Source organism: Variovorax paradoxus, from assembly GCF_009498455.1.
In the GTDB taxonomy this organism is placed as follows: Bacteria; Pseudomonadota; Gammaproteobacteria; order Burkholderiales; family Burkholderiaceae_C; genus Variovorax; species Variovorax paradoxus_H.
Map to the genome: position 1 here is coordinate 7186818 of NZ_CP045644.1, position 54378 is coordinate 7241195.

Below are 54378 nucleotides of genomic sequence, written 5' to 3' on the forward strand. Positions count from 1 at the left end.
CCGTACCCAGTCGGTGCGCGGCAAGATGATCGAGCCGGGCTACGGCTGGATCCGCCTGTCGCAGTTCCAGGAGCGCACGGTCGACGACTTCGTCAAGAAGATCGAAGAGCTCTATAAGGAAGACCCGAACCTCAAGGGCCTGGTGCTCGACCTGCGCAATGACCCGGGCGGCCTGCTCGACGCGGCGGTGGCGGTGTCGGCGGCCTTCCTGCCCGAGAACGTCACGGTGGTCACCACCGACGGCCAGCTGGCCGAAAGCAAGTCGATCTACAAGGCGGCGCCCGAGTTCTACCAGCGCCGTTCGGGCAGCGATCCGCTGCGCAACCTGCCGGCAGCGCTCAAGAACGTGCCGCTAGTGGTGCTGGTGAACGAAGGCTCGGCCTCGGCCAGCGAAATCGTGGCCGGCGCACTGCAAGACCACAAGCGCGCCACCATCATGGGCAGCCAGACCTTCGGCAAGGGCTCGGTGCAAACGGTGCGCCCGCTCGGCCCCGACACCGGCCTGAAGATCACCACCGCGCGCTACTACACGCCGAGCGGCACCTCGATCCAGGCCAAGGGCATCGTGCCCAACGTGCTGATCGACGAAAGCGCCGAGGGCAGCCCGTTTGCCGCCCTGCGCATGCGCGAGGCCGACCTCGAGAAGCACCTGGCCAGCGGCCAGGGCCCCGAGGTGAAAGACCCCGAGCGTGAAAAGGCCCGCGACGAAGCCCGCAAGCGCCTCGAGGAAGAAGCCAAGAAGCCGCCGCAGGACCGCAAGGTGCCCGAGTTCGGCACCGACAAGGACTTCCCGTTGGTGCAGGCGCTGAACCGCCTGAAGGGCCAGCCGGTGCTCGTGAGCAAGACGCAGGTCATCGTCGACAACAAGGACGAGAAGAAGGAAAACTGATCCGGCGAGCGGGCCGCACCCTGCGTGCGGTTCGCGCCACCGGCGTTTTTCCTTCATCCGCGAAGTTCCAGGCAGCGCGCATGGACGATCACGACCTGCTGCGCTATTCGCGCCACATCCTCCTTGAGGAATTCGGCATCGACGGCCAGGCGCGCGTCAGTGCCGGACGGGCGCTCGTCATCGGCGCCGGCGGGCTGGGCTCGCCGGTGGCCCTGTACCTCGCGGCGGCGGGGGTCGGCCACATCGTGCTGGTCGACGACGACGAGGTCGATCTCACCAACCTGCAGCGGCAGGTGGCCCACACGCAGGCGCGGGTCGGCCAGTCCAAGGTCGCATCCGCCGCGCAGGCCATGCGCGACATCAATCCCGACATTGCCATCGAGACCCACGCCGTGCGCGCCGACGAGGCGCTGCTGTCACGGCTGGTGGCCGCGGCCGACGTGGTGGTCGATTGCTGCGACAACTTCGCCACCCGGCAGGCCGTGAACCGCGCCTGCGTGGCGCATGCCAAACCGCTGGTGGCGGGCGCGGCGATCCGTTTCGACGGCCAGCTGAGCGTCTACGACACGCGCGACGCCGCCTGTCCCTGCTACGCCTGCCTGTTCCCGCCCGAGGCCAGCTTCGAGGAAACGCGCTGTGCAGTGCTGGGGGTGTTCGGCCCGGTCGTCGGCACCATCGGGACGCTGCAGGCCAGCGAGGCGCTCAAGCTGCTGGCGGGCATCGGCCCGTCGCTGGCGGGCAAGCTGCTGATGTTCGACGGGCGCAGCACGAGTTTCGACACGCTGCGCGTCTCGCGCGACCCGCACTGCGGCGTCTGCGCGCAGCGCCAGACGGCGAGCGCCTGAGCGCCCGCCCCCCTCTTTCTTTTGTGTTTCCTCAGGGCTGACGCGCGCCCTTGGCCCGCGCCGCACCGCGCGACGCAGCGCCTGTCGTGGGCCGGTTCGCCAGCGCCAGCACACCCGAGCAGTCGGCGTTCTCGCCGGGACCCGTCTCGATGGTCGCGGCCAGTGCCAGCAGCGGGTTGATGGCACCGAGCGCCAGCGCTGCAAGACCCCGGCCGGCCAGCGGCCCCACCTCGACACCGCCCCGGGGTGCGCCGAAGGTGCCGCTCACGACCAAGGGCGTGCGCAGCGACAGGAGGTTCGGGCTCTTGGGCTCGGGGCGGACCACGAAGTCCAGCGACTCGGTCGCGAGGTTGGCTTGGCCGGTGGCGGTAAAGACGGCGTTGGTGGTGTCCAGCACCAGCGTGCGCGCGTTCATCACGCCCTTGTTCACGTCGAAGGCCAAGGCCGCGCAGCGCAGTTCGACGTCGCGGTCGCCGCGCAGCAGGAACTTGAGGATGTCGCCGCCCACCAGCGTCGCGAACACGGGCATCAGGTTGCCGAACTGGCCGCGTCCCGACAGCACCGCCATGTCGCCCGACGCGCCGCCGAGCCAGCTGGCCACCGAATTGCCGGCGCCCGAGAGGTTGATGCGCCCGTCGAGCCGGCCGACGCTGTTGCCCGAGTTTTCGAGCTTGGGAATCAGCCGCGCCAGCCGCAGGCCGCGCACGTCGAGCGAGGCGCGGATGTCGGCCGGTGTCTTGGTGGCGTCGATGCGGATCGCGCCCGCGAGCTTGCCGTTGGCCACGCCCAGGTCGAGCGGGTCGAGCGACAACACGCCGTCGGTCAGCTTGATCTTGACGCTGCCGCGGTCCAGCGGCATCTGGCGTACGTTGCGGATGGTTTCGGCGGTGTAGCCCACGTCGGCGTTCATGGCGTGCAGCCGCGCGAAGTCGAAGCGGTGGGTCGGCAGCACCTTGCCGCCGGGCGGGCGCTTGGGCTGGGCCGAGGCGACCGGCGCCACGCCTTCCACCGCATTGGCGGAACGCGCCGTGGGCGGCAGGCCGATCAGCGGGCCGAGGTCGTCCATGTCCATCACGCGGGAGCGCAGCGTGCCCGACAGGCGCGGCACCTTGCCGGCCTGATCGAAGCTCATGTCGCCGCCGATGTCCGACAGGCCCAGCCGGCCGGTGAGCCCCGCCGCCTCCCAGAGCTTGCCGCGCTTGCGCAGGCCGCCGCTCAGGGCATAGGGCGGGGTCTGAGGCAGCACGACGCCGATCAGCGGGTACAGCGCGCTCAGCGTCTGGCCCTTGACCTGGAATCGGGCATCGATGCCGTCGAAGCCCGCCAGTTGCGCCACGGTGCCGCTGGCCTTGAGCTTCGTCTGGCCGGCGGCGGCGTCGATCTCGAGCGGGAACGGCGGCGCACCGGCGGCGTTGATCTGCAGCACATTGCCGGTGCGCCCGCTCGCCGTGAGCGGCTGGCCCTGGTAGCGGCCCTTGATGCGGTAATGCAGCGGCAGCTCGCCGCGGTTGCTGTCGTAGTCGAGGTCGGCATGCACGTCGACGCCCAGGTGCGCGGCCAGGAAGTCGACGGCGCCCTTGTCGACCTGGATCAGGCCGATGGTGGGCACGGTGCCGGTGTCCGAGGTGTCCTTGCCGAAGGCCCAGGTGCGGCGCCCGTCGGGCTCCATCTGCAGGCCCACGGTGGGCGCGGTCAGCGCCAGGCTCGGAATGACCACCCGCCTGTCGATCAGCGGCCACAGCCGGATCTCGAAGCTCGCGCGCTCGGCCTTCACCAGATAGGGATCGCGCGCCCATTCGGGGTTGGCAAACTCGATGCCGTCGAAGTTGATGGTGGCGGCTTTCCAGCCCAGGTCCACGTCGAGGCGGCGGGTGATCTCGAACTTGCGCCCCGTCTTCTCGCTCACGAAGCGGTTGAGCGGCTCGCGCAGCGTGTCCCACGGAAAGAAGGCGACGAGCAGCGCAAGCGCGGCCAGCAGGACGGCGACCAGCAGCACGAAGGCCGCCAGCAGCTTCTGCCAGCGCGGCCGGGCGCGAAGGGATTGGGTTGCCATGGTCGATTCTTACCCGGAAGCGCACCCGGGCCGGGTCGGCGGCGGGCCGCAGACCCCGTGCGGCTTGGCCTACGGGAAGGCGCAAGGCAGCGCCGGGACAGCCGCCTGCACAGGCGTCGGAACCCGCCTACAACGCGCGGCCCTCGAACCCTTCATGATCCGGTGCGGGAAAGCCTCAACGTCCATGGGCAGGCTCTCTCCTCCACAGGGCGCTTGGACATGAGCACCTGCCCACCTCAGAGGAAGCGCGGTTCGGCATGGATTCCAGATTGCAGACCTACGTTGTCGAAGACAACCCCACGATCCGTGAAAACCTCATCGGCACTCTGGAAGAGCTCACCTGCACCACGGTCGTCGGCTTTACCGACAACGAGCAGCACGCACGCGACTGGCTGCGCGACCACGCCGACGAGTGGCACCTGGCCATCGTCGATCTCTTTCTCAAGCAAGGAAGCGGCCTGGGCATCCTCCAGGCCTGCCGGTCGCGCAAGCCCGGCCAGACGGTGGTGGTGCTCAGCAACTATGCGACGCCCGACATCCGGCGCCGCTGCGCCGAGTTCGGGGTCGACGCGGTGTTCGACAAGTCGAACGAGATCGACGCACTGGTCGACTTCTGCATCCGCCAGGCCGCCGCGCTGCGGCCCGCGCCCGGCGATGCCTAGCCGGGGCTCAATCGATGAGCTTGTTCTTCAGGGCGTAGTAGGTCAGGTCGCTGTTGGACGACAGGTTCATCTTCTCCATCAGCCGCGTGCGGTAGGTGCTCACCGTCTTCACCGACAGCGACAGCGTCTTGGCGATGTCGCCCGCGGTCTCGCCCTTGGCCAGCTTCAGGAACACCTGGAACTCGCGCTCCGAGAGTTGCTCGTGCGGCGCGGCGTCGTCCTTGCGGTCGAGCTGGCGGGCCAGCAGTTCGGCCACGGCGGGCGTGATGTAGCGCCGGCCCAGCGAAATGGTGCGAATGGCGTTCACGATCTCGATGGGATCGCACTCCTTGTTGAGGTAGCCGCTCGCGCCCTGACGGATCAGGTTCATCGCGTAGTGCTCCTCGGGGTAGCCGCTGAGGATCAGGATGCCCACGTCCGGCGCCTTGGCGCGGATCATGGCCAGGGCATCGATGCCGCTTTGCCCCGGCATGGACAGATCCATCACCAGCACGTCCAGTTCGGTGGTGCGCACCAGTTCGATGGCTTCGCGGCCGCTCGCTGCCTCGCCCGCCACGCGCAGGTCCACGTGCTCGGAGAAGAACTGCCGGAGGCCCGATCGCACGATGGCGTGGTCGTCCACAATTCCAATTTTGATCATCTGTTACTTTCGTCGTTGTGCTGCACAGGTGGAAGCCGCAGCATGCCGGTCCCTGATTGTTATCAATTATTCACGAAGTTGCATTGAATGCGACCCTGAAGGTGTCATGCACTGGTTAGCCCCTCAAAAAATGGCCATGAGCCTCCTGCTCGCGGCGCTGGCCGCACTGGCCCTCGTGGGCATCAACGAGGCAGGATACCGGCAGTCGAGCCGCGCGCTGGCGGACATCGACGAGGCGCAGCAGATCCGCGGCGCGCTCAACCAGATTCTGCAGAACATGCTGGACGCCGAAACCGGCCAGCGCGGCTTCCTGCTCACGGGCGAAGCGGCCTACCGCCAACCCTACGACATCGCGGTCAGGCAGGTGGACGGCAACCTGGCGACGCTGCGCCAGCTGTATGCCGAGCGCCCGGCCGAGCGGGCCCAGCTGTCCGAACTCTCGAAGCATGTGCTGCGCAAGATCGCCGAGATGGACATGAGCGTGCGGCTGCGCCACGAGGGCAACGAGGACGCCTGGAAGTTCGTCATGACCACCGACGTCGGGCGCGAGGAGATGGAAGCCATCCGTGCCACCGCCAACGCGCTGGTGAAGGCCAGCAACACCACGCTGCAGGCCGGCCAGCAGCAGGTGATGAAGTCGCTGCAACTGGCGCGCATCGGCACCGGCATCGTCGCACTGGCCGCGCTGATCGCCTTCTTCCTGTACCTGCGCCAGACGCACGCGCTGCGCTCTGTCGGCGAGCGCCAGCAGGAGGCGCTGCAGCGCGAACGCAATGCCCTCGAAGACGAGGTGCGCGAGCGCACCGCCTCGCTGGGCGAGCTCGCCACCCACCTGCAGGACGTGCGCGAGACCGAGCGCGGCTATCTGGCGCGCGAGCTGCACGACGAACTGGGCTCGCTGCTCACGGCCGCCAAGCTCGATGTGGCGCGGCTGAAGTCGCGGCTGGCCGACTCACCCGACGCGATCCAGCGGCTGCAGCATCTGACCGAACTGCTCAACAGCGGCATTGCGCTGAAGCGCCGCATCATCGAAGACCTGCGGCCCTCGTCGCTCTCCAACCTCGGGCTGGTCGCCTCGCTGGAAATCCTGGGACGCGAGTTCGGGGAGCGCTCGGGGCTGGAGATCGAGATGGCGCTGGAGCCCGTGACCATGGACGAGTCGCGCCAGCTCACGATCTACCGCATGGTGCAGGAGAGCCTGACCAACATCGGCAAGTACGCCGAGGCTACCGAAGCCACCATCGTGCTGAAGAACTACGCCAACCACGTGATCGTGGAGGTGGCGGACAACGGCAAGGGCTTCGACGCGCAGCGCATGCGCCCTTCGACGCACGGCCTGGCGGGCATGCGCCACCGGGTCGAGGCGGCGCGCGGCAAGCTCACCATCACCTCGACACCCGGGCAAGGCACGCGGCTCAGCGCGATGCTGCCGGTGGTGAAGCCGGCGGCCTCCGACACCGCCGCGCCGCGCGCGGCCTGACGGGCGGTGGCATTTCTTCACGCCCCGGCCTGCGGCGACTCGGTCGCCTCCTACGCTCCCCCGCCCCGGTCGCTGACAGGGCCGTCGCGGCCCTGCCCTTAAGGTGGGTCCTGTGTCATCCGGCACCGGGCCGCTTCCTCACCGATGCGCCCCGATGCACGGCTTCAAACCACAAAGAGGGAAGCCTCGAAGGAGTTCCGCATGCTGCACTACGCCGTGGTATTTCTGGTCATCGCACTCATCGCCGCCGTGTTCGGCTTCGGTGGCATCGCTGCCAGCGCGGTGGGTATTGCCAAGGTCCTTTTCATCATCTTCGCCGTGCTCGCCATCGCCAGCTTCCTGGCCGGCTTGCTACGACGCAAGTAGCGTAGTTACGATCCACAGGCTCCCGCATTTCATCTTCCCGGAAAGGACTCTCCCATGAACACGACCAAGACCCCTTCGCAACTCGCCGACGACGCGCGCCAGACCGCCCACGAGGCGGCCGAAACGACCCGCGCCTACGCTCAGAACGCGGTGAATGCGGCGGGCGAAAAGGTCCGCGAATTGCGCCGCGACGCCGAGCCTGCCGTCGAGCAACTGGCCGCCCGCGTGCAGCAGGCCGTGCAGCGCGGCCTCGATGCCGCCTCGACCACCAGCGCCCGCGCCCAGCGCCGCATCGAACAGGCCGCCGACGTGACGGGCCGCTACATCTCCGACCAGCCCGTGCGCTCGGTGCTGCTGGCCGCTGCCGCCGGTGCCGCCATCACGGCGCTGATCGTGCTGGCCAGCCGCCGCAGCCGCGACGACTACTGATCCGTTGCATCGCCACTGACCGACCGACCGACCGACTCCCCGCCCGACCACCCTCGCACATGCTTCATCCGATCTTTTCGACGGTGCTCGGGCACCCGGGGCTCATTGCCGATCACCTCGCCAACTACGCCGCCCTGGTCCGGCAGGAGAGTGCGGAGGCGGGGCGCGGCCTCATGGCACGCCTCATCGCAGGCGTGCTGGCGGTGGCCACCGCCGTGCTTGCACTCGGGCTGATCGGCGTGGCCGTGCTGCTCGGCGTGTTGCACGGCAGCTTCCATTGGGTGCTGGTGGCCGTGCCTGCGGTCGCCGTGGTGATCGCGGCGATCTGCGCCTGGATCGCCGCCCGCCCGAGTCCGAACTATGGTTTCGACGATCTGCGGGCCCAGTTGGCCGCCGACGTCGAAGCGCTGCATGTCGCCGGAGCCCGCCATGAGCAGCACTGATCCCCGCCGCACTGCCGCATCGCAGCTCACCCCGCAGCAGCGGCTGGCCCTCTCGCGCCGGGCGCTCGTGCGGCAACTGAACGGCGAGGAGCCTGAGGCCCCGGCGCCGCGCCGCGCCTTCGATGGCGACGACGCCGGCGACGATCTCGAATACGCGCACCACGACACCGGCACGGGCGAATCATCCGCTTCGCCGGGGCGCCGCCGCAACGTCTGGAGCGCCATGGCGCGCGGCGTGATGCAGCGCTGGTGGCGCCGCCATCCCGCGCACGCGGCCGGCCAACTGGCCCGCCCCCTGCTCGAACATTACGCCCGCACGGAACCGGTCAAGCTCATGGCCGCCGCGGCGGCCACGGGCTCGCTGCTGGTGCTCGTGCGCCCGTGGCGACTGCTCTCGGCCACGGCCGTGATCGCGGCCGTGCTCAAGACCTCCGACGTGGCCGATCTGGTCAACACGCTGATGCAGAAGCCCGCGCGGCCGTCGCGGCAAGACCCGCCCTGACCCCGCGCCCGCTGCACGCACCCAAGAAAAAGCCCGGTCGAACCGGGCTTTTTGCTGGGCGCAGCGGAAGGACCGGTCAGCCCTTCACTTCAAGCTGGTTGTCCACCGACTTCACGCCTTGCACGGCCTTGGCGATCTCCTCGGCGCGCGACTTGGCGGCGGCCGTCGGGGCCGGGCCCTTGAGGCTCACGGCGCCGCCCTTGGTGTCGACGTCGATCTTGATCGCGCTCAGGTCTGGGTCCTTGGCCAGGCCAGCCGAAACCGAGGCGGTGATGGCGGCGTCGTCGACTGTCGCGCTCACGGCGGCGGAGGCGTCCTTGGCGGCTTCCTTCACATCGGCCGTGGCGCCGGCCATGCCGGTCTTGGCATCGGCCGCGGCCTGTTCGGACTTGGCCTTGGCATCGGAGGCCGCCTGCTCGGTCTTGGCGACGGCGCTGTCGAGCTTCTCGCCTGCCGTCTGGTTGCCCGGCTTGTCGCAGGCGGCCAGGGCCAGCGCGGCACCGGCGGCAAACACGGCCAGCCAGGTGCGCGAGGCGGCAAAGGGCGCGAGGGAATGGTTCGATGTTGTCATGGGTAATCCTCCTTCGATCAGGGGTGCGTGGACCGGCTGGTCCACTCCCGACAATCTATTCCCCTCCCCCTGCGCACGGGCGGCGCCACAGCCCCGAAGCGCTGTAGGACAAGCAAGCGAGGGCAAGCCGCTCAGGCGCTGACGATCCAGCCTTCGAGCGGGTCCATGGCCCACGGCAATCCGTAGCCAGGCCCGGGAGTGTCGGCACGCTGACGGGCCCACGCGGCCTGCAGCAGGCACAGCACCGCATCGAGCTCGTCGCCCTTGGCATCGGCCCTCAATCCGTCGCGCTGCGCGGCGGTGAGTTCGAGCCGCAGGCCCAGGCGTGTCTGCCCGGCCTCGAGTGCGGCCAGCAGGTCGGCGCGCGCCACCTCGCGCTCGGGCGACTGGCGCGCAAGCTCGTCGCTCTTGTAGCTGCGCCGGCCGATGAGTTCGCGCGCCAGCAGGCCTGGGTAGGCCTCCAGCGCGATGCGGTCCGGGTGCGCGCCGGCGTGCAGACCTGGCAGCGTGGCTCCCGCCGCGAGCAGGCGCGGCACGCCGGCGTGCAGCATGTAGGCGACGGGCGGGTTCACCCACTTCATCGACGGACTCGACCCCGCCGGCGCATCGGTCGCACGGTGTGCGAACTTGCCGCCAATGGGACGCGCTGCGCAGAAGGCGGCGAAGGTGTCGCGAATCTCGGCGCGGCTCAGGGCGGCGTAATGGGCGATCAGCGCGTCCCATGCCGTGGGCCAGCGCAGGTGTTCCACCAACTCGCGCGGCAGGCCGAAGGGAAAGTCGAAGCCGCCGACCCAAGCGGGCGTGCTGCTGTCGAGCCACTGGCCCCAGGCGTCGAGCGCGGCGAAGCGGTGCAGACGGGTCAGCGCGACGATGCCCGGACCTGCCATCTCGCCGACAGCCACGACGATGGGTTTGCGGGCGGTCGGTGCGCTCGAGAAATCGCAGCCGAAGAGCATCGCCCGCCTTCGGTCAACCCAGGGCGAGCGCGATCACGCCGGCCGCGATGAACAGCGCGCCCAGCAGACGCAGCATGCGATCGCCCTCGCGCAACAGGTGCCCGCCGATGAGTGCGGCGAACAGCATCGAGACCTCGCGCGCCGGCGCGACGTGCGAGATGGGCGCCTGCTGCACCGCGTACAGCACGAGCACGTACGAGACGGGGCTGATCGCCGCCACCAGCAGCGCGTACTTCCACTGCTCGCGCCACATGCGCGCGGTGGTCGCGCGGTCTTGCAGCGCGGCGGGCAGCAGCAGCACGAGGCGCACGAAGTTGCTCATGTAGTCGAGCAGGATCGGCGACATCGCAAGGAACTTGACGGCGTAGCTGTCGGTGATCGTGTAGGCCGCGATGAAGGCGCCGGTCAGCACGCCGTAGCGCAGGCCCTTCTGCACGCGCTCGCGCTGCACCGGGTCGTGCTTCTTGTGAAAGAGGCGCGGACCACCCGCCACCAGGAACACGCCGAGCACCACGCCGAAGATGCCCGCCACGCCGACGAGGCTGATCTTCTCGCCAAGGAACAGGATCGCGACCAGCGACGACAGCAGCGGCCCCGAGCCGCGTGCCAGCGGATAGACCACCGTGAGATCGGACTTGCGGTAGCCGCGCAGCAGCACGACGTAATAGAAGACGTGCAGCACGCCGCTCAGCACGATGAAGGCCCACTCCTTCGTGCCCCAGGTCGGCACGACGCTCCAGCCAAGCGTGATGCCCACGGGCGCCCACACGACGGCCATGAACACGCCGCTCTGGAACGCGAAACGCGCGTCGCCGTTCGCCTTCTTGGCGGCGATGTTCCAGCTGGCGTGAATGACGCCGGCCAGCAGGATCAGCGCAAAAGCGGAGAGCGGCACCCCGGTGGAACCGGGATCAGTGGCGGCCGACGATGGCGGCCGTGGCCATCAGTTCCTCGAGCAGCGCGAGGGAAACCTTGCCCGAGACCTTGTACGGATCGAGCTCGGGCTTCTCGGAGTACTTCAGCAGCGTCGAGGCGTTGAGCTTCGACAGGTTGACCTGCCCCATCGTCCAGCCGCCGAAGCGGCGCTCGGAGATCTCTTCGTAGTGCAGCAGCACCACGTCCTTGTGGCGCGCATCGCGCTGGATGTGGCCGTAGAGATCGCTGATGGCGTCGCGCCCGCCCTCGATGGCCTGCAGGAAGGTGCCGGCGCCGTAGCAGAGGATGCCGGTGATGCCGCAGGCCGGGTTGTGCGTGCGCGATTTTGCGAGGATCGCCTCGATGGCTTCGGGGCTGGTATCGACGGCGCGGCTGGCGTAGAGAAGGCGGACCAGCATGGCTCAGCTCTTTCGTGGCAGGAGGGAGAGAAATTCGCGGCGCAGGCTCGGGTCCTTGAGGAACACGCCGCGCATGACGGAGTTGATCATCTTGCTGTCCATTTCCTTCACGCCGCGCCAGGCCATGCAGAAGTGCTCGGCTTCCATGACCAGCGCCAGGCCGTCGGGCTGCGTCTTTTCCTGGATCAGGTCGGCCAGCTGCACCACGGCTTCTTCCTGGATCTGCGGGCGCCCCATGACCCATTCGGCCAGGCGCGCGTACTTCGACAGGCCGATCACGTTCGTGTGCTCGTTGGGCATCACGCCGATCCAGAGCTTGCCGATGATCGGGCAGAAGTGGTGCGAGCAGGCGCTGCGCACGGTGATCGGGCCGACGATCATCAGCTCGTTCAGGTGCTCGGCGTTGGGGAACTCGGTGAGCGGCGGCGGCGGTACGTAGCGGCCGCGGAACACCTCGTTGAGGTACATCTTGGCCACGCGGCGCGCGGTGTTGTCGGTGTTGTGGTCGTTCTCGACGTCGATGACGAGGCTGTCGAGCACGCCCTTCATCTTGACCTCGACCTCGTCGAGCAGCGACTCCAGTTCGCCCGGTTGGATGAACTCGGCGATGTTGTCGTTGGCGTTGAAACGCTTGCGCGCTGCATTCAGTCGCTCGCGGATCTTGACGGAGACGGGCGTGCCCTCGTCATCGTCTTTTCGATCGGGAAGCGGTTCGACGTCGGTTTTCCTCAGCATGGCGGGGATCGTACCAGTGAATGGCTCCAGGGGATTCGGGCTGCAACGCCCGCCCCTTCTCAGAGCAATGCTATCAATTAGGTAGCGAGAAGTCAGCTACCAGCGGGAGGTGGTCAGACATGCGGGCCCAGATCGGGCCGCGCGGTACCGAGCAGGCCAGCGGTTCGAGCTGGCGGCCGTAGACGAAATCGAGCTGCGCCACCGGCAGCCGCGACGGATACGTGAGCGTGCGCGGGCCGCGCAGGTCGCTGGCGTCGCGCAGGCCCATGGCGTTCATGGCGTAGCGCATGCGCGCGCCCCAGTCGTTGAAATCGCCGGCCACCACCACGGCCTCGTCGACCGGCACCTCGCGCTCGATGAACTCCCGCAGCCGCGCCACCTGCCGCACGCGGCTGCCCTTGATGAGCCCCAGGTGCACCACGATGGCGTGAATCGGACGGCCTTCCACTTCGATCACCGCGTGCAGCAGGCCGCGCTGTTCAAAGCGGTGGTCGGAAATGTCCTGGTGGCTGGTGCGGATCACCGGCCAGCGCGTGAGCAGCGCATTGCCGTGCTCGCCGTGGCGCGTGACGGCATTGGTCTCGTAGACGGCCGTGTAGCCCTCGGGCGCGAGAAAGTCGGCCTGCGGCAGTTCGGGCCAGCGCGGAAAGCGCGCGGCGGCCTGCCGGTTCATCTTGCGCACCTCCTGCAGGCAGACGATGTCGGCATCGAGCTGCTCGATGGCGTGGCCCAGGTTGTGGATCTCAAGCCGGCGCGCCGGCCCGATCCCTTGGACACCCTTGTGGATGTTGTAGGTCGCGACCCGGAGGTTGTGCGTTGCTGCTGCTGCCGGTGGGTTCATCGCGCAAATTCTGGCAGCAACAGAATGGCTTCGGCGTTCGACGGGGAAAAACACGCATCGGCCGCCTCGCGGTACGGCAGCCATTGCCAGTCGGTATGCTCGCGCACGGCGAGCACGGGCGTCAGGCGCTCGGGCACGCACAGGCCGAACAGGTGCTCGGTGTTGTGGGTGATGCCGGGCGCGTAGCGGGAGCGCCATCCGGGGTAGATCTCGTAGATGTTGCGCAGCTGCCAGTCGATCAGCTGCGACGCCAGCGGCGTGCCCTCGCCGCACTGGATGCCTGTTTCCTCGGCCACTTCGCGCGCCGCGGTGAGCATGAGCGGCTCGTCGAGGGCGTCCTTGCTGCCGGTGACAGATTGCCAGAACTCGTGGGCATCCGCACGCCGGATCAGCAGCACGTCGAGCGCGGGCGTGTGGATCACGACCAGCACCGATTCGGGGATCTTGAAGGGGCGCGGATCAGAAACCACTGAGCACAGCATCCAATGCGGCTGCCACCTCACCAGCGCGGGGAGCGAGCGAAGCGACTGGTTTCTTGAGAAGTCTTGCTGAGAGAGGGGCCGCCAGGTGCGGCATCAAGGACAACGTCTCTCCATCCATTTCAACTGTCGGGCACAAGTTGACCGGTGCTTGGCGCGCACCAACGCGAAACACGGGAATGACAAGGCGCGTCGACAAATGATCGAGCAGGCCGCTTTGCACATCAACGACGTAGGGAACCGTCCGGCGCGCCTCGAGCCGAGGGTTCTCGTAGATGTCGAACTGTGCCATTCAAGGCGCGTCCTGCCAGGCCACCATGCCCTCGCACCACAGCCCGTGCTTCTCCACCAGTTCGTTCTGTGCGGCGATCCAGTCCTTGTATTCCGCATTGAACTCGCGCCTGCGCTGCGCCATCGATTTCTTTTGCTCCAGCGCTTCGAGTTCCGCAAAGCGCGCCGCAGAAACAAGAACGACCGCCACGCGGTCGTTCTTCATCACGTGCACCGGTTCGCGCTCGGCCTGGCCGAGGTAGTAGCCGAATCGGTTCTTGGCTTCGGTGGCGGTGATCTGCATGGCGGGCTCCGGGGAATGATTAGCCATTTTAGCCAATCACCCTGCCCGAGCCAACCGGCCGGCCTCAGGCCGCGGCTTGCGGCGTGTTGCGCAGCTTGATGTGCAGTTCGCGCAGCTGCTTCTCGTCGACCGGGCTCGGCGCCTGCGTCAGCAGGTCTTGCGCGCGCTGGGTCTTGGGGAAGGCGATCACGTCGCGGATCGACTCGGCGCCGGTCATGAGCATGACGAGGCGGTCCAGGCCGATGGCAATGCCGCCGTGCGGCGGAGCGCCGTACTGCAGCGCGTCCAGCAGGAAGCCGAACTTGAGCTGCGCGTCCTCGGCGCTGATCTTCAGCGCGCGGAACACCTTGCTCTGCACCTCCTCGCGGTGAATACGCACCGAACCGCCGCCCATCTCGATGCCGTTGAGCACCATGTCGTAGGCCTTGGCGATGCATTTCTCGGGCGCGGTGTCCATGAGGTCTTCGTGGCCGTCCTTCGGTGCGGTGAACGGGTGGTGCACGGCGCTCCAGCGCTGGCCTTCCTCGTCGAACTCGAACATCGGGAAGTCGACCACCCACAGCGGCGCCCAGCGGTCCTCGAAGAGGCCAGCCTTCTTGCCGAAGGCGCTGTGGCCGATCTTCACGCGCAGCGCGCCGATGGCGTCGTTGACGACCTTTTCCTTGTCGGCACCGAAGAACAGGATGTCGCCGTTGCGGGCACCCGTGCGGGCGATGATCTCGGCCAGCGTGGCGTCGTCGAGGTTCTTGACGATCGGGCTCTGCAGGCCTTCGCGGCCGGCGGCTGCGTCGTTGACCTTGATGTAGGCCAGGCCCTTGGCACCGTAGATCTTCACGAATTCTTGATAGGCGTCGATCTCGCCGCGCGACAGGCCGCCCTCGGCACCGCCGCCGGGCACGCGCAGTGCGACGACGCGGCCGCCAGCCATGGTGGCGGCGTTCGAGAACACCTTGAACTCGACGCGCTTCATCAGTTCGGTGAGTTCGGTGAATTCGAGCTTGACGCGCAGGTCGGGCTTGTCCGAACCGTACTTGAACATCGCGTCGGCGTAGCTCATGGTCGGGAACACCGGCAGGTCGATGTCCGCGGCGTTGCGGAACATGGTGCGGACCATGCCTTCGAACATCTCGCGGATTTCTTCTTCGGCGAGGAACGAGGTCTCGATGTCGATCTGCGTGAATTCAGGCTGGCGGTCGGCGCGCAGGTCTTCGTCGCGGAAGCACTTCACGATCTGGTAGTAGCGGTCGTAGCCGGCCACCATCAGCAGCTGCTTGAACAGCTGCGGCGACTGCGGCAGCGCGAAGAAGCTGCCGTCGTGCACGCGGCTGGGCACGAGGTAGTCGCGCGCGCCTTCGGGCGTGGACTTGCCGAGCATCGGGGTCTCGATGTCGATGAAGCCGTTGGCGTCGAGGAACTTGCGCGTTTCCATCGTCACCTTGTAGCGCAGCATCATGTTGCGCTGCATGGCCGGGCGGCGCAGGTCGAGCACGCGGTGCGTGAGGCGGGTGGTTTCCGACAGGTTGTCGTCGTCCAGCAGGAACGGGGGCGTGACCGACGGGTTCAGCACCTTCAGTTCGTGGCACAGCACTTCGATCTTGCCGCTCTTGAGGCTGTCGTTGGTCGTGCCCTCGGGGCGCGAACGCACGAGGCCGGTGATCTGCACGCAGAACTCGTTGCGCAGGTTCTCGGCCACGGCGAAGGTCGAGGCGCGGTCGGGATCGCACACCACCTGCACATAACCTTCGCGGTCACGCACGTCGATGAAGATCACGCCGCCGTGGTCGCGGCGACGGTTGACCCACCCGCACAGGGTGACGGTCTGGCCCAACAGGGCTTCGGTCACAAGACCGCAATAGTGAGTACGCATGGCCATAGAAAGGACTTCCGGCGCCGTCGTGGCGCGTTCGTTTTTATGAGTGGGATGGCTTGATCGCCACCGAGGAGGGGCCGCCTGGAACGACCACGCCCATCGAGACGATGTACTTGAGCGCTTCGTCCACGCTCATCTTCAGTTCGACGCAGTCGCTGCGCTTGAGCATGACGAAGTAGCCGCCGGTGGGGTTGGGCGTGGTCGGCACGTAGACGCTGAGGAATTCCTCGCTGCCCAGGTGCTCGGCCACCTCGTTGCCCGGCGCGCCGGTCACGAAGGCAATGGTCCACACGCTCTCGCGCGGCCACTGGATCAGCACTGCAGTGCGAAAGGCGTTGCCGTTCTCGGAGAACAGCGTGTCCGACACCTGCTTGACGCTCGAGTAGATCGAGCGCACGACCGGAATGCGCCGCACCACGGCGTCGCCCCAGCCGAGCAGGCGCTTGCCGACGAAGTTGCTCGCAATGGCGCCGACCACCAGCAGGATGGCCAGCGTGAGCAGCACGCCGAGCCCGCGGATGTTGTTGTCGTACAGCCAGCGCTGCCAGGCGCCCGGCAGCACCCACAGCGTCTGGTCGAGCGTGTCGATGATCCACTTCAGCACCGCCAGGGTGATGAACAGCGGAACGATCACCAGCAAGCCGGAGAACAACCATTTGCGCAGGGCGGACATGAAAGGGTTCCGTCAGTCGCCGCTCTTGGCCGCAGCCGGGGCAGCCGGAGCAGCGGGGGCCGGCGCGGGCGCCGGTGCGGGGCTGGAAGCGGAGGACGAAGAAGGCGCATCGGCCGACTTGGCACCGTCGCCGGAAGCAGCGGGCGCGGTGGTGGTGGCCTCGGACTTCTTGCCGCCGCCCTCGCGGAAGTCGGTCACGTACCAGCCCGAGCCCTTGAGCTGGAAGCCGGCGGCCGTGACCTGCTTTTCAAATGCGCTCGCACCGCATTCCGGGCACACCGAGAGCGGCGCGTCCGACATCTTCTGCAGAACGTCCTTGGCAAAGCCGCAGGAACTGCACTTGTAGGCGTAAATGGGCATGGGAATCGGGGTGGAAATGAGCGACGCAGCTGCCGCTCGCAAAGCCCTCGATTATAGGGGCGACCCCGCCCGCAAGGGCCGCAGGGGTGCGGCCCTGCCCGCGGTCAGGCCGGCTCGGTCGCCAGGAGGCGGTGCGGCGTGTGAGTGTTCGCTATCCATTGCGGCAGCAGCGAGCCGATGACCATGCCCGCGAACGCGGACAGCACACCGGCCAGCTGCGCCGGGAATGCGGCTCCCCAGGGCATCGCCATGAACAGCAGCCAGACGCCGATGCCGCACGCAATCGACGCGATGGCCCCCTGGGTGGTGGCGCGGCGCCAGTACAGGCCGCACACCAGCGGCACGAAGGCCCCGACCAGCGGCACCTGGTAGGCGCCCGACACCAGTTCGTAGATCGGCGTGCCCTGCATGCGGATCGCGTAGGCCAGCACGGCGGCGCTGAACAGCAGCACCGTGATGCGCATGGTCATCAGGTTCTCGCGGTCGGTGCCGGCCGGGCGAAACTGGCGCCAGATGTTCTCGGTGAAGGTGACGCTGGGCGCCAGCAAGGTGGCCGAGGCCGTCGACTTGATGGCCGACAGCAGCGCGCCGAAGAACAGCACCTGCATCACGAACGGCATCTTCTGCAGCACCAGCGTGGGCAGCACCTTCTGCGGATCTTCCTTCAGCAGCACAGCGACCTCGTCCGGCATGATGAGGAGCGCGCTGGCCACAAGGAACATCGGCACGAAGGCGAACAGGATGTAGGCCACGCCGCCGATCACCGGGCCGCGCGTCGCGGCCTTGACGCTGTTGGCCGACATCACGCGCTGGAACACGTCCTGCTGCGGAATGGAGCCCAGCATCATCGTGATGGCCGCGGCAAAGAAGAACACCATGTCGTGCCAGTTGGGCTCGGGCCAGAACTTGAAGAGGTCCTTGCTGACCGCGAAGGCGATCACCTTGTCGGCGCCGCCGGCCATGTCGCCCGCGAACATCGCGATGACCGCCAGGCCGACGACCAGGATGATCATCTGGATGAAGTCGGTCACGGCCACCGACCACATGCCGCCGAACAGCGTGTAGGCCAGGATCGAGACCACGCCGATCACCATGCCCACCGGGATGCTGATGGCGCCGGCCGACAGCACGTTGAACACCAGCCCCAGCGCCGTGACCTGCGCCGACACCCAGCCCAGGTAGCTCAGCATGATGATCAGCGAGCAGGCCACTTCCACGCTGCGGCCGTAGCGCTCGCGGTAGTAGTCGCTGATGGTCAGGAGCGTCATGCGGTACAGCTTGCCCGCGAAGAACAGGCCCACCAGGATCAGGCAGGTGCCCGCGCCGAACGGGTCTTCGACCACGCCGCCCAGGCCGCCCTCGATGAACTTGGCCGGAATGCCGAGCACCGTCTCGGACCCGAACCAGGTCGCGAAGGTGGTCGTGATGATCATGAACAGCGGCAGGTGCCGCCCCGCGATCGCGAAGTCGGTGGTGTTCTTCACCCGCTTGGCCGCATACAGGCCGATGGCGATGGTGACCAGCAGATAGACGATGACCAGCGTCAGCAACACGGCGAAACTCCTCCAGCCTCTAGAACAAGCGCACGCGCAGCAGCAGTTGCATGGCGAGCAAACCAAGGACGAATCCGACGCCGCCATAAAGAATGGCCTGCAGCAGCCGGTTGGTGCGCTTCTGCGCGGCCAGCAGTTCCAGCAACTCGCGGCGGTGATCGGGCGGCCGATTTTCCAGGAAATCGTGCAGCAGACGCGGCAATTGCGGCAGCAATTTCGCGTAGCGCGGCGCCTCGGCCCGCAGCTGCTGGAACAGCTTCTTCGGCCCGATCTGGTCGACCATCCACTTCTCGAGGAAAGGCTTGGCCGTGGCCCAGAGGTCGAGCTCGGGGTCGATGCTGCGGCCCAGTCCCTCGATGTTCAGCAAGGTCTTCTGCAGCAGCACGAGCTGCGGCTGGATCTCGACGTGGAAGCGGCGCGAGGTCTGGAACAGGCGCATCAGCACCATGCCCAGCGAGATTTCCTTCAGCGGCCGGTCGAAGTACGGCTCGCACACGGTGCGGATCGCGGCCTCGAGTTCGTCGATGCGCGTGCCCTGCGGCACCCAGCCGCTCTCGAGGTGCAGCTCGGCCACGCGCTTGTAGTCGCGTCGGAAGAAGGCCGCGAAGTTCTGCGCGAGGTACTCCTTGTCGGACTCCGTGAGCGTGCCGATGATGCCGAAATCGAGCGAGATGTAGCGCCCGAACGTCTCGGGCGCCAGGCTCACCTGGATGTTGCCCGGGTGCATGTCGGCATGGAAGAAACCGTCGCGGAACACCTGCGTGAAGAAGATCGTCACGCCGTCGCGCGCGAGCTTGGGAATGTCGACGCCGGCCGCGCGCAGCTTCTCGAGCTGGGCAATGGGCACGCCGTTCATGCGCTCCATCACGATGACCTCGGGGTGGCAGAAGTCCCAGAACATCTCGGGGATCAGCACCAGGTCGAGCGAGGCCATGTTGCGGCGCAGCTGCGCGGCGTTGGCCGCCTCGCGCACGAGGTCGAGCTCGTCGTGCAGGTACTTGTCGAACTCGCCGACCACCTCGCGCGGCTTCAGGCGCTTGCCGTCGGGCGAGAGCTTTTCGATCCAGCCGGCCATCATCGCCATCAGGGCCAGGTCCTTCTCGATCACGCCGCGCATGTTGGGGCGCAGCACCTTCACCGCCACGTCGCGGATCTCCCCCTGGTTCGTGCGAATAGTCGCGAAGTGCACCTGCGCGATCGAGGCGCTCGCAATCGGCGTCTCGTCGAACTGCACGAACACGTCGCTCACCGGACGGCGGAAGGCGCGCTCGATGGTCGCGACCGCCACCGCCGAGGGAAACGGCGGCACGCGGTCCTGCAGGAAAGCCAGCTCGTCGGCGATGTCGGGCGGCAGCAGGTCGCGCCGCGTGGACAGCACTTGGCCGAACTTCACGAAGATGGGGCCCAGCCGCTCCAGCGCCTCGCGCAGGCGCTGGCCGCGCGGTGCGTCGAGGTTGCGGCCGACAGAAACGATGCGTGCCACCACGCGCAGCCAGGGCTTCTGGAAGCTCGTGAGCACGAGCTCGTCCAGGCCATAGCGCAGTGCGACCCAGACGATGAACAGGCCGCGATAGAAGCGACTCATTCGGCGTGGCCCGCCGCACCGCCGGCGCGTGCCGAGCGGTCGCCGACGAACTGGCGCAGCGCGCCCACCACGCGGCGCACGCCGTTGCCCAGCGTGTGCGCAGGCACGTCGCCGATCACGCGGGCCAGGTCGTCCTCGACGTCCCAGCGCACATGGTCGACCAGCCAGTTGACCTCGGCCGCGAGCTGCACGTCGCCGACGATCTGCACGGAAGGCTTGTCGCCGCGCAGCGTCGCGCGGGCGATGTCGAAGGGGGAGTCATCGATCACGGTGAGCGTGAGTTCGGGCGTGGAGCCGGCGGGTGCCAGGTCGAGCAGGCCGGCCGGCGTGGCCACCAGCTCCATCGTCACGAAGCGCCACTGGAAGCGCACCACCCGGCCCTGCTGGCGCAGCAGCCGCTGCTGTGCTTCGGGCTCCTGCTGCAGCACGTGGTTCATGAACAGGACCACGCGGTGCTGGATCTCGTGGATCGCCCAGTCCGGCGGTTGCAGGCGTTCGCCGATGCGGTTGAACAGGTCGCCGAGCAAAGAAAAAGGGGACGATGGTGTAGCCATGGTCCCCATTATCCCGTCAGTGCTACAGCCGGGTGACGGCTGTAGCCCAGGTTTTTGTCATTGCAACGCTTGCACGCCTGCCACCAGCCAACCGGCGCTGCCGGTCTTGGTCATGTTCCAGACTTCGCGGAACGGGGCCGGGCCCGCCGAGGCGTCTTCGCGGATCATGCCGGAGAACTCCACGCTCGCCATGTAGGCGTCGGGCAGCTCTTCGATGCCAAGCAGCTTGGCGTCGAGCATCACGACTTCGGTCTTGTTCGACGAACCACCCGTGTGGCTGGCGCGATCGGCCAGTTGCGTGCGGATCTCTTCGACCATGCTGTCGGTCATCATGGAACGCAGCATCGAAACGTCGGCGCGGTCCCAGGCGTCTTGCAGGGTCACGAAGTTGCGCTTGGCGGCGGTCAGGAAACCGTCGGCATCGAAGCCCGCGGGGACGCCCCAGGACTGCGAACCGGCGAGCGCCGAACCGATCATGCTGCCGCCGGCTGCGGCACCCGCGGCCGACAGGCTGCTGCCGTGCCGCTCCGACTCGGCGGGCGCGGCATCGAACGCCGTGGCGTTGCGCTCCCACGGCCGTGCCGAGGCGTCGTTGCCGACGTTGGCCGGGCTGTACTGTGCCGGTGCGCGTGCATCGGCGGGGCTGCCGGCGCCCTGGAACGCGAAAGCGCCCCGGCGGTTGGCGTTGCCCGACGACGCGGCCGAGCGCGCCTTGAAGATGCGCCACACCGCGAGCGCGGCAAAGGCCAGCAGCGCGATCAGCAGGATGTTGGCGAAGCCGGCACCCAGGCCCAGCGAATTCGCGAGCCATGCCAGACCCAGGCCGGCGGCGAGACCGCCGAGCATCGCGCCCCACGGACGCTTCGGTGCAGCGGCGGCGGGCGTTGCGGGCTTCGGCGCCGCATTGGTCGCGTTCTGCTGCGCGGGGGCCGTCGGCTGCGTGGCCTGGCGCTGCGTCACGTTGGACGACTGGCGACCGACGGACTTGCCGCCGCCCATGCGTGCGGCTTCCGCCTGAACACTCACCAGCACCAGCGCAGCCGCCAAAAACAAAGAACCCAAACTCTTCATGCCGTCTCCTCTTGAGCGAAAAAATCGCGTCGTCATCGTGATCAACACTTGATTCCAACATGGAGGGCTGCAATTCCCCCCGTCATGTTGTGATAGTCCACATGTCCGAAACCGCCCTCTTTCATGAGGGTCTTGAGTTCCTCTTGCGAGGGATGCATCCGGATCGATTCGGCCAGGTAGCGATAGCTCGCGTCGTCGCCGGCCACGAGCTTGCCCAGGCGCGGCAGCACGTTGAACGAATACCAGTCGTAGGCTTTCGTGAGCGGCTTCGCGACCTTCGAGAACTCGAGCACCAGCAGCTTGCCGCGCGGCTTGAGCACGCGGTTCATCTCCTTGAGCGCGACGTCCTTGTGCGTCATGTTGCGCAGGCCGAAGGCCACGGTGACCACATCGAAGTGGTCGTCGGGAAAGGGCAGCTTCTCGGCGTCGCAGACCGTGGTGGGCAGCACCACGCCGGCGTCGAGCAGGCGGTTGCGGCCGGTGCGCAGCATGGCTTCGTTGATGTCGGTATGAACCACTTGGCCCGTGGCACCGACCTTCTTCGAGAAGGCGAGCGCAAGGTCGCCGGTGCCGCCCGCGATGTCGAGCACGCGCGAGCCTTCGCCCACGTTCGCGACCATCACGGTGTAGGCCTTCCAGGCCCGGTGCAGGCCGGCCGACATCAGGTCGTTCATGATGTCGTAGCGCGAGGCCACCGAGTCGAAGACGCCGCGAACGCGTTGCGCCTTCTCGCTTTCGTCGACTTTCTCGAAGCCGAAGTGGGTTGTACTCATGCGCTGGATGTTAGGCCGGAAGGCATTCCTTCAAGGCGACGACCCCGCAGGCACGGCGGACATTTGTTGCTTTTTCCTCCAACGGAGGGCCGCCGCAACGCGCATGCTTGCTGCGTGTAAGGCTATCTTTTCAATAGCAACAGGGTATGTTTACCCTCGGTTCCGGTTGCGCTCAGTGACTGCTGCAGGCGCTGCCGCCCTTGTCGGCCATCGGCGCATCGCGGTCCACGCCGGCCGCAGCCAGGCGCTGCTCGTAGTCGGCCCACAGCTCGGCCTGCCGGGCGCCCAGGTCGTACAGCAGGCTCCAGGTGTAGATGCCGGAGTTGTGGCCATCGCTGAAGGCGGGCTGCACGGCGTAGTTGCCGACGGGCTCCAGCCCGACCAGTTCAACGTCGCGCTTGCCGGTCTGCAGCACTTCCTGCCCTGGGCCGTGGCCCTGCACTTCGGCCGACGGCGAATAGATGCGCATCAGCTCGAAGGGAATGCGAAAGGTCGCGCCGTCCGAGAAGCCGACTTCGAGCACACGCGACTGGCCGTGCACGGTGATCGATTGGGGCGTCGGCGCGCCGGCTTGCAAACCTGCCATGGGGAATCCGTTCGAAGGAAGAGAAAAGGGAAAAAGGATCGGAGTCGCGCAGTATGCCGCGCGCTCCGCGGCGGCGTGCCCGCTGCCTGCGCTTAGCATTGCGGCATGCCGTCACGCACACGTTTTCCCCTCCTCCTGTCGCGTCCGAACCGGGCCGCCCTCGTCCTCTGCGCCGCGCTCGCAGGCGCCGCCCTTGCCCCACAGGCCCACGCCTTCTGGGGCCTGATCGGCAAGGCGGCGGGCAAGGCTGCAACCGCCGGCAAGGCAGCCGGCGTGGCGGGCAAGGGCGCGGCAGTCGGCGCCGGAGCGGTGGCGGCCGAAGGGGCAACGGGCGTGGCCGCCAAGGGCGCGATGGCGCTGGGCGACGACGCAGCGCATGCCGCGCAGGCCGGCTCGCGGGGCTTCGGCGGCGCACATGAATTGAGCACCGTGAACGCCGCACTGCCGCCCGAGGTCGCGGCCTACCTCGCCAAGCCGGCGAAGGAACTCACGCCCAAGGACACGTCGCGCATGATGGACAGCTACCGGCAGATGGTCGAGCGCGCCGGCAAGAGCGGCGACTTCACCGCCGTCGAGCGCCTGCCGACGTCGGCGAGCACCGCACGCACGCTGCCCGCGGAGCCCGTCAAGGCCGCAGCAGCACCGCAGCCGACGACCGCTGCAGCCACCGCGTCGTCCGGCAGCTCGGGCGCGCTGCCCTTCCACGCGGTGCGCCTGCTGGCCCATGCCGCGCATGCGGGCAACAAGAGCGCGCAGGCCGAACTCGACCGCGTGTGCAGGGACGGCAGCGTGGCCTCGAAGCGCTTCTCGAAGGAAACGCGCGCCACGCCGGAATTCAAGCAGGCCTGTGCGGACCGCAAGGCGGGCCGTGCGACGCGCACCGCCGCAGCCAGCTGAAGAAAAACCAGGGCTTCAGGCCAGCGTCGCGAGCCGGCGGACCATGTCGGCCTCCGCCTGCGGCAGCAGCGCCTGCACGGCGGCCAGCCGCTCGGCCGGCGCCGTCCGCTGCACGCCGGCCCAGACCGACCCGGGGAAATGGCTGTCCCAGTCGAAGCGCGCGATCACGTGCCAGTGCAGGTGCGCCACCATGTTGCCGAGCGCGGCGATGTTGAGCTTGGTGGGCGCCAGCGCGTCGCGCAGGCTCTGCTCCACGCGCACCACGGCCTCCATGCACAGCACGCGGTCGGCTGCATCAAGGTCGGAGAACTCCGCCGCATGGTCACGCCACACCACGCGGTAAAAGGCCGGAAAGCCTTCTTCCTGCGCATGGATGACGCGCAGCTTCGCGCCCTCGAACACGACGCGCCCGCCGGGCGCATCGCACAGCGGGCAACCCGCCACCGCCGTCATACCAGCACCCGCTCGATGCCGCCCTGATTGGCGGCGGCCACGTACTTCGGCATCCAGTCGTCGCCGAGCAGCTTGTTGGCCATCTCGACCACGATGTAGTCGGCTTCGAGCAGCCCGTTGTTCAGGTCGTTGCCGTAACGCGAGAGGCCTTGCAGGCAGCTCGGGCAGCTGGTGAGGATCTTCACGTTGTCGGTCGCGCCGACCTGGCCGGCGTCGCGCAGCGCGGCCTCGCCCTTCTTCAGCTCTTCTTCCTTGCGGAAGCGGATCTGCGTCGAGATGTCGGGCCGCGACACACCCAGCGTGCCCGACTCGCCGCAGCAGCGGTCGTTCTTGAGCACGTTGTCGCCGACCAGCGCCTTCACGGTCTTCATCGGGTCCTGCAGCTTCATCGGCGAATGGCAGGGGTCGTGGTACAGGTAGCCGCCACCGCCGGCATCGGCGAGCGTGATGCCCTTTTCGAGCAGGTACTCGTGGATGTCGATGATCCGGCAGCCCGGGAAGATCTTGTCGAACTGGTAGCCCTGCAGCTGGTCGTAGCAGGTGCCGCAGCTCACCACCACCGTCTTGATGTCCAGGTAGTTGAGCGTGTTGGCGACGCGGTGGAAGAGCACGCGGTTGTCCGTGATCATCTTCTCGGCTTTGTCGAACTGGCCGCTGCCGCGTTGCGGGTAACCGCAGCACAGGTAGCCCGGCGGCAGCACCGTCTGCACGCCCGCATGCCAGAGCATCGCCTGCGTGGCCAAGCCGACCTGCGAGAACAGCCGCTCCGACCCGCAGCCCGGGAAGTAGAAGACCGCCTCGGTTTCCGAAGTGGTCGTCTTCGGGTCGCGAATGATCGGCACGTAGTCGGCATCCTCGATGTCGAGCAGCGCGCGCGCCGTTTTCTTCGGCAGGTTGCCCGGCATCTTCTTGTTGATGAAGTGGATCACCTGCTCCTTGATCGGCGCAGGGCCCAGCGTGGCCGGCGGCGCGCCGGTCTGCTTCTTCGCGAGACGGCTCAACAGGTCGTTGGCCAGGCGCTGCGCCTTGAAGCCCACGCCCACCATGCCCGCGCGCACCGCCTTGATGGTCTGCGGGTTGGTCGCGTTCAGGAAGAACATCGCGGCCGCGTTGCCGGGGCGGAAGCTCTTCTGGCCCATCTTGCGCAGCAGGTTGCGCATGTTCATCGACACGTCGCCGAAGTCGATCTTCACGGGGCACGGCGTGAGGCACTTGTGGCACACGGTGCAGTGGTCGGCCACGTCCTCGAACTCTTCCCAGTGCTTGATGCTGATGCCGCGCCGCGTCTGCTCTTCGTAGAGGAAGGCCTCCACCAGCAGCGAGGTCGCGAGGATCTTGTTGCGCGGGCTGTACAGCAGGTTGGCGCGCGGCACGTGCGTGGCGCACACCGGCTTGCACTTGCCGCAGCGCAGGCAGTCCTTCACGCTGTCGGCAATGGCGCCGATGTCGCTCTGCTGCATGATCAATGACTCGTGCCCCATGAGACCGAAGCTCGGCGTGTAGGCGTTGGTCAGGTCAGCGTGCAGCGTCTGCGTCTGCGCCTGCCCCGCGGGCGCGCGCAGCAGCTTGCCCTTGTTGAAGCGGCCTTCGGGGTCGACGCGGGCCTTGTATTCGGTGAAGGGACGCAGCTCTTCATCACTGAGGAACTCGAGCTTGGTGATGCCGATGCCGTGCTCTCCGGAGATCACGCCGTCCAGGCTGCGTGCCAGCGCCATGATGCGCACCACCGCGGCATGCGCGGTCTGCAGCATCTCGTAGTTGTCGCTGTTCACGGGCAGATTGGTGTGCACGTTGCCGTCGCCCGCGTGCATGTGCAGCGCGACCCACACGCGGCCCTTGAGCACCTGCTTGTGGATGGCGGTGCACTCGGCCAGGATCGGCCCGAACTCGGCGCCCGAAAAAATCTCTTGCAACGGCTGGCGCAGCTGGGTCTTCCAGCTTGCGCGCAAGGTGTGGTCCTGCAGTTGCGGGAACAGCGTGTCGACGTTCTGCAGCCAACCAGCCCACAGCGCGCGCACGTCGTGCACCAGCGCCACGGCCTGCGCCACGCGGTCTTCGAGCAGCTCGGCCGCCGGGATCTCGTGCGCGTCGTCGGTCTTGCCCAGCGGCAGGTTGCCACGCGTGAAGAACGCTTCGAGCGCGTCGGTGAGCGCCAGCTTGTTCTGCAGCGACAGCTCGATGTTGATGCGCTCGATGCCGTCGCTGTACTCGGCCATGCGCGGCAGCGGAATCACCACGTCTTCGTTGATCTTGAAGGCGTTGGTGTGCTTGCTGATGGCGGCCGTGCGCTTGCGGTCGAGCCAGAATTTCTTGCGCGCCTCGGGGCTGATGGCAATGAAGCCTTCGCCGCTGCGCGAGTTGGCGATGCGCACCACTTCCGAGGTGACGCGCGCCACCGCATCGGCGTCGTCGCCCGCGATGTCGCCGAACAGCACCATCTTCGGCAGGCCGCCGTGCTTCTTCGATTTGGTGGCGTAGCCGACTGCCTTGAGGTAGCGGTCGTCCAAGTGCTCGAGGCCGGCCAGCAGCACGCCCGAGCGCTTCTGCTCGGCGAACATGAAGTCCTTGATCTCGACGATGCTGGGCACCGCGTCTTTCGCGTTGCCGAAGAACTCCAGGCACACGGTGCGCGTGTGCGCCGGCATCTTGTGCACCACCCAGCGGCAGCTGGTGATGAGGCCGTCGCAGCCTTCCTTCTGGATGCCCGGCAGGCCCGAGAGGAACTTGTCGGTCACGTCCTTGCCCAGGCCCTCCTTGCGGAAGGTCTTGCCGGGAATGTCGAGGCGCTCGGTGCGCAGCGGGGTCTTGCCGTCGGCGGCGTAGTACTGCAGCTCGAACACGGCGCTCTCGGCGTCGTGGATCTTGCCCAGGTTGTGGCCGATGCGGGTCACTTCGAGCCATTCGGCCTGCGGCGTGACCATGCGCCACGAGGCGAGGTTGTCGAGTGCCGTGCCCCAGAGCACGGCCTTCTTGCCGCCGGCGTTCATGGCGACGTTGCCGCCGACGCACGAGGCCTCGGCGGAGGTCGGGTCGACCGCGAACACGAAGCCCGCGCGCTCGGCTGCATCAGCCACGCGCTGGGTGACCACGCCGGCCTCGGTCCAGATGGTGGGCACGGGGTGATCCAAGCCGGGCATCGAGATGTGCTCAACCTCGGTCATGGCCTCGAGCTTCTCGGTGTTGATGACCACGCTCTTCCAGGTCAGCGGAATCGCGCCGCCGGTGTAGCCGGTGCCGCCTCCGCGCGGAATGATGGTCAGGCCCAGTTCGATGCAGCCCTTGACCAAGAGCGCCATCTCGACCTCGGTGTCGGGGCACAGCACGACGAACGGGTACTCGACGCGCCAGTCGGTGGCGTCGGTCACGTGCGACACGCGCGAGAGGCCATCGAACTTGATGTTGTCCTTGGCCGTGAGCCGGCGCAGCACGCGCGTGGCCTTGCGGCGCAGGGCGGCGACTTCGCGGAAGGTCTCGTCGAAGGCGGCGACCGCCTGGCTGACGAGGCCGGTGAGCTCGCCCACCAGCTGGTCGCGCGGCAGGTCGCTGTCGGGGGTGCGGCGCTTCTGCACTTCGCCCAGGCGGTGGCGCAGGGCGTCGACCAGCTGGCCGCGGCGGCGCGGGTTGTCGAGCAGGTCGTCGACGAGGTAGGGGTTGCGCTGCACGACCCAGATGTCGCCCAGCACCTCGTAGAGCATGCGCGCGGATCGGCCGGTGCGGCGCTCGGCGCGCAGGGTCTGCAGCAGGTCCCAGCCGCGTTCGCCCAAGAGGCGAAGCACGATCTCCCGGTCGGAGAAGCTGGTGTAGTTGTACGGGATCTCGCGCAGTCGTACAGGCTCTGCGGCCTGTGACAACAGCGTATTCAACGCAGTCGGAGCATTCATCGGGTGGGGCCCTTGGCCAGGCGCTGCGCGCCCATGTAGCCGGGGGGTGGATTTTAGGGCAGGCCTTGGGGTCTTTGCCCTTCCCGTTCCGCTATTCCCTATGGCAGGCCCGATGCCTGCATTGACGTGGGGCCGTCGGCCCTCACCCCGCCCTCTCCCGGCGGGAGAGGGAGAAAGACAAAGGGCTTAGAACAGCACGCGGCTGCGGATCGTCCCGTTCACCTTGGCCAGCTTCTCCAGCGCCAGGTCGGACGAGGCGGCGTCGATGTCCATCACGACGTAGCCGACCTTCTCGTTGGTCTGCAGGAACTGGGACGAGATGTTGATGTTGTTGTCCGAGAAGATCTTGTTGATCTCGGACAGCACGCCCGGCACGTTGCGGTGGATGTGCAGCAGGCGGTGCTTGCCCGGGTGCGCCGGCAGCGCCACTTCGGGGAAGTTGACCGACGAGGTTGAGGTGCCGTTGTCGCTGTACTTGACCAGCTTCTCGGCCACTTCGAGCCCGATGTTGGCCTGCGCCTCCATGGTCGAGCCGCCGATGTGCGGCGTGAGGATCACGTTGTCCAGCCCGCGCAGCGGCGACTGGAACTCGTCCTTGTTGGTGCGCGGCTCGACCGGGAACACGTCGATCGCGGCGCCCAGCAGCTTCTTGCTCTTCAGGGCATCGGCCAGCGGCTCGATTTCGACCACGGTGCCGCGCGAGGCATTGATCAGGATCGATCCCGGCTTCATGGCGGCGATCTCGGGCGCGCCGATCATCCATTGCGTGGCCTGCGTCTCGGGCACGTGCAGGGTCACGATGTCGCTCTGGGCCAGCAGCTGGTGCAGCTCGCGCACCTGGCGGGCGTTGCCCAGCGGCAGCTTCGTGACCACGTCGTAAAAGGCCACGTGCATGCCCAGCGCCTCGGCCAGCACCGACAGCTGCGCGCCGATCGAGCCGTAGCCCACGATGCCCAGCGTCTTGCCGCGGATTTCAAAAGCGTTGTCGGCCGACTTGAGCCAGCCGCCGCGGTGCGCCACGGCGCTCTTCTCGGGCACGCCGCGCAGCAGCAGGATGGCTTCGGCCAGCACCAGCTCGGCCACCGAGCGGGTGTTGGAATACGGGGCGTTGAACACGGCCACGCCGTGTTCGCGGGCGGCTTCGAGGTCGACCTGGTTGGTGCCGATGCAGAAGCACCCGGCCGCCACCAGCTTGTGCGCGGCAGCGAACACCTCGGCCGTCAGCTGGGTGCGCGAGCGGATGCCCACGAAGTGCACGTCGGCGATCTTGGCCTTGAGTTCGGCGTCGGGCAGCGCACCCGGCAGCGCCTCGATGTTGGTGTAGCCGGCGGCGCGCAGCACCTCCACGGCCGAGGGGTGGATGCCTTCGAGCAAAAGGAACTTGATCCTGCTTTTGTCGAGGGAGGTTTTGCTGCTCATGGCGTACTCAGGAAGACCCCGGCCATGGCGACAAGCTAGGCCAGAAAAAGGGGAGGACGATGCTAGCATGGTGCAGCGCAGCAAGCGCCCCGCAGCCCGCGCCGGGCTTGACGCTAAAGGGGTTTCCCCGATTGGAATAGCCCCCGGGTCCGTGCCTCAATGTGACGCGGCTGTGTCACGCACATGCCCTAGCATTCGCGCTTTCCATTTTTTCCCCGAGGAGACTTCATGCGATTCAAGACGCTCGCGTTGGCATCGGCGCTGGCCGCCACGCTGTTCAATGCAGCCCAGGCCCAGACCGAAATCCAGTGGTGGCATTCCATGACCGCCGTCAACAACGAGTGGGTCAACGACCTGGCCAAGCAGTTCAACGAAAGCCAGAAAGACTACAAGATCGTCCCGACCTTCAAGGGCACGTACGACGAATCCATGACGGCCTCGATCGCGGCCTTCCGCGCCGGCAACGCACCGCACATCCTGCAGGTGTTCGAAGTGGGCACCGCCACCATGATGGCCAGCAAGGGCGCGATCATTCCGGTCGGCCAGGTCATGAAGGACGCGGGCGAGAAGTTCGACCCGGCCGCCTACATCCCCGCCGTGGCCGGTTACTACACCGCCCCCAACGGCCAGATGCTGAGCTTCCCGTTCAACAGCTCGACCACGATCTTCTACATCAACAAGGACGCCTTCAAGGCGGCCGGCCTGCCCACCGACAAGGCGCCGGCCACCTGGCCCGAAGTGGTGGCCGCCGCCGCCAAGCTCAAGGCCAGCGGCCACAAGTGCCCGTTCACCACGGCCTGGCAGAACTGGACGCAGGTCGAGAGCTTCTCGGCCTGGCACAACGTGGAGTTCGCGAGCAAGGCCAACGGCCTGCAGGGCCTGGACGCGCGCCTGAAGGTGAATTCGCCGCTGCACCAGCGCCACATCGAGAACCTGGCCAGCATGTCCAAGCAGGGCCTGTTCATCTACAAGGGCCGCGGCAACGTGCCTGAAGCGTCGTTCGTGTCGGGCGAGTGCGCCATGATCAACACGTCCTCGGGCTTCTACGGCAACGTGGCCAAGAACGCCAAGTTCGCCTACGGCCTGGCGCCCCTGCCTTACTACCCGGACGTGCCGGGCGCACCGCAGAACACCGTGATCGGCGGCGCCAGCCTGTGGGTCATGTCGGGCAAGAAGGCCGCCGAGTACAAGGGCGTGGCCAAGTTCTTCAGCTTCATCTCGACGCCTGAAGTGCAGTCCGCCAGCCACAAGCGCACCGGCTACCTGCCGGTGACCACCGCGTCGTACAAGCTCACCGAAGACTCGGGCTTCTACAAGCAGAACCCCGGCACCGACGTGGCCGTGACGCAGATGATCCGCAAGGTCACCGACAAGAGCCGCGGCATCCGCCTGGGCAACTACGTGCAGATCCGCGCCATCGAGGACGAAGAGCTCGAACAGGTCTGGGGCGGCAAGAAGACCGCCAAGGAAGCCCTCGATTCGATCGTGACCCGCGGCAACGAACAGCTCGAACGCTTCCAAAAGGCGAACAAAAGCTAACGATTGAAGTTCCGGGCTCCGTGTCCGGCTAATATCGCCCGCCCCCGCACGCCCTTGTTCAAGGGCGTGCCGGGCGGGATTTTTTATGTAGAGGCTTCATGGAAAAACGCGTTTTCTTTCGCTCGGGCTGGTTGCCCTGGCTGCTGCTGACACCGCAGATGGCGGTGATCCTCGTGTTTTTCTTCTGGCCGGCCGGCCAGGCGCTGTTGCAGTCGCTGCAGCAGCAGGACGCATTCGGCACGTCGGTCGAGTTCGTCGGGTTCGACAACTTCCGCCAGCTCTTCAACGACCCGGCCTATGGCGAGTCGTTCAAGACCACCGCGCTGTTCTCGGTGCTGGTGGCCGGCATCGGCATCAGCCTGTCGCTGATGCTGGCCGTGTTCGCCGACCGCATCACCCGCGGCGGCATGTTCTACAAGACCATGCTGATCCTGCCGTACGCCGTGGCGCCCGCCGTGGCGGCCGTGCTGTGGGTCTTCATGTTCTCGCCCTCGCTGGGCGTGGTGGCCTATGCGCTGGGCAAGATCGGGATCAACTGGAACCACCTGCTCGACTCGGGCCACGCCATGACGCTGATCGTGATGGCCTCGGTGTGGAAGCAGATCTCGTACAACTTCCTGTTCTTCCTGGCCGGGCTGCAGTCGATTCCGAAGTCGCTGATCGAGGCCGCGGCCATCGACGGCGCGCGCCCGTGGCGCCGCTTCTGGACCGTGCAGTTCCCGCTCTTGTCGCCCACCACCTTCTTCCTGCTGGTGATCAACGTGGTCTACGCCTTCTTCGACACCTTCGCGATCGTCGATGCAGCCACGCAGGGCGGTCCGGGCAAGGACACGACCATCCTGGTCTACAAGGTCTACCACGACGGTTTCAAGGGCCTTGACCTGGGCGGTTCGGCCGCGCAGTCGGTGGTGCTGATGGTGATCGTGGTGGCGCTGACGGTCATCCAGTTCCGCTACGTCGAGAAGAAGGTGCAGTACTGATGAAGCAACAAGAACAACTCGAATTCGGCGGAGCGCAGCATGGTTGAGAAACGCGGCACGCAGGGCATCCTGGCCCACGTCATCATGATCCTGGGCGTGTTCATCGTCGCCTTCCCGCTCTACCTGGCGTTCGTGGCCTCCACGCACACAGCCCAGGAGATCGTGCAGGCGCCGATGCCCCTGACACCCGGCTCGAACATCGTCGACAGCTACAAGGGCGCGCTGTTCGGGCGCGAGAACAGCGCGGGTTCCAACGCCCCGGTGGCGCACATGATGTGGGTGAGCTTCGTGACGGCCATGGTCATCGCCATCGGCAAGATCACCATCTCGCTGCTGTCGGCCTTCGCCATCGTGTACTTCCGTTTCCCGTTCAAGAAGATCTGCTTCTGGGCCATCTTCGTGACGCTGATGCTGCCGGTGGAGGTGCGCATCCTGCCCACCTACAAGGTGCTGTCCGACCTGAACATGCTGAACACCTACGCGGGCCTGACGGTGCCGCTGATCGCGTCGGCCACGGCGACCTTCCTGTTCCGCCAGTTCTTCCTCACGGTGCCCGACGAGCTCACCGAGGCGTCGCGCATGGATGGCGCGAGCCCCATGCGCTTCTTCTTCGACGTGCTGCTGCCGCTGTCGAAGACCTCGATCGCGGCGCTGTTCGTGATCCAGTTCATCTACGGCTGGAACCAGTACCTGTGGCCGCTGCTCGCGACCACGAGCGAAGACATGTACCCCGTGGTGGTCGGCATCAAGCGAATGATTGCCGGCGGCGACGGACAGAACGAATGGAACGTCGTGATGGCCACCGCCATCCTGGCGATGCTGCCGCCCGCGCTGGTGGTGATCCTGATGCAAAAGTGGTTCGTCAAGGGCCTCGTGGACACTGAAAAATAACTATGGCTGCTCTCTCTCTACGCAACGTCATCAAGCGCTACGGCCACGGGCCGAAAGCCAACCAGGTCATCCACGGCGTGAGCGCCGAGATCGCCGACCATGAATTCATCGTCATCGTCGGCCCCTCGGGCTGCGGCAAGTCGACGCTGCTGCGCATGGTGGCCGGCCTCGAGGAAATCTCGGCCGGCGAAATCTGCATCGGCGGCAAGGTCGTGAACCAGCTCGAACCCTCCGAGCGCGACATCGCCATGGTGTTCCAGAACTACGCGCTGTACCCGCACATGAGCGTGTTCGCGAACATGGCCTACGGCCTGAAGATCGCCAAGGTGCCGAAGGACGAGATCAAGGTGCGCGTCGACAAGGCGGCCAAGATCCTCGAGCTGGGCCACCTGCTGGAGCGCAAGCCGCGCGAACTCTCGGGCGGCCAGCGTCAGCGCGTGGCCATGGGCCGCGCCATCGTGCGCCAGCCGCGCGTGTTCCTGTTCGACGAACCGCTGTCGAACCTCGACGCCAAGCTGCGTGCGCAGACCCGCCTCGAAATCCAGAAGCTGCACCGCGAACTCGGTATCACCTCGCTGTTCGTCACGCACGACCAGGTCGAGGCCATGACGCTCGCGCAGCGCATCATCGTGATGAACGGCGGCGTGATGGACCAGTTCGCGACGCCCGAAGAGGTGTACTCGCGCCCGGCCACCACGTTCGTCGCGAGCTTCATCGGCTCGCCGCCGATGAACCTGCTGCGGCACGCACCAGGCGTGCGCCCGGGGCAGATCCTCGGCATCCGCCCCGAGCACATGAAGCTCGACGAAAGCGGCTGGACCGTGCAGGTCGAGCAGGTCGAACTGCTGGGCGCCGAGCGCCTGGTGTACGGCCGCATCGGCGAGGAGCAGATCATCATGCGCACCGACGAAGGCGACCATCCGCCAGTGGCCGGCGACACGGTGAAGATCGCCGCGCGCGAAGACAAGCTGCACTGGTTCGACGCCGGCTCCGGCAAGCGCGCCGACTGAGCGATGGCTGAACGCAGCCCCTGGCCCTATCCCCGCTGGGTCGCGCACCGCGGCGCCGGCAAGCTGGCGCCTGAAAACACGCTCGCCGCCTTCCGCTTCGGCGCATCGCACGGCTACCGCATGTTCGAGTGCGATGCCAAGCTCAGCGCCGACGGCGTGGTCTTTTTGATGCACGACGCCACGCTCGACCGCACCACCAACGGCCACGGCATCGGTGGCCAGCAGGCGTGGGGCGCGCTGTCGCAGCTCGACGCCGGCGGCTGGCATTCGCGCGCCTTCGCGGGCGAGCCGCTGCCCACGCTGGAGAACCTGGCGCGCTTCTGCCGCGCCAACGCCCTGCTGCTGAACATCGAGATCAAGCCCACGCCCGGCACCGAACGCGAGACCGGCGAGGTGGTGGCACGCGAAGCCGCGCGCCTCTGGCAAGGTGCGGCCGTGCCGCCGCTGCTCACCTCGTTCCAGATCGACGCACTGAAGGGCGCCCAGGCCGTGCAACCCGAGCTGCCGCGCGGCCTGCTGCTCGACACGCTCTGGAACGGCTGGCTCGACACCGCACTGAACCTGGGTTGCCAGGCCATCGTCTGCAACCACGCACTGTGGGACACCGCCACCGTGGCGCAGGTGCATGGCGCGGGCCTGCGCTCGCTGAGCTACACGGTGAACGACGACTGGGCCGCGCAGCGGCTCATCGACCTGGGCACCGACGGCATCATCACCGACCGCGTCGACCTGTTCAGTCCCGCGGGCTGAGGCTGCATTTCTTACCCGTTCTTACGTCATGGCGGCTTCTATGATGCGGCCATGAATCGGACCTCTCGCCTCGCGGGCCTGCGCCTTCCCGCCCTCCTGGCCGCGTTGACCGTGTGGGCCCTGCTGATGTGCGGCAGCGCCCTCGCGCAGCCCGACGCCAGCATGAACGCCGGCAACGGCAACCCCAACAACAGCGCCAACACCGCGGCCGCCGCCGCAGCCCCGCCACCCACCATTGCAGAGCTGCGCGCGCAGTTCGCGCGCATCGCGCCGACGGGCAAGGCCAACGCCAGTGTCGTTCCGGGCGCCGAAGACGACGACGCCCGCAAGCAGCTCGCGCAGATCAACGAAATCGGCGTGCAGGCCGACAAGTTCGTGTCCGCCCGCGCCAGCGAACTGGCCGACCTGAACGCACGGCTCGGCGAACTCGGCAACCCGCCCGCGGCCGGCGCCACCGAAGACCCCAACATCACGCGCCAGCGCGCGCAGCTGACCAAGGAGCGCAATGCGCTCGACGCGGACATCCGCCTGGCCCGGCTGCTGGCGATCGACGTGCGCCAGCGCGGCACCGACGTGGTGTCGCAACGGCGCCAGCAGTTCGAAGCCGAGCTCACCAGCCGCGCCGCCTCGCCGCTCGGCGGCGAGTTCTGGGACGACCTGCGCGAGGCCTGGCCCGACGACCTGGCCCGGCTGCAGGCGATCGGGTCGGCGCTCGGCGACGGTTTCGATCAGGCGCTGCAGCCCGAAAGCCGCACGCCGGTGATCGCCGCCTTCATCGGTGCGCTGCTGCTCGCGTGGCTCGGTGTGTGGGCCGCCGAGCGCGGGCTGACACGGCTGGCCACGCGCGTGCTGCCGGCCGGGCGGCTGCGCCGCTCGCTGCTGGTGATCGCCATCGTCGCCACGCACGTGCTGCTGGTCGCCGTGGCCGCGCACGGCGTCGTCGAAGTGCTCAAGGCCCACGCGATGTGGGACGCGCAGGCGCGCAAGGCGCTTCAATCGGCAGCGCAGACGCTGACCTTCATGGCCTTCATCGTCGGCCTGGGGCGCGGGCTGCTGGCCACGGGCCGGCCGTCGTGGCGCCTGCCGGCCATTCCCGACCTCACGGCGCAGCGCCTGTCGGCATTGCCGTGGCTGGTGGCGCTGGTGGCCGCGCTGGCGTGGACGCCCGCCGAGATCAACGCGCTCATCGACGCCAGCTTTGCCGCCGTGGTGACCACGCACGTAGCGACGGCGCTGCTGCTCACCGCGCTGGTCGGCACCGTCGTGTACCGCCTGAAGGCGCTGCGCGCCGACGCGCCCGACGCCGGCCTGCCGGAACGGCCGATGTGGGTCGGGGTGCTGGTGGCGCTGATCGTGGTGCTGGTGATCGCGATCTGGGTGCTGGTGGCCTTCGGCTATGTGGCGCTGGCGAGCTTCCTGGCTTCGCAGCTCACCTGGAGCGGCATCGTCGCGGCGGCCTTCTACGTGCTGTTCAAGTTTGCCGACGACCTGTTCATGGCCGTGGTGTCCTCGCGCAGCGCTTCAGGCCAGCGGCTGCAGAAGAGCTTCGGCCTCGCGCCGCAGACGCTCGACCAGGCGGCCACGGTGCTCTCGGGCCTGAGCCGCGTGGCGCTGTTCTTCTACATGCTGGTGGCGCTGGCCGCGCCGCTGGGCACGGGCCCGGGCGAGGTGTTCCAGCGCGGCGGCAAGCTCGGCACCGGCGTGAAGGTGGGCGAGTTCCAGCTGGTGCCGGGCGCGATCCTCAGCGCCGTGGCAGTGGCGGTGATCGGCTTCATCGTGCTGCGGGTGTTCAAGCGCTGGCTCTCGCGCAGCTACCTGCCGAGCACCCAGTTCGAGCCCGGCATGCAAAGCTCGATCACCACGCTGCTGGGCTACGTGGGCGGCATCCTGGTGGTGGCGTTCTCGCTGTCGGCGCTGGGCATCGGCATCGAGCGCATCGCGTGGGTGGCGAGCGCGCTGTCGGTGGGCATCGGTTTCGGCCTGCAGGCCATCGTGCAGAACTTCATTTCGGGGCTGATCCTGCTGGCCGAGCAGCCGGTGAAGGTGGGCGACTGGGTGGTGCTGGGCACCACCGAGGGCGACGTGCGGCGCATCAACGTGCGCGCCACCGAGATCCAGCTGGGCGACCGCTCGACGCTGATCGTGCCCAACTCGGAGTTCATCACCAAGACCGTGCGCAACATGACGCTGGCCAACGCCGAGGGCCGCGTGCTGATCCGCCTGCCGATGCCGCTGACCACCGACGCGCAGCGCGTGCGCGACCTGATCCTCGAGGCGTGCCGCGCGCACGAAGGCGTGCTGGAAACGCCGGCGCCTTCGCTCACGCTCGAAGGCATCGAGAACGGGCTGCTGATCTTCCAGGCCATCGCCTACGTGCCGAGCCCCCGGCTGGCGGGCGGCGTGCGCAGCGACCTGCTGTTCACGATCCTCGATGCGCTCAAGCAGGCCGACCTGCCGCTGGCCACGCCCACGACGCTGGTGATGGCCGCGGCCGCGCCGGTGCTGCCCGCCGAGCCGTCGCCGGCGCCGGCCACACCAGCGTCTCCTTTGCCGGGCACCACCAGCACCTGAAGCGCCCGCCGCCTTATTCGAGCGGCAGCGCGCCCGTGCACTTGATCTCGTTCAGGCACACGCTGGAGCGCACAGCCGACACGCCCGGCATGTGCATCAGCGTGTGCATCAAGAACTGCGACAACGCCTCCAGGTCGCGCGCGACCACCTTGAGCACGTAGTCGAAGTCGCCGGTCACCGAGTAGCACTCCAGGATCTGCCGCATGTCGGCGATCAGGTCCTGGAACTTGGGCAGCTCGTCGACGTGGCCGCGCGCCATCGTGACGTGGATGAAGGCGATCACGCCCAGCCCGATGTGGCGCGCATTCAGCCGCGCGGCGTAACCGCTGATCAGCCCCAGTTCTTCGAGCCGCCGGTGGCGCCGCAGGCACTGCGCGGGCGACAGCTGGGCCACCTCAGCCAGGTCCAGGTTGGACGCACGGCCGTGCGCCTGGAGGTGCTCCAGAATCCGCCGGTCGGTGCGGTCGAGTTCGATGATCTGCAATTTCGTCTCCCTATATGCATGATTGATGCAATTATGTTTCTTAAAGCGGGGAAAGCCCGAGGGGTTCATGCACCTTAATTGTGCAAAGTACGATCTAGACTTCGACGCGCCCGGACGGCGTTGCACCCATCCGGGCCGCTGGATGGCGCCCCAGGCTTTGCCCGCGGCTTCGAACGCACCCACACCCCTTTCCCCTCCCGGAGACCCTTACGTGAAAAACGCTTTGCTTCGCACCCCCTTCAGCGCCATGGCCCTGGCCCTCGGCGTGCTCGCCGCCGCACCGGCGCTGGCCGCCGACAAGTCGGTCGCCGTGACCGCCATCGTCGAGCACCCGGCGCTGGACGCCGTGCGCGACGGCGTGAAGGAAGAGCTGAAGGCCGCCGGCTACGAAGCGGGCAAGAACCTGAAGTTCAGCTACCAGAGCGCGCAGGGCAACGTGGGCACCGCCGCCCAGATCGCCCGCAAGTACGTGGGCGATGCGCCCGACGTGATCGTCGCCATCGCCACGCCGTCGGCGCAGGCGACCGTGGCCGCCACCAAGACGATTCCCGTCGTGTACTCGGCCATCACCGACCCGGTGGCCGCCAAGCTGGTGAAGAACTGGGAGCCCTCGGGCACCAACGTGACGGGCGTGTCCGACCTGTCGCCGCTCGAGAAGCACATCGACCTGATCAAGAAGGTCGTGCCGAACGCCAAGCGCATCGGCGTGATCTACAGCCCCGGCGAAGCCAACTCGGTGGCCATCGTCACAGCGCTGAAGAAAGCCGCTGCCGACGCCGGCATGACCGTGGTCGAAGCCGCCGCCGCGCGCACCGTCGACGTGCCCACCGCCGCCCAGAGCCTGGTCGGCAAGGCCGACGTGATCTACACGCCCACCGACAACAACGTGGTCTCGGCCTTCGAGGGCATCGTGAAGGTGGCGCAGCAGGCCAAGCTGCCCGTGGTGGCCGCCGACACCGCCACCGTCGAGCGCGGCGCCGTGGCCGCACTGGGCCTGAACTACACCGACATCGGCCGCCAGACCGGCAAGATCGTGGTGCGCATCCTCAAGGGCGAGAAGCCCGGCGCCATCGCATCGCAGACCAGCACCAACTTCGAGCTGGTGGTGAACCCCAGCGCGGCCAAGCTGCAGGGCGTGACCCTGTCGGACGCGCTGCTGAAGTCGGCGAAGGTCGTCAGCACCAAGTAAAAGCCGCCCCGGCGGGCCTTCCGCTCCCGGCGCAGGCCGGGCGCCGGGGCCCGCCGACTGCGCTCCCCGGAAGCCCCCATGTCCCTCATTGCTTCGCTGGGCGCCATCGAGATCGGTCTGATTTTCGGACTGGTCGCGCTGGGCGTCTTCATGTCGTTTCGCATCATCAACTTTCCCGACCTCACGGTGGACGGCAGCTTTCCGCTGGGCGCCGCCGTGGCCGCGACGCTCATCGTCGCGGGCTGGAACCCCGCCGCCGCCACGGCCGTCGCCTGCGTGGCCGGTGCCGCCTCGGGCTGGCTCACGGCCTGGCTCAACGTCAAGCTGAAGATCATGCAGCTGCTCGCGAGCATCCTGGTGATGATCGCGCTGTACTCCATCAACCTGCGCGTGATGGGCAAGCCCAACGTGGCGCTCATCACCGAACCCACGGTGTTCAGCATGGTCAGCTTCGGCGGCATGCCCGAGCAGTGGGCCAAGCCGCTGTTGCTGCTGATCATCGTGATCGCCGCGAAGATCCTGGTCGACATGTTCTTCGCCTCCGAAGCCGGCCTGGCGATGCGCGCCACCGGCGGCAACGCGCGCATGGCGCGTGCGCAGGGCATCTCGACCGACTTCCACACGATGGCAGGCCTGGCGCTTTCCAACGCGCTGGTGGCGCTGGCCGGTGCGCTGTTCGCGCAGAGCCAGGGCACGGCCGACATCTCGATGGGCGTGGGCACGATCGTGATCGGCCTGGCCGCCGTGATCATCGGCGAGACCCTGCTGCCCGCGCGCAGCATGGTCATCACCACGCTGGCCTGCGTGCTGGGTGCGCTGCTGTATCGCTTCTTCATCGCGATGGCGCTCAACACCGACTTCATGGGCCTGCAGGCGCAAGACCTGAACCTCGTCACCGCCGTTCTCGTGGCGTTCGCGCTGCTGGTGCCCGCCTACAAGCGCAAGCTGGGCGGACTCTTCAAGGGGAAGAACTGATGCTGCGCGCGCAACAACTCGAAATCACCTTCAACCCCGGCACGCCGATCGAAAACCGCGTGCTGCGTGGCCTGAGCCTGGACATTCCCACCGGCCAGTTCGTCACCGTGATCGGCTCGAACGGCGCGGGCAAGTCGACCTTTCTGAACGCGATCAGCGGCGACCTGATGGTCGACAAGGGCCGCCTCGAAATCGACGGCAAGGACGTGACCCGCCTGAACGCCTGGCAGCGCTCGGGCATGGTGGCGCGCGTGTTCCAGGACCCGATGGCCGGCACCTGCGAGGCGCTGACCATCGAGGAAAACATGGCGCTGGCGTGGAAGCGCGGCGAGCGCAGGGGCTTCGGCTTCTCGCTCAATCGCAACCTGCGCGAACTGTTCCGCGAGAAGCTGTCGATCCTGAAGCTGGGCCTCGAAAACCGGCTGGCCGACCGCATCGGCCTGCTCTCGGGCGGCCAGCGCCAGGCCGTGAGCCTGCTGATGGCGTCGCTGCGGCCCTCGCGCATCCTGCTGCTCGACGAGCACACGGCCGCGCTCGACCCGAAGACCGCCGCCTTCGTGCTGGAGCTGACCGCCAAGATCGTCGAAGGCAGCCAGCTCACCGCGATGATGGTCACGCACAGCATGCGCCAGGCGCTGGACTACGGTTCGCGCACCGTGATGCTGCACGAAGGCCAGGTGATCCTCGACGTGGCCGGCGACCAGCGCTCGGGCCTGGACGTGCCCGACCTGCTGCGCATGTTCGAGCAGACGCGCGGCGAGAAGCTGGACGACGACAAGCTGCTGCTCGCCTGATGGACGCAGCGCCTTCTCTTCTCGTGCGCGACATGCGCGCGGACGATCTCGAGGCCGTGCTGGCGATCCAGCTCGCCTGCTACGGCGCGGGGTTCGTGGAGGACGGCGTGCTCATCGCGCGGCGGCTGGCCACCTCGCCGCACACCGGCTGGGTGGCCGAGCACGGCGGCGCCGTGCGGGCCTACCTGGCGGCCTACCCCTCGCAGCGCGGCAAGCTCACGCCGTTGCATGGCGACTTCGAGGTCGCGCCCGCCGCCGACGCGCTCTATCTGCACGACCTGGCGGTGCACCCCGAGGCCTCGGGGCTCGGCCTGGGGCCGCGCCTCGTGCGCCACGCCTGGGCCCACGCGCTGCGTGCGGGCTGGCGGCATTCGACGCTGGTGTCGGTGCAAGCATCGGTCGGGTTCTGGGAGCGCCAGGGGTATGCGGCCACGGCGCCGGCCGGCGACGAGCAGCAGGCCCGGCTGGCGACCTACCCCGGGCACTCGGTCTACATGGCCCGCCGGCTCGACTGACGTCGGCTCAGCGGCCCCAGCCGCGCATCACGAGCCACTGCACGGTGCCGCAGACCGCCGCCAGCGCGGCATAGGTGGCCATCGAGCCGTCGCGGCCCGTGACGATCAGGCCGGCCAGCGAGGTCAGCAGGCCGGCCCCGAAGGTGATCGCCCATTGCATCCACCAGCGCGGAATGCCGGTGCGCGGGCCGCCAAGAAAGCGCCCCACGGCCACGAGCACCCAGGCGATGAAAGCCGCGGGTGCCGCAAAATTAAGCAGGTGATTGAAGAGGTCCAGCAGGTCCATGAGGGGCCGTGAGTGGGCGCGAGGCCATGTGGCGGCGCATATGGCGGTCATAGGGAAAGCCATTTGCCCCTCGGCAAACCTCGCCCGGCTGCTGATTTTATAATCATGGAATGTCAGTCTGGGCTCTCGGCTTGAACCACACGACCGCGCCGCTCGATCTGCGCGGTCGTTTCGCGTTCGCGCTCGATCAGATCGCCCCGACGCTGCACAGTTTGCGCAGTTCTTTTGGCAGCAGCAGCCACCCGCAAGTCGAGGCCGCGATCATCTCGACCTGCAACCGCACCGAGATCTATTGCGCCTCCGAGCACATCGCGCTCGACCACACCTTCGGCTGGCTGGCCCAGAGCGGCGGCGTGGCCCCCGCCCTGCTGCGCTCGCACGCCTACACCCTGCACGACGACGAAGCCGCGCGCCATGCCTTCCGCGTGGCCAGCGGCCTCGACTCCATGGTCCTCGGCGAGGCCCAGATCCTCGGCCAGATGAAGGACGCCGTGCGCGCGGCCGAAACCGCCGGCGCGCTCGGCAGCACGCTCAACCAGCTGTTCCAGCGCTCGTTCGCGGTCGCCAAAGAAGTGCGCACCGCCACCGAAATCGGCGCCCACTCGATCAGCATGGCCGCCGCCGCCGTGCGCCTGGCCGGCCAGCTGTTCGAAGACCTGCGCACCACGCGCGTGCTGTTCGTCGGCGCGGGCGAAATGATCGACCTCGCGGCCACGCACTTCGCGGCCAAGGAACCCAAGGCCATCGCCATCGCCAACCGCACGCTGGAGCGCGGCGAAAAGCTGGCGTCGCGCTTCGGCGGCGAAGCCATGCGGCTGGCCGACCTGCCGGCGCGGCTGGCCGAGTTCGACATCGTCATCAGCTGCACCGCGAGCACGCTGCCGATCATTGGCCTGGGCGCCGTGGAGCGCGCGCTCAAGGCACGCAAGCACCGCCCGATGTTCATGGTCGACCTGGCCGTGCCGCGCGACATCGAACCCGAAGTGAAGGCCCTCGAAGACATCTACCTGTACACCGTGGACGACCTCGCCCAGGTGGTGCAGCAGGGCCAGGCCAACCGCCAGGCGGCCGTGGCGCAGGCCGAGGTCATCATCGACGCCGGCGTGCAGAGCTTCATGCACTGGCTGGGCCAGCGCGGCACCGTGCCGCTGATCCAGCAGCTCAACGCGCAGGCCGACGAATGGCGCGCCGCCGAAATGGCCCGCGCGCGCAAGCTGCTCGCCAAGGGCGAATCGGTCGAGGTCGTGCTCGAAGCCATGTCGCGCGGGCTCACGCAGAAGATGATGCACGGCGCCATGGCCGAACTGCACGCGGGCGATGCCGCCTCGCGCGAACAGACGGCGCAGACGCTCTCGCGCCTGTTCCTGCGCAAAGAGCGTTAGCGACGACGCTCGTTGATGGCCCGCCTGCCGCGCGGGCTGTGCTTTTCATGCGCCCTGCCGCTGCACTGCGGCGTCCCCCTCCCCATTTTTCGAGTCCCTTCCGTCGTGAAATCCTTTCTGCGCCACCAACTCGAACGCTATGTCCAACGCCTGGGCGAGCTCGACTTCCTGCTCTCGCGCGAAGACATCATGAGCGACATGGCGCAGTACCGCACCATCTCGCGCGAGCACGCCGAGGTCACGCAGATCGCCGGCCGCTACGAGCGCTTCAAGCAGCGCGAGGCCGACATCGCGGGCGCAATAGAAATGCTCGACGACCCCGACATGGCCGAGATGGCAGCGGAAGAAATCGCCGGTGCCGAGGCCGAGCTGGTGCAGCTCGAAGACGAGCTGCAGCGCCTGCTGCTGCCCAAGGACCCGGACGACGCACGCAACGCCTTCATGGAAATCCGCGCCGGCACGGGCGGCGACGAATCGGCGCTGTTCGCGGGCGATCTGCTGCGCATGTACACGCGCTACTGCGAGCGCGTGGGCCTGCGCTGCGAGGTGGTGAGCGAGAGCGCGAGCGAACTCGGCGGCTACAAGGAAGTGGTGATCCGCATCGTCGGTGACGAAGTCTTCGGCAAGCTGCGCTTCGAATCGGGCGGCCACCGCGTGCAGCGCGTGCCGGCCACCGAAACCCAGGGCCGCATCCACACCAGCGCCTGCACCGTCGCCGTGCTGGCTGAGCCCGACGAAACCGTGGCGGTGCAGATCAACCCGGCCGACCTGCGCATCGACACCTACCGTGCGAGCGGCGCCGGCGGCCAGCACATCAACAAGACCGATTCAGCCGTGCGCATCACGCACATCCCGACCGGCATCGTGGCCGAGTGCCAGGACGACCGCAGCCAGCACCGCAACAAGGCCAAGGCGCTGCAGGTGCTGTCGGCCCGCATCCAGGAAAAAGACCGCAGCGAGCGCGCCGCCAAGGACGCCGCCATGCGCAAGGGCCTGATCGGCAGCGGCGACCGCTCGGACCGCATCCGCACCTACAACTTCCCGCAGGGTCGGCTCACCGATCACCGCATCAATCTCACGCTCTACAAGCTGCTCGCCATCATGGAAGGCGACCTGGGTGACGTGCTCGAGGCGCTGCGCGCCGCGCGTGAAGCCGAGCAGCTGGCCGAACTCGAATCGAGCCTGCCCGCGTGATGACCGACGCCACCGCACCGTCCACCGTGGCGCAGGCGCTGGCCGCGGCCGTGGCCCTGGGCATCGACCGACTCGACGCCCAGTTGCTGCTGCTGCACGCGCTGGGCCGCCCCGTGAACGACCGCGCCTGGCTGCTCGCACACGACACCGATCCGTTTCCCGGCGAGGCCTGGCCTGCGTTCGCGGCCCGGCTGTCGCGCCGCACGGCGGGCGAGCCGGTCGCCTACCTGCTGGGCGAGAAGGAATTCCACGGCCTGCAGCTGCAGGTCGATGCCCGCGTGCTGGTGCCGCGCCCCGACACCGAAACGTTGGTCGAGTGGGCCCTCGCCTGCCTCGATGGTCGCCCGGCCCCGCGCGTGCTCGACCTCGGCACGGGCAGCGGCGCGATCGCGCTGGCGCTGCAGCATGCACGGCCCGACGCGCAGGTCGACGCGGTCGACGCCAGCGCCGACGCGCTCGCGGTGGCCCGGGCCAACGCGCAGCGCCTGGGCCTGCCGGTGCGCTTCACCGAATCGAGCTGGCTCGACGGCGCCGCCGACGGCTACGCGGTCATCGCCAGCAACCCGCCGTACATCGCCGCCGGCGATCCGCACCTGCCCGCGCTGCGCCATGAGCCGACCCGCGCGCTGGTGGCGGGCGCCGACGGCCTCGACGACATCCGCCAGATCGTGCGCGACGCGCCCGCCCACCTCGCCGACGGCGGCTGGCTGCTGCTGGAACACGGCCACGACCAGGCCGAGGCGGTGCGCCAGCTGCTGGCCGCGCGCGGCTTTGCCGAAGTGCAAAGCCGCGACGACCTTGCCGGCATCGCCCGCTGCTCCGGCGGCATCTGGCGCACGGTGAAATAATCCCCCCAGCCCACTTTTCTTCAGGAGTCCCCATGTCCGACGCTCAACAACGCATCGACGACCTCGTCAAATCCAACGAACTCGTGCTCTTCATGAAGGGCAACGCCAGCTTCCCGATGTGCGGCTTCTCGGGCCGCGCCATCCAGATCCTCAAGGCCGTGGGGGTCGACACCAAGGCGCTCAAGACCGTCAACGTGCTCGAAGACGACGGCATCCGCCAGGGCATCAAGGAATACAGCAACTGGCCCACCATCCCCCAGCTCTACGTGAAGGGTGAGTTCGTGGGCGGCTCGGACATCATGATGGAGATGTACGAGTCGGGCGAGCTGCAGCAGGTGATCGGCGGCGGCGCGTCCGCCTGAGCCCCGCGCTTTCTCTTTCTGTTTGACGGGCGCCGCGCCTCGCGCGCGCCCGAACCCGGTGCCAGTCATGGCACCATGGCGGTCTACAACGTGCCGCCATGACTCTCACCCAAAGCCTGCTCATCATCGCGCTGCTGATCGCGATGAGCGCCTTCTTCTCCCTCGCCGAAATCTGCCTGGCCGCCTCGCGCCGCCTGCGTCTGCGCCAGATGGCCGACGAGGGCGACCCGCGCGCGGAAAAGGTGCTGCGCGTGCAGGAGCAGCCGGGCCACTATTTCACCGTGGTGCAGATCGGCCTGAACGCCGTGGCGATCCTCGGCGGCGTGGTCGGCGAAGGCTCGCTGAGCCCGTATTTCGCGCGCTTCTTCGAGAACTGGCTGAGCGTGGAGGTCGCGGCCAACATCGCCTTCCTGTGCTCGTTCGTGATCGTGATCGCGGTGTTCCTGGTGTTCGCCGACCTGTTCCCCAAGCGCCTGGGCATGAGCGCGCCCGAGCGGCTTGCCGTGCGCATCGTCGGGCCGATGCTGCTGCTGATCACCGCCTTCAAGCCGCTGGTGTGGTTCTTCACGCGCGCGACCGATTTGCTGTTCAAGGTGCTCGGCATGCCGATGGCGCGCGACGACAAGATCACCTCGGCCGACATCCTTGCCATGACCGAGGCCGGCGCGCAGGCCGGCGTGCTGGCGGCGCGCGAGCAGCAGGTGATTGCCAACGTGTTCGAGCTCGACACGCGCCTCGTCAGCAGCGTGATGACGGCGCGCGAAAGCATCGCCTGGTTTTTGCACGACGACCCCGAGTCGGTGCTGCGCGCGCGCATCGTGGCCGAGCCGTTTTCGGCCTACCCGGTGTGCGACGGCGACATCGACCACGTGCTGGGTTACGTGGATGCCAAGGACATGTTCCAGCGCGTGCTCAGCGGCCAGCCGCTGGCCTTCGACCAGGGCCTGACGCTGCACAAGGCGCTGGTGATTCCCGACCGGTTGTCGCTCACCGAAGTGCTCGAGCAGTTCCAGCAGGCGCGCGAAGACTTCGCGATCATCGTCAACGAATACAGCCTGGTGGTCGGCGTGATCACGCTCAACGACGTGATGAGCACGGTGATGGGCGACCTGGTGTCGACGTCGACGCCCGAAGAAGAACAGATCGTGAAGCGCGACGAGAACTCGTGGCTGATCGACGGCATCACGCCCATCCAGGACGTGCAGCGCGCTCTGCACATCGACGAGCTGCCGCATGCCGAGGAATATGAAACGCTGGCCGGCTTCCTCATGGTGATGCTGCGCCGCGTGCCCAAGCGCACGGACAGCGTGACCTGGGGCGGCTACACCTTCGAGGTGATGGACGTCGACAGCTACCGCATCGACCAGGTGATGGTGACCAGGGGATCGGCCACCGCCAAGGCCGTGGTCGCCGACTGAGCGATTGCGCTCAGGCCGCCGAGCGGTCGCGCTCGCGTTCCTTGTCGACGTAGGCCCAGAGCCGCTGGTTCGCGAACACGGCGTTCGGATACGGCGCCCTGCCGCGGCTGCCGTTGTAGCGGCCCAGCGTCATGAACAGGTCGCCCTTCTCGCGGTCGAGGTAGTGGCGCAGGATCACGCAGCCGAAGCGCAGGTTGGTCTGCATGTGGAACAGCTTGGCGGAGTCGCTGTCGCCGATCACGCGGGTCCAGAACGGCATCACCTGCATGTAGCCGCGCGCGCCCGCACTGGAGACGGCGAACTTGCGGAAGTTGCTCTCGACCTGGATCAGGCCCAGCACCAGGCTCACGTCGAGCCCCGAGCGCTTGGCCTCGTACCAGACAGTCTGCAAGAACTCGATGCGCGTCGATGGGTCAGCGACCTTCTTGCGCAGGCGCTCGCTCATTTCGCCGAGCCACCGCAGGTACGCAAGGCGGGCCTCGGTGTCGGCAAACTGCGGCACCGGCGGCGCCTTGTTGTGGACGGCCGAACTCAGCGCGGTGCGCACCGAGTCGATCAGCGGCTCTTCGATCTGCGCGCCGGCCCAGGCCGTTTGCGGCAGTGACAGAGCTGTGAGGGCGCCGGCGGCGGCGCTGCCCAGCAGGCAGCTGCGTCGCGACAAGCCGCCCGCCACGCTCATGCCGCGAGCTTGCCGGCGATGAAGTCGGCGATGCCGGCGGCAGGCACCTTGGTGGCCGCGGTGTCGCGCCGGCCCTGGTACTCGAGCTGGCCTTCCTTGAGGCCGCGGTCGGAGATCACCACGCGGTGCGGCACGCCGATCAGTTCCCAGTCGGCGAACATTGCGCCGGGGCGCTCGCCGCGGTCGTCGAGCAGCACGTCGACGCCCTTGGCCAGCAGCGCTTCGTAGAGCGCTTCGGCCGCGACCTTGACCTCGGGGCTGCGGTCCATGCCGATCGGGCAGACCACCACCGTGAACGGCGCCAGCGCGTCGGGCCAGATGATGCCGCGCTCGTCGTGGTTCTGTTCGATGGCGGCGGCGGGCAGGCGCGTGATGCCGATGCCGTAGCAGCCCATCTCGAGGAACTGCGGCTTGCCGCCTTCGTCGAGATAGGTGGCGTTCATGTCCTTGCTGTACTTGGTGCCGAGCACGAAGACGTGGCCCACTTCGATGCCGCGCTCGATGGCCAGCACGCCCTTGCCGTCGGGCGAGGCGTCGCCGGCGACCACGTTGCGCAGGTCGGCCACCAGGTCGGGCTCGGGCAGGTCGCGGCCCCAGTTGACGCCGGTCATGTGGAAGTCGACCTCGTTGGCGCCGGTGATCCAGTCGGCCAGCACGGCGGCTTCGCGGTCGGCCACGAGCTTGACGGGCTTCTTGAGGTTCAGCGGGCCGAGGTAGCCCGGCTTGCAGCCGAAGTGCTCGTCGATCTCGGCGGTGGTGGCAAAGCGGAAGCCCTTGTCGAGGCCGGGCAGCTTGCTGACCTTGATCTCGTTCATGTCGTGGTCACCGCGCAGCAGCAGCAACCAGATCTGCGCGCCCTTGATGTCGCCGGCGGCATCGAGAACGTCGGTGGCCAGCACCAGCGACTTGACGGTGGTGGCCAGCGGCACGCCGAGCAGCTCGGCCACGTCGGCGCAGGTCGCCTTGCCGGGCGTGGGCGTCTTCTCGAGCGCATTGGCGGCGGCAGGACGCGGGCCGGCCGGGGCCAGTGCCTCGGCTTTTTCCATGTTGGCGGCGTAGGTGCTGTCGGGGCAGTAGACGATCGCGTCTTCGCCGGTGGCGGCGATCACCTGGAACTCTTCGCTCAGGTCACCGCCGATGGCGCCGCTGTCGGCCGCCACGGCGCGGTAGCGCAGGCCGAAGCGGTCGAAGATGTTGCGGTAGGCTTGGGCCATCACCTGGTAGCTGGCCTTGGCCGCGTCGAGGTCGCGGTCGAAGCTGTAGGCGTCCTTCATGATGAACTCGCGCCCGCGCATCAGACCGAAGCGCGGACGACGCTCGTCACGGAACTTGGTCTGGATCTGGTAGAAATTCTTCGGCAGCTGCTTGTAGCTGCGGATTTCCTGGCGGGCGATGTCGGTCACCACCTCTTCGCTGGTCGGCTGGATCACGAAGTCGCGGTCGTGGCGGTCCTTGATGCGCAGCAGCTCGGGGCCCATCTTGTCGAAGCGGCCGGTCTCTTGCCAGAACTCGGCCGGCTGCACCACGGGCATCGCGAGCTCGACGGCGCCGGCGCGGTTCATCTCTTCGCGCACGATGGCCTCGACCTTGCGGATCACGCGCAGGCCCATGGGCATGTACGTGTAGATGCCCGTGCCGAGCTTCTTGATCATGCCGGCGCGCATCATGAGCCGATGGCTCGCGACCTCCGCGTCAGCGGGCGCTTCCTTCAGGGTGGAGACAAAAAATCGGGAAGCTTTCATCGGGATCGCGCAGGTGGGTTCGAAGTGAGGAGGGAGACAGGCACCCCGGATAGACCCTGAGAGCCCGGAACCGGTCGCTTGCCGAGGGCAACCCGGCATGCATAATCGACTCAGTTCAAAAATTGGGGTTTGATTATGCTCGACCGGGACGGCTTCAGGCCCAACGTCGGCATCATCCTGCTCAACCAGAGAAACCAGGTTTTCTGGGGCAAGCGCATACGCACGCATTCCTGGCAGTTTCCGCAAGGCGGCATCGACCGTGGCGAAAGTCCCGAGCAAGCCATGTTCCGGGAACTGCACGAGGAAGTCGGGCTCCATCCGGAGCATGTGCGCATCGTGGCCCGTACCCGCGACTGGTTGCGCTACGAGGTGCCGGATCGGTTCATCCGCCGTGACGCACGGGGCCACTACAAAGGCCAGAAGCAGATCTGGTATCTGCTGCAACTTGTCGGCCACGACTGGGATCTCAACCTGCGTGCCACCGACCATCCCGAATTCGACGCTTGGCGCTGGCATGACTACTGGGTCCCGCTCGACGTGGTCGTCGAGTTCAAGCGCGGCGTCTACGAGATGGCGCTTACCGAGCTTGCTCGCTACCTGCCCCGGCAGGATTTCCGCAACCGCTTCCTGCGCAGCAACGTGCGCGCCCGAGAATTCGAGCGCCACACGCTGGACCATGGAGCACCTGCGGGCCTCGACCTGCCGCCCGGCGGCAGCTTCGATCCGCATCCCGACATTCCTTCTGCGAGCGATGAACCTCCTCCCAAGAACAGCGCGCCTTCTTCTTTCCCGACGCCACGCTGAGCGTGCGCTCGTCATCGCCTGCGTCAGCCTGCTGGCTGCCTGCGCCTCCCGCGGCTACGACACCGACAACCCCGACTGGGCCCAAGCCGGCATGCCACCCGCGCCGAAGAGCACCGAGCAGGACAAGGAGTGGGAAGAAACCGCAGTGCCGCCGCCGCCCACCTTCAGCGAAGCGCGTCTGCTGCCGATCGCCATGCCGCCCTACATGACGCTGAAGTTCGGCGTCGACCCGAACACCATCGCCATCACGAAGGACGGCATCGTGCGCTACGTGGTGGTGGCGCAGAACCGGGCGGGCGGTGCCGTCAATGCGTTCTACGAAGGCGTGCGCTGCTCGACGGCAGAGATGAAGAGCTATGCCCGCTTCAACAACGGTGCCTGGCAGGAAACGAAGTCGCCCGAGTGGAAGCGCGTGAAGGACATGAACTCCAGCTACGTGCCGGCGCTGGCGTCCCAAGGCCTGTGCCGGGGCAACGCGCCGCGCAGCTCGGTCAACGAGATGGTGCAGAACATCCGCAATCCGCTGCGCGAACTGCCGTGAAGTGGCGGCGGGGCATGGCGCCCCGCCTTGGCGATCAACCGGGCATCAACACCATGTTGTCGCGGTGCACCATCTCCGGCTCGGCCGCGTAACCCAGCAGTCGCTCGAATTCCGCTGACGGCTTGCGGCACAGCAGCCGGGCCTCCACGCTCGAATAGTTGGCCAGCCCGCGGGCCAGCTCGACACCGTCGACATCGCGTACTGCGATCACGTCGCCGCGCGAGAATTCACCCGACACGCTCGTCATGCCGATCGGCAGCAAGCTCTTGCCTTCGCCGCGCACCTTGGCAGCCGCGCCGGCGTCGACGATGACAGCCCCACGCAGCTGCAGGTGATCGGCCATCCAGCGCTTGCGCGCCTGGTGCTTGGCGGTCTGCGCCACCAGCAGCGTGCCGATGGACTCGCCGCGCGTGAGCCGCAGCAGCGCGTCGGCTTCGCGGCCCCAGGCGATGACCGTCGAGGCGCCGGAACCCGCCGCACGCTTGGCCGCAAGGATCTTGGTGATCATGCCGCCCCGCCCGATGCTCGAGCCGGCGCCGCCCGCCATGGCTTCGAGCGCCGGGTCGCCTGCGGCGGCCTCGTGCACGAACTTGGCGTCGGGGTCCTTGCGCGGATCGGCCGTGTACAAGCCCTTCTGGTCGGTCAGGATGACTAGCGCATCGGCTTCGACCAGGTTGGCGACCAGCGCGCCGAGCGTGTCGTTGTCGCCGAACTTGATCTCGTCGTTGACGACGGTGTCGTTCTCGTTGATGACTGGCACCACGCCCAGGCGCAGCAAGGTGACGAGGGTCGAGCGCGCATTGAGATAGCGCTCCCGGTCTGCCAGGTCGGCATGCGTCAGCAGCACCTGCGCGCTGCCGATCTGGTTCTCGCGCAGTTTGGTCTCGTACATCTGGGCCAGGCCCATCTGCCCGACGGCCGCCGCCGCCTGCAGCTCGTGGATCGCGTGCGGCCGGGTTTTCCAGCCGAGGCGCTTCATGCCTTCGGCGATCGCGCCGCTCGACACCATGACCACTTCGCGCCCGTCGCGCACCAGCTGCGCCAGCTGCCGGCACCACTCGCCGATGGCGGCTTCGTCGAGGCCGCGCCCCTCGTTGGTCACAAGGCTGGAGCCCACCTTGACGACGATACGGCGGGCATCCCGCAAGGCAGTGGAACCGGAATTCGAGGTCATGAAGGAAGAAGGCGTGTTTCAGGGATGCAGCCTGCGCTGCTTGCTATCCATTTTGCAGCACCGAAGGCGCCGCGACGCGCTCAGCTTCCTTCCGGCGGCAGCGGAACGAAGCGCGGATCGACCACGACGGTCTCGTGCTCGGCCACCTGCTGGGCCTTGACCTGCTGGTACACGGCCTTGATCAGGTGCTCGCAGCCTTCGCGCGTGAGCGCCGAGATCTCGAAGACCGGGCCCTTGAAGCGCAGGCGCTTGACGAAGTCCTTGACCAGCGCCGCGCGCTCGTCGCCAGGCACCATGTCGAGCTTGTTCAGCACCAGCCAGCGCGGCTTTTCGAAGAGCGCGGCATCGTACTTCTTCAGTTCACCCACGATGGCCTTGGCCTGGGCGACCGGATCGACGGCATCGTCGAACGGCGCCATGTCGACCACGTGCAGCAGCAGGCGCGTGCGCTGCAAGTGCCGCAGGAACAGGTGACCGAGGCCGGCGCCTTCGGACGCGCCTTCGATCAGGCCGGGCAGGTCGGCGACCACGAAGCTTTGCTCCGGACCGACGCGCACCACACCCAGGTTGGGGTGCAGTGTGGTGAAGGGGTAGTCCGCAATACGGGGACGGGCATTCGAGATCGCGCTGATCAGGGTCGACTTGCCCGCATTGGGCATGCCCAGCAGGCCCACGTCGGCCAGCACCTTGAGTTCGAGCTTAAGGCTCTTCTTCTCGCCGGGCCAGCCAGGCGTCTTCTGGCGCGGCGCACGGTTGATCGCGCTCTTGAAGCGCATGTTGCCGAAACCGCCGTCGCCGCCCTTGGCGATCGTGACGACCTCACCTTCCGTGAGCATCTCGTACAGAACCTCGCCGGTTTCGGCGTCGGTGATGATCGTGCCGACCGGCATCCTGAGGACGATGTCATCGCCCGCGGCGCCGAACATGTCGGAGCCCATGCCGTGCTCGCCGCGCTTGGCTTCGTGCCGGCGCGAGTAGCGGAAATCGACCAGGGTGTTGAGGTTCGAGTCGGCCACCGCGAACACGTGGCCGCCACGGCCGCCGTCGCCGCCGTTGGGGCCGCCGAACTCTTTGTACTTCTCATGTCGGAACGACACGCAGCCGTTGCCGCCATCGCCCGCGGCGATGTCGATGAAGGCTTCGTCGACGAACTTCATGGGATGTCCAGTTTACAAATGAAGAAGCCCCGGCAATGCGGGGCCTCGGAAAGATCGAAGTGACTGGCGGGGCTTAGGCCGCGGGCGTCACGTTGACCATGTGCTTGTTCAGCGCACCCTTGTGACCGAACGACACGTGGCCGTCGACCAGGGCGAAGAGCGTGTGGTCCTTGCCCACGCCGACGTTCACGCCGGGGTGGAACTGGGTGCCGCGCTGGCGCACGATGATCGAGCCTGCGCTGATCAGTTCGCCGCCGAAGGCCTTCACGCCGAGCATCTTGGGCTTGGAATCGCGCCCGTTTCGCGTTGAGCCGCCGCCTTTTTTCTGTGCCATGGAATGTGCTCCTTAGCCGGCGATCGCGCCGATTTGCAGTTCGGTGAACTGCTGGCGATGGCCTTGACGTTTTTGATAGTGCTTGCGACGGCGCATCTTGAAGATGCCGACCTTGTCGTGCTTGCCGTGCGACAGTACCGTGACTGTCACCGTTGCGCCGGACACCAGGGGCGTGCCAACCTTGATTTCAGCGCCGTTTCCGACAGCCAGAACCTGGTCGATCACGATTTCCTGGCCTACGTCCGCAGCAATCTGTTCTACTTTAATTTTTTCGCCGGAAGCAACGCGATATTGCTTGCCGCCGGTTTTTATGACCGCGTACATGTAAACCTCTTAGAAATGAGTCCCCGCAGCGAATTCCGCAGAGCCCAAGATTATAGCGCGCTTTGCGACCGCCCACCACCCCGACTCTGAGACGCGCCCGGGATTCGTGCACGGCTCCCTATAATTCCGGCGTTCCGGCCCCCAGGGCCGCCCTCATCTTCGCAGCGCCCCGCGCCTTCGCTTTGCCAGTTCCCGCCGCCGACACCTCCCCCACCGCCACCGTGCTGGACCTGATTGCCGGCGACATGGTCGAAGTCGACCGTGTGATCGCCCTGCGACTGAACACCGGCGTTCCGCTGGTCAGCCAGGTTTCGCAATACATCATCTCGGCCGGCGGCAAGCGACTGCGGCCGGCGCTCTTGCTGCTCATGGCGGGCGCACTCGGCTACACCGGCGACCAACGCTTCAATCTGGCGGCCGTGGTGGAGTTCATCCACACCGCCACCCTGCTGCACGACGACGTGGTCGACGAGTCGACTCTGCGACGCGGTCGCGCAACCGCCAACGAATCCTTCGGCAATCCCGCCAGCGTGCTGGTGGGAGACTTCCTGTACTCGCGCGCCTTCCAGATGATGTTGGATGCAAACAACATGCGCATCATGCAGATCCTGGCCGAAGCGACCAACGTGATCGCGGAAGGCGAAGTGCTGCAGCTGATGAACATGCACGACGCCTCGCTGGACGAAGCGGCGTACCTGCGCGTGATCCGCTCCAAGACCGCCAAGCTCTTCGAGGCGAGCACCCGGTTGGCAGCCGTGCTGGCCGGCACCACGCCCGAAGTCGAAGAAGCCTGCGCCACCTATGGACAAGCGCTGGGCACCGCCTTCCAGGTGATCGACGACGTACTCGACTACGCAGGCGACGCCCAGGAAACCGGGAAGAACGTCGGCGACGACTTGCGCGAAGGCAAGACGACCTTGCCGCTGATCTTCGCCATGCAACGCGGCACGCCCGAACAGAG

The 54378-nt window shown here is 67.4% G+C and carries 58 protein-coding genes (2 of these 58 running past the window's edge); 27 read left to right on the plus strand and 31 right to left on the minus strand.

The features are described 5' to 3' along the window. On the plus strand, window positions 1-889 hold the 3' portion of the coding sequence (locus GFK26_RS33425) for a S41 family peptidase (protein WP_153286197.1). The gene continues 554 nt to the left of window position 1, outside the view; 889 of the gene's 1443 nt are visible here — the last part of the coding sequence; its start codon lies off the left edge, out of view; it ends in the stop codon at window positions 887-889. Between the two features lie 80 nt (window positions 890-969). Then, a complete protein-coding gene (locus tag GFK26_RS33430) occupies window positions 970-1734 on the plus strand; it encodes a HesA/MoeB/ThiF family protein (RefSeq protein WP_153285745.1) in 765 nt (254 codons plus the stop codon). A 31-nt stretch (window positions 1735-1765) separates the two neighbouring features. Here the strand turns inward: GFK26_RS33430 and GFK26_RS33435 are convergent, their stop codons facing one another. Continuing rightward, window positions 1766-3787: an AsmA family protein gene (locus GFK26_RS33435; RefSeq protein WP_153285746.1), complete on the minus strand. Its 2022-nt coding sequence runs from the start codon at window positions 3785-3787 to the stop codon at window positions 1766-1768. A 257-nt stretch (window positions 3788-4044) separates the two neighbouring features. Between GFK26_RS33435 and GFK26_RS33440 the strand changes: the two genes are divergently transcribed. Next, window positions 4045-4449, plus strand: coding sequence for a response regulator (locus GFK26_RS33440; protein ID WP_153285747.1), 405 nt, complete (start codon window positions 4045-4047; stop codon window positions 4447-4449). Window positions 4450-4456: 7 nt separating this feature from the next. Here the strand turns inward: GFK26_RS33440 and GFK26_RS33445 are convergent, their stop codons facing one another. After that, the gene (locus GFK26_RS33445; RefSeq protein ID WP_007837167.1) at window positions 4457-5089 is read right to left on the minus strand and encodes a response regulator transcription factor; all 633 of its coding nucleotides are present in this window, start codon (window positions 5087-5089) and stop codon (window positions 4457-4459) included. Window positions 5090-5219: 130 nt separating this feature from the next. Here GFK26_RS33445 and GFK26_RS33450 point away from each other — a divergent pair, with 130 nt between their 5' ends. The 5 genes from GFK26_RS33450 to GFK26_RS33470 all read left to right on the plus strand — a co-directional run bounded on the left by GFK26_RS33450 (window position 5220) and on the right by GFK26_RS33470 (window position 8309). Then, entirely contained in the window at window positions 5220-6569 is a 1350-nt protein-coding gene (locus tag GFK26_RS33450; RefSeq protein WP_153285748.1) for a CHASE3 domain-containing protein, read from the plus strand. Between the two features lie 201 nt (window positions 6570-6770). Continuing rightward, entirely contained in the window at window positions 6771-6935 is a 165-nt protein-coding gene (locus GFK26_RS33455) for a DUF1328 domain-containing protein (protein ID WP_070063586.1), read from the plus strand. 54 nt (window positions 6936-6989) lie between these two features. Further along, window positions 6990-7364, plus strand: a complete 375-nt coding sequence (locus GFK26_RS33460; protein WP_153285749.1) for a hypothetical protein — start codon at window positions 6990-6992, stop codon at window positions 7362-7364. A 59-nt stretch (window positions 7365-7423) separates the two neighbouring features. Beyond that, entirely contained in the window at window positions 7424-7807 is a 384-nt protein-coding gene (locus GFK26_RS33465; RefSeq protein WP_153285750.1) for a phage holin family protein, read from the plus strand. Beyond that, window positions 7794-8309 carry a hypothetical protein gene (locus GFK26_RS33470; protein WP_153285751.1) on the plus strand — a complete coding sequence of 172 codons (516 nt, stop codon included), beginning with the start codon at window positions 7794-7796 and terminating at the stop codon, window positions 8307-8309. Before GFK26_RS33465 ends, GFK26_RS33470 begins: the two co-directional genes overlap by 14 nt. A 76-nt stretch (window positions 8310-8385) precedes the next feature. Here GFK26_RS33470 and GFK26_RS33475 read toward each other — a convergent pair whose 3' ends face one another. From GFK26_RS33475 to GFK26_RS33560, 18 genes are all read right to left on the minus strand, one after another. After that, a complete protein-coding gene (locus GFK26_RS33475; protein WP_153285752.1) occupies window positions 8386-8880 on the minus strand; it encodes a BON domain-containing protein in 495 nt (164 codons plus the stop codon). A 131-nt stretch (window positions 8881-9011) separates the two neighbouring features. Next, window positions 9012-9836, minus strand: coding sequence for a DUF429 domain-containing protein (locus tag GFK26_RS33480; protein WP_153285753.1), 825 nt, complete (start codon window positions 9834-9836; stop codon window positions 9012-9014). Between the two features lie 13 nt (window positions 9837-9849). Further along, the gene (locus tag GFK26_RS33485) at window positions 9850-10731 is read right to left on the minus strand and encodes a DMT family transporter (RefSeq protein WP_153285754.1); all 882 of its coding nucleotides are present in this window, start codon (window positions 10729-10731) and stop codon (window positions 9850-9852) included. Between the two features lie 16 nt (window positions 10732-10747). Next, window positions 10748-11170: a BLUF domain-containing protein gene (locus tag GFK26_RS33490; RefSeq protein ID WP_101489005.1), complete on the minus strand. Its 423-nt coding sequence runs from the start codon at window positions 11168-11170 to the stop codon at window positions 10748-10750. Between the two features lie 3 nt (window positions 11171-11173). Then, window positions 11174-11905: a GTP cyclohydrolase I gene (gene folE, locus GFK26_RS33495; RefSeq protein WP_153285755.1), complete on the minus strand. Its 732-nt coding sequence runs from the start codon at window positions 11903-11905 to the stop codon at window positions 11174-11176. 73 nt (window positions 11906-11978) lie between these two features. Continuing rightward, complete coding sequence (locus GFK26_RS33500) at window positions 11979-12746, minus strand: endonuclease/exonuclease/phosphatase family protein (RefSeq protein WP_153285756.1); 768 nt, start codon at window positions 12744-12746, stop codon at window positions 11979-11981. Then, complete coding sequence (gene nudB / locus GFK26_RS33505; RefSeq protein ID WP_416222530.1) at window positions 12743-13228, minus strand: dihydroneopterin triphosphate diphosphatase; 486 nt, start codon at window positions 13226-13228, stop codon at window positions 12743-12745. The genes GFK26_RS33500 and nudB overlap by 4 nt, the downstream gene beginning before the upstream one ends. Then, window positions 13206-13517, minus strand: a complete 312-nt coding sequence (locus tag GFK26_RS33510; RefSeq protein ID WP_153285758.1) for a CcdB family protein — start codon at window positions 13515-13517, stop codon at window positions 13206-13208. Before GFK26_RS33510 ends, nudB begins: the two co-directional genes overlap by 23 nt. Beyond that, on the minus strand, window positions 13518-13799 hold the full coding sequence (locus GFK26_RS33515) for a type II toxin-antitoxin system prevent-host-death family antitoxin (RefSeq protein ID WP_153285759.1): 282 nt from the start codon (window positions 13797-13799) through the stop codon (window positions 13518-13520). A gap of 64 nt (window positions 13800-13863) precedes the next feature. Beyond that, entirely contained in the window at window positions 13864-15672 is a 1809-nt protein-coding gene (gene aspS / locus GFK26_RS33520; protein ID WP_153285760.1) for an aspartate--tRNA ligase, read from the minus strand. Window positions 15673-15709: 37 nt separating this feature from the next. Further along, on the minus strand, window positions 15710-16342 hold the full coding sequence (locus tag GFK26_RS33525) for a DUF502 domain-containing protein (RefSeq protein ID WP_056578295.1): 633 nt from the start codon (window positions 16340-16342) through the stop codon (window positions 15710-15712). A gap of 12 nt (window positions 16343-16354) precedes the next feature. Continuing rightward, window positions 16355-16702, minus strand: a complete 348-nt coding sequence (locus GFK26_RS33530; RefSeq protein ID WP_153285761.1) for an FmdB family zinc ribbon protein — start codon at window positions 16700-16702, stop codon at window positions 16355-16357. Window positions 16703-16806: 104 nt separating this feature from the next. Beyond that, the gene (locus GFK26_RS33535; RefSeq protein WP_153285762.1) at window positions 16807-18255 is read right to left on the minus strand and encodes a sodium:solute symporter family protein; all 1449 of its coding nucleotides are present in this window, start codon (window positions 18253-18255) and stop codon (window positions 16807-16809) included. Between the two features lie 19 nt (window positions 18256-18274). After that, complete coding sequence (gene ubiB, locus GFK26_RS33540; protein ID WP_153285763.1) at window positions 18275-19840, minus strand: ubiquinone biosynthesis regulatory protein kinase UbiB; 1566 nt, start codon at window positions 19838-19840, stop codon at window positions 18275-18277. Then, window positions 19837-20394, minus strand: a complete 558-nt coding sequence (locus GFK26_RS33545; protein ID WP_153285764.1) for a ubiquinone biosynthesis accessory factor UbiJ — start codon at window positions 20392-20394, stop codon at window positions 19837-19839. Before GFK26_RS33545 ends, ubiB begins: the two co-directional genes overlap by 4 nt. Before the next feature lie 57 nt (window positions 20395-20451). After that, the gene (locus GFK26_RS33550) at window positions 20452-21465 is read right to left on the minus strand and encodes a Tim44 domain-containing protein (RefSeq protein WP_153285765.1); all 1014 of its coding nucleotides are present in this window, start codon (window positions 21463-21465) and stop codon (window positions 20452-20454) included. A 41-nt stretch (window positions 21466-21506) separates the two neighbouring features. Beyond that, on the minus strand, window positions 21507-22238 hold the full coding sequence (ubiE, locus tag GFK26_RS33555) for a bifunctional demethylmenaquinone methyltransferase/2-methoxy-6-polyprenyl-1,4-benzoquinol methylase UbiE (RefSeq protein ID WP_056578284.1): 732 nt from the start codon (window positions 22236-22238) through the stop codon (window positions 21507-21509). A 172-nt stretch (window positions 22239-22410) separates the two neighbouring features. After that, the gene (locus tag GFK26_RS33560) at window positions 22411-22824 is read right to left on the minus strand and encodes a gamma-butyrobetaine hydroxylase-like domain-containing protein (protein WP_153285766.1); all 414 of its coding nucleotides are present in this window, start codon (window positions 22822-22824) and stop codon (window positions 22411-22413) included. Between the two features lie 105 nt (window positions 22825-22929). On the opposite strand from GFK26_RS33560, the gene GFK26_RS33565 reads away from it, so the two are divergent. Beyond that, window positions 22930-23721: a hypothetical protein gene (locus GFK26_RS33565; RefSeq protein WP_153285767.1), complete on the plus strand. Its 792-nt coding sequence runs from the start codon at window positions 22930-22932 to the stop codon at window positions 23719-23721. 15 nt (window positions 23722-23736) lie between these two features. Here the strand turns inward: GFK26_RS33565 and GFK26_RS33570 are convergent, their stop codons facing one another. The 3 genes from GFK26_RS33570 to serA form a co-directional block, all read right to left on the minus strand. Next, complete coding sequence (locus GFK26_RS33570; protein ID WP_153285768.1) at window positions 23737-24174, minus strand: HIT family protein; 438 nt, start codon at window positions 24172-24174, stop codon at window positions 23737-23739. After that, a complete protein-coding gene (locus GFK26_RS33575) occupies window positions 24171-28055 on the minus strand; it encodes a DUF3683 domain-containing protein (protein WP_153285769.1) in 3885 nt (1294 codons plus the stop codon). The genes GFK26_RS33570 and GFK26_RS33575 overlap by 4 nt, the downstream gene beginning before the upstream one ends. Window positions 28056-28241: 186 nt before the next feature. Continuing rightward, the gene (gene serA / locus GFK26_RS33580) at window positions 28242-29474 is read right to left on the minus strand and encodes a phosphoglycerate dehydrogenase (RefSeq protein ID WP_153285770.1); all 1233 of its coding nucleotides are present in this window, start codon (window positions 29472-29474) and stop codon (window positions 28242-28244) included. Between the two features lie 228 nt (window positions 29475-29702). Here serA and ugpB point away from each other — a divergent pair, with 228 nt between their 5' ends. The 6 genes from ugpB (at window position 29703) to GFK26_RS33610 (ending at window position 37215) form a co-directional block, all read left to right on the plus strand. Then, window positions 29703-31013 carry a sn-glycerol-3-phosphate ABC transporter substrate-binding protein UgpB gene (ugpB, locus tag GFK26_RS33585; protein WP_153285771.1) on the plus strand — a complete coding sequence of 437 codons (1311 nt, stop codon included), beginning with the start codon at window positions 29703-29705 and terminating at the stop codon, window positions 31011-31013. A gap of 98 nt (window positions 31014-31111) precedes the next feature. Continuing rightward, window positions 31112-31993, plus strand: a complete 882-nt coding sequence (gene ugpA / locus GFK26_RS33590; RefSeq protein WP_153285772.1) for a sn-glycerol-3-phosphate ABC transporter permease UgpA — start codon at window positions 31112-31114, stop codon at window positions 31991-31993. Window positions 31994-32032: 39 nt separating this feature from the next. Continuing rightward, window positions 32033-32884, plus strand: coding sequence for a sn-glycerol-3-phosphate ABC transporter permease UgpE (ugpE, locus tag GFK26_RS33595; RefSeq protein ID WP_099792315.1), 852 nt, complete (start codon window positions 32033-32035; stop codon window positions 32882-32884). A 2-nt stretch (window positions 32885-32886) separates the two neighbouring features. Then, a complete protein-coding gene (locus tag GFK26_RS33600) occupies window positions 32887-33894 on the plus strand; it encodes a sn-glycerol-3-phosphate import ATP-binding protein UgpC (protein WP_153285773.1) in 1008 nt (335 codons plus the stop codon). A gap of 3 nt (window positions 33895-33897) precedes the next feature. Then, a complete protein-coding gene (gene ugpQ / locus GFK26_RS33605; RefSeq protein WP_153285774.1) occupies window positions 33898-34644 on the plus strand; it encodes a glycerophosphodiester phosphodiesterase in 747 nt (248 codons plus the stop codon). Between the two features lie 51 nt (window positions 34645-34695). Further along, the gene (locus GFK26_RS33610) at window positions 34696-37215 is read left to right on the plus strand and encodes a DUF3772 domain-containing protein (protein WP_153285775.1); all 2520 of its coding nucleotides are present in this window, start codon (window positions 34696-34698) and stop codon (window positions 37213-37215) included. A 13-nt stretch (window positions 37216-37228) separates the two neighbouring features. Here the strand turns inward: GFK26_RS33610 and GFK26_RS33615 are convergent, their stop codons facing one another. Further along, a complete protein-coding gene (locus GFK26_RS33615; protein WP_153285776.1) occupies window positions 37229-37699 on the minus strand; it encodes an Lrp/AsnC family transcriptional regulator in 471 nt (156 codons plus the stop codon). Between the two features lie 247 nt (window positions 37700-37946). Between GFK26_RS33615 and GFK26_RS33620 the strand changes: the two genes are divergently transcribed. The 4 genes from GFK26_RS33620 to GFK26_RS33635 all read left to right on the plus strand — a co-directional run bounded on the left by GFK26_RS33620 (window position 37947) and on the right by GFK26_RS33635 (window position 41172). Further along, window positions 37947-38888, plus strand: coding sequence for an ABC transporter substrate-binding protein (locus tag GFK26_RS33620; protein ID WP_153285777.1), 942 nt, complete (start codon window positions 37947-37949; stop codon window positions 38886-38888). Between the two features lie 78 nt (window positions 38889-38966). Next, window positions 38967-39863 carry an ABC transporter permease gene (locus tag GFK26_RS33625; RefSeq protein ID WP_153285778.1) on the plus strand — a complete coding sequence of 299 codons (897 nt, stop codon included), beginning with the start codon at window positions 38967-38969 and terminating at the stop codon, window positions 39861-39863. Continuing rightward, window positions 39863-40657 carry an ABC transporter ATP-binding protein gene (locus tag GFK26_RS33630; protein WP_099792327.1) on the plus strand — a complete coding sequence of 265 codons (795 nt, stop codon included), beginning with the start codon at window positions 39863-39865 and terminating at the stop codon, window positions 40655-40657. Before GFK26_RS33625 ends, GFK26_RS33630 begins: the two co-directional genes overlap by 1 nt. Beyond that, a complete protein-coding gene (locus tag GFK26_RS33635) occupies window positions 40657-41172 on the plus strand; it encodes a GNAT family N-acetyltransferase (RefSeq protein ID WP_153285779.1) in 516 nt (171 codons plus the stop codon). The genes GFK26_RS33630 and GFK26_RS33635 overlap by 1 nt, the downstream gene beginning before the upstream one ends. A gap of 7 nt (window positions 41173-41179) precedes the next feature. Here the strand turns inward: GFK26_RS33635 and GFK26_RS33640 are convergent, their stop codons facing one another. Further along, the gene (locus tag GFK26_RS33640) at window positions 41180-41458 is read right to left on the minus strand and encodes a hypothetical protein (RefSeq protein WP_153285780.1); all 279 of its coding nucleotides are present in this window, start codon (window positions 41456-41458) and stop codon (window positions 41180-41182) included. A gap of 110 nt (window positions 41459-41568) precedes the next feature. Here GFK26_RS33640 and hemA point away from each other — a divergent pair, with 110 nt between their 5' ends. From hemA to GFK26_RS33665, 5 genes are all read left to right on the plus strand, one after another. Further along, a complete protein-coding gene (gene hemA / locus GFK26_RS33645) occupies window positions 41569-42840 on the plus strand; it encodes a glutamyl-tRNA reductase (RefSeq protein ID WP_153285781.1) in 1272 nt (423 codons plus the stop codon). A 105-nt stretch (window positions 42841-42945) separates the two neighbouring features. Beyond that, entirely contained in the window at window positions 42946-44034 is a 1089-nt protein-coding gene (gene prfA / locus GFK26_RS33650) for a peptide chain release factor 1 (RefSeq protein ID WP_153285782.1), read from the plus strand. Then, window positions 44034-44882: a peptide chain release factor N(5)-glutamine methyltransferase gene (gene prmC, locus GFK26_RS33655; RefSeq protein WP_153285783.1), complete on the plus strand. Its 849-nt coding sequence runs from the start codon at window positions 44034-44036 to the stop codon at window positions 44880-44882. The genes prfA and prmC overlap by 1 nt, the downstream gene beginning before the upstream one ends. Window positions 44883-44914: 32 nt before the next feature. Beyond that, on the plus strand, window positions 44915-45244 hold the full coding sequence (grxD, locus tag GFK26_RS33660; RefSeq protein ID WP_056578246.1) for a Grx4 family monothiol glutaredoxin: 330 nt from the start codon (window positions 44915-44917) through the stop codon (window positions 45242-45244). Between the two features lie 98 nt (window positions 45245-45342). Continuing rightward, the gene (locus GFK26_RS33665; RefSeq protein WP_153285784.1) at window positions 45343-46662 is read left to right on the plus strand and encodes a hemolysin family protein; all 1320 of its coding nucleotides are present in this window, start codon (window positions 45343-45345) and stop codon (window positions 46660-46662) included. A 10-nt stretch (window positions 46663-46672) separates the two neighbouring features. Here GFK26_RS33665 and GFK26_RS33670 read toward each other — a convergent pair whose 3' ends face one another. Next, window positions 46673-47341 (minus strand): lytic transglycosylase domain-containing protein, encoded by a 669-nt coding sequence (locus tag GFK26_RS33670; protein ID WP_153285785.1) that lies wholly within the window; start codon window positions 47339-47341, stop codon window positions 46673-46675. Further along, window positions 47338-49083, minus strand: coding sequence for a proline--tRNA ligase (locus tag GFK26_RS33675; RefSeq protein WP_153285786.1), 1746 nt, complete (start codon window positions 49081-49083; stop codon window positions 47338-47340). Before GFK26_RS33675 ends, GFK26_RS33670 begins: the two co-directional genes overlap by 4 nt. Before the next feature lie 135 nt (window positions 49084-49218). Between GFK26_RS33675 and GFK26_RS33680 the strand changes: the two genes are divergently transcribed. Both GFK26_RS33680 and GFK26_RS33685 read left to right on the plus strand, forming a co-directional pair. Next, the gene (locus tag GFK26_RS33680) at window positions 49219-49887 is read left to right on the plus strand and encodes an RNA pyrophosphohydrolase (protein WP_062474507.1); all 669 of its coding nucleotides are present in this window, start codon (window positions 49219-49221) and stop codon (window positions 49885-49887) included. Beyond that, window positions 49835-50428, plus strand: coding sequence for a CNP1-like family protein (locus tag GFK26_RS33685; protein ID WP_153285787.1), 594 nt, complete (start codon window positions 49835-49837; stop codon window positions 50426-50428). Before GFK26_RS33680 ends, GFK26_RS33685 begins: the two co-directional genes overlap by 53 nt. 34 nt (window positions 50429-50462) lie before the next feature. On the opposite strand, the gene proB is transcribed toward GFK26_RS33685, so the two are convergent. From proB to rplU, 4 genes are all read right to left on the minus strand, one after another. Next, a complete protein-coding gene (gene proB, locus GFK26_RS33690) occupies window positions 50463-51602 on the minus strand; it encodes a glutamate 5-kinase (RefSeq protein WP_153285788.1) in 1140 nt (379 codons plus the stop codon). Between the two features lie 80 nt (window positions 51603-51682). Further along, complete coding sequence (gene cgtA, locus GFK26_RS33695; protein WP_153285789.1) at window positions 51683-52759, minus strand: Obg family GTPase CgtA; 1077 nt, start codon at window positions 52757-52759, stop codon at window positions 51683-51685. Window positions 52760-52832: 73 nt separating this feature from the next. Beyond that, window positions 52833-53093 (minus strand): 50S ribosomal protein L27, encoded by a 261-nt coding sequence (gene rpmA, locus GFK26_RS33700; RefSeq protein WP_013543198.1) that lies wholly within the window; start codon window positions 53091-53093, stop codon window positions 52833-52835. Between the two features lie 12 nt (window positions 53094-53105). Next, a complete protein-coding gene (gene rplU / locus GFK26_RS33705; RefSeq protein ID WP_042578903.1) occupies window positions 53106-53417 on the minus strand; it encodes a 50S ribosomal protein L21 in 312 nt (103 codons plus the stop codon). Window positions 53418-53599: 182 nt separating this feature from the next. Here rplU and GFK26_RS33710 point away from each other — a divergent pair, with 182 nt between their 5' ends. Continuing rightward, on the plus strand, window positions 53600-54378 hold the 5' portion of the coding sequence (locus tag GFK26_RS33710) for a polyprenyl synthetase family protein (RefSeq protein ID WP_153286198.1). It continues 214 nt past the right edge of the window; 779 of the gene's 993 nt are visible here — the first part of the coding sequence; its start codon is at window positions 53600-53602; its stop codon lies beyond the right edge, outside the window.

What these genes read in the sequence shown, in the direction of transcription:
- GFK26_RS33430 (WP_153285745.1), top strand. Translation starts at nt 970, where the DNA reads ATGGACGATCACGACCTGCTGCGCTATTCGCGCCACATCCTCCTTGAG.
- GFK26_RS33435 (WP_153285746.1), bottom strand. Translation starts at nt 3,787, where the DNA reads ATGGCAACCCAATCCCTTCGCGCCCGGCCGCGCTGGCAGAAGCTGCTG.
- GFK26_RS33440 (WP_153285747.1), top strand. Translation starts at nt 4,045, where the DNA reads ATGGATTCCAGATTGCAGACCTACGTTGTCGAAGACAACCCCACGATC.
- GFK26_RS33445 (WP_007837167.1), bottom strand. Translation starts at nt 5,089, where the DNA reads ATGATCAAAATTGGAATTGTGGACGACCACGCCATCGTGCGATCGGGC.
- GFK26_RS33450 (WP_153285748.1), top strand. Translation starts at nt 5,220, where the DNA reads ATGGCCATGAGCCTCCTGCTCGCGGCGCTGGCCGCACTGGCCCTCGTG.
- GFK26_RS33455 (WP_070063586.1), top strand. Translation starts at nt 6,771, where the DNA reads ATGCTGCACTACGCCGTGGTATTTCTGGTCATCGCACTCATCGCCGCC.
- GFK26_RS33460 (WP_153285749.1), top strand. Translation starts at nt 6,990, where the DNA reads ATGAACACGACCAAGACCCCTTCGCAACTCGCCGACGACGCGCGCCAG.
- GFK26_RS33465 (WP_153285750.1), top strand. Translation starts at nt 7,424, where the DNA reads ATGCTTCATCCGATCTTTTCGACGGTGCTCGGGCACCCGGGGCTCATT.
- GFK26_RS33470 (WP_153285751.1), top strand. Translation starts at nt 7,794, where the DNA reads ATGAGCAGCACTGATCCCCGCCGCACTGCCGCATCGCAGCTCACCCCG.
- GFK26_RS33475 (WP_153285752.1), bottom strand. Translation starts at nt 8,880, where the DNA reads ATGACAACATCGAACCATTCCCTCGCGCCCTTTGCCGCCTCGCGCACC.
- GFK26_RS33480 (WP_153285753.1), bottom strand. Translation starts at nt 9,836, where the DNA reads ATGCTCTTCGGCTGCGATTTCTCGAGCGCACCGACCGCCCGCAAACCC.
- GFK26_RS33490 (WP_101489005.1), bottom strand. Translation starts at nt 11,170, where the DNA reads ATGCTGGTCCGCCTTCTCTACGCCAGCCGCGCCGTCGATACCAGCCCC.
- folE (WP_153285755.1), bottom strand. Translation starts at nt 11,905, where the DNA reads ATGCTGAGGAAAACCGACGTCGAACCGCTTCCCGATCGAAAAGACGAT.
- GFK26_RS33500 (WP_153285756.1), bottom strand. Translation starts at nt 12,746, where the DNA reads ATGAACCCACCGGCAGCAGCAGCAACGCACAACCTCCGGGTCGCGACC.
- nudB (WP_416222530.1), bottom strand. Translation starts at nt 13,228, where the DNA reads ATGCTGTGCTCAGTGGTTTCTGATCCGCGCCCCTTCAAGATCCCCGAA.
- GFK26_RS33510 (WP_153285758.1), bottom strand. Translation starts at nt 13,517, where the DNA reads ATGGCACAGTTCGACATCTACGAGAACCCTCGGCTCGAGGCGCGCCGG.
- GFK26_RS33515 (WP_153285759.1), bottom strand. Translation starts at nt 13,799, where the DNA reads ATGCAGATCACCGCCACCGAAGCCAAGAACCGATTCGGCTACTACCTC.
- aspS (WP_153285760.1), bottom strand. Translation starts at nt 15,672, where the DNA reads ATGGCCATGCGTACTCACTATTGCGGTCTTGTGACCGAAGCCCTGTTG.
- GFK26_RS33525 (WP_056578295.1), bottom strand. Translation starts at nt 16,342, where the DNA reads ATGTCCGCCCTGCGCAAATGGTTGTTCTCCGGCTTGCTGGTGATCGTT.
- GFK26_RS33530 (WP_153285761.1), bottom strand. Translation starts at nt 16,702, where the DNA reads ATGCCCATTTACGCCTACAAGTGCAGTTCCTGCGGCTTTGCCAAGGAC.
- ubiB (WP_153285763.1), bottom strand. Translation starts at nt 19,840, where the DNA reads ATGAGTCGCTTCTATCGCGGCCTGTTCATCGTCTGGGTCGCACTGCGC.
- GFK26_RS33545 (WP_153285764.1), bottom strand. Translation starts at nt 20,394, where the DNA reads ATGGCTACACCATCGTCCCCTTTTTCTTTGCTCGGCGACCTGTTCAAC.
- GFK26_RS33550 (WP_153285765.1), bottom strand. Translation starts at nt 21,465, where the DNA reads ATGAAGAGTTTGGGTTCTTTGTTTTTGGCGGCTGCGCTGGTGCTGGTG.
- ubiE (WP_056578284.1), bottom strand. Translation starts at nt 22,238, where the DNA reads ATGAGTACAACCCACTTCGGCTTCGAGAAAGTCGACGAAAGCGAGAAG.
- GFK26_RS33560 (WP_153285766.1), bottom strand. Translation starts at nt 22,824, where the DNA reads ATGGCAGGTTTGCAAGCCGGCGCGCCGACGCCCCAATCGATCACCGTG.
- GFK26_RS33565 (WP_153285767.1), top strand. Translation starts at nt 22,930, where the DNA reads ATGCCGTCACGCACACGTTTTCCCCTCCTCCTGTCGCGTCCGAACCGG.
- GFK26_RS33570 (WP_153285768.1), bottom strand. Translation starts at nt 24,174, where the DNA reads ATGACGGCGGTGGCGGGTTGCCCGCTGTGCGATGCGCCCGGCGGGCGC.
- GFK26_RS33575 (WP_153285769.1), bottom strand. Translation starts at nt 28,055, where the DNA reads ATGAATGCTCCGACTGCGTTGAATACGCTGTTGTCACAGGCCGCAGAG.
- serA (WP_153285770.1), bottom strand. Translation starts at nt 29,474, where the DNA reads ATGAGCAGCAAAACCTCCCTCGACAAAAGCAGGATCAAGTTCCTTTTG.
- ugpB (WP_153285771.1), top strand. Translation starts at nt 29,703, where the DNA reads ATGCGATTCAAGACGCTCGCGTTGGCATCGGCGCTGGCCGCCACGCTG.
- ugpA (WP_153285772.1), top strand. Translation starts at nt 31,112, where the DNA reads ATGGAAAAACGCGTTTTCTTTCGCTCGGGCTGGTTGCCCTGGCTGCTG.
- ugpE (WP_099792315.1), top strand. Translation starts at nt 32,033, where the DNA reads ATGGTTGAGAAACGCGGCACGCAGGGCATCCTGGCCCACGTCATCATG.
- GFK26_RS33600 (WP_153285773.1), top strand. Translation starts at nt 32,887, where the DNA reads ATGGCTGCTCTCTCTCTACGCAACGTCATCAAGCGCTACGGCCACGGG.
- ugpQ (WP_153285774.1), top strand. Translation starts at nt 33,898, where the DNA reads ATGGCTGAACGCAGCCCCTGGCCCTATCCCCGCTGGGTCGCGCACCGC.
- GFK26_RS33610 (WP_153285775.1), top strand. Translation starts at nt 34,696, where the DNA reads ATGAATCGGACCTCTCGCCTCGCGGGCCTGCGCCTTCCCGCCCTCCTG.
- GFK26_RS33620 (WP_153285777.1), top strand. Translation starts at nt 37,947, where the DNA reads ATGGCCCTGGCCCTCGGCGTGCTCGCCGCCGCACCGGCGCTGGCCGCC.
- GFK26_RS33625 (WP_153285778.1), top strand. Translation starts at nt 38,967, where the DNA reads ATGTCCCTCATTGCTTCGCTGGGCGCCATCGAGATCGGTCTGATTTTC.
- GFK26_RS33630 (WP_099792327.1), top strand. Translation starts at nt 39,863, where the DNA reads ATGCTGCGCGCGCAACAACTCGAAATCACCTTCAACCCCGGCACGCCG.
- GFK26_RS33635 (WP_153285779.1), top strand. Translation starts at nt 40,657, where the DNA reads ATGGACGCAGCGCCTTCTCTTCTCGTGCGCGACATGCGCGCGGACGAT.
- GFK26_RS33640 (WP_153285780.1), bottom strand. Translation starts at nt 41,458, where the DNA reads ATGGACCTGCTGGACCTCTTCAATCACCTGCTTAATTTTGCGGCACCC.
- hemA (WP_153285781.1), top strand. Translation starts at nt 41,569, where the DNA reads ATGTCAGTCTGGGCTCTCGGCTTGAACCACACGACCGCGCCGCTCGAT.
- prmC (WP_153285783.1), top strand. Translation starts at nt 44,034, where the DNA reads ATGACCGACGCCACCGCACCGTCCACCGTGGCGCAGGCGCTGGCCGCG.
- grxD (WP_056578246.1), top strand. Translation starts at nt 44,915, where the DNA reads ATGTCCGACGCTCAACAACGCATCGACGACCTCGTCAAATCCAACGAA.
- GFK26_RS33665 (WP_153285784.1), top strand. Translation starts at nt 45,343, where the DNA reads ATGACTCTCACCCAAAGCCTGCTCATCATCGCGCTGCTGATCGCGATG.
- GFK26_RS33670 (WP_153285785.1), bottom strand. Translation starts at nt 47,341, where the DNA reads ATGAGCGTGGCGGGCGGCTTGTCGCGACGCAGCTGCCTGCTGGGCAGC.
- GFK26_RS33675 (WP_153285786.1), bottom strand. Translation starts at nt 49,083, where the DNA reads ATGAAAGCTTCCCGATTTTTTGTCTCCACCCTGAAGGAAGCGCCCGCT.
- GFK26_RS33680 (WP_062474507.1), top strand. Translation starts at nt 49,219, where the DNA reads ATGCTCGACCGGGACGGCTTCAGGCCCAACGTCGGCATCATCCTGCTC.
- GFK26_RS33685 (WP_153285787.1), top strand. Translation starts at nt 49,835, where the DNA reads ATGAACCTCCTCCCAAGAACAGCGCGCCTTCTTCTTTCCCGACGCCAC.
- proB (WP_153285788.1), bottom strand. Translation starts at nt 51,602, where the DNA reads ATGACCTCGAATTCCGGTTCCACTGCCTTGCGGGATGCCCGCCGTATC.
- cgtA (WP_153285789.1), bottom strand. Translation starts at nt 52,759, where the DNA reads ATGAAGTTCGTCGACGAAGCCTTCATCGACATCGCCGCGGGCGATGGC.
- rpmA (WP_013543198.1), bottom strand. Translation starts at nt 53,093, where the DNA reads ATGGCACAGAAAAAAGGCGGCGGCTCAACGCGAAACGGGCGCGATTCC.
- rplU (WP_042578903.1), bottom strand. Translation starts at nt 53,417, where the DNA reads ATGTACGCGGTCATAAAAACCGGCGGCAAGCAATATCGCGTTGCTTCC.